This window comes from Mesorhizobium sp. M0659 (assembly GCF_040320605.1).
Classification (GTDB): domain Bacteria; phylum Pseudomonadota; class Alphaproteobacteria; order Rhizobiales; family Rhizobiaceae; genus Mesorhizobium.
Genome location: NZ_JAMYPY010000012.1, coordinates 1 through 56,421, shown reverse-complemented (window position 1 = coordinate 56,421; position 56,421 = coordinate 1). Strand labels below are relative to the sequence as shown.

The 56,421-nt window shown below is 60.2% G+C and carries 54 protein-coding genes and 5 pseudogenes (1 of these 59 only partly in view); 20 read left to right on the top strand and 39 right to left on the bottom strand.

The window, feature by feature from the left end; genetic code table 11:
• The 8 genes from NKI31_RS19830 to NKI31_RS19795 form a co-directional block, all read right to left on the bottom strand.
• On the bottom strand, positions 1–242 hold the beginning of the coding sequence (locus tag NKI31_RS19830; RefSeq protein ID WP_352652385.1) for a heavy metal translocating P-type ATPase. 2,047 nt of this gene lie to the left of the window's left edge; only the first 242 of its 2,289 coding nucleotides appear in the window; its start codon is at positions 240–242; the stop codon falls past the left edge of the window.
• Positions 239–736 (bottom strand): FixH family protein, encoded by a 498-nt coding sequence (locus NKI31_RS19825; RefSeq protein ID WP_352652384.1) that lies wholly within the window; start codon positions 734–736, stop codon positions 239–241. The genes NKI31_RS19830 and NKI31_RS19825 overlap by 4 nt, the downstream gene beginning before the upstream one ends.
• A complete protein-coding gene (gene ccoG / locus NKI31_RS19820; RefSeq protein WP_352652383.1) occupies positions 733–2,292 on the bottom strand; it encodes a cytochrome c oxidase accessory protein CcoG in 1,560 nt (519 codons plus the stop codon). Before ccoG ends, NKI31_RS19825 begins: the two co-directional genes overlap by 4 nt.
• Positions 2,293–2,420: 128 nt before the next feature.
• Positions 2,421–3,284: a cytochrome-c oxidase, cbb3-type subunit III gene (gene ccoP / locus NKI31_RS19815; RefSeq protein WP_352652382.1), complete on the bottom strand. Its 864-nt coding sequence runs from the start codon at positions 3,282–3,284 to the stop codon at positions 2,421–2,423.
• Between the two features lie 2 nt (positions 3,285–3,286).
• On the bottom strand, positions 3,287–3,436 hold the full coding sequence (locus NKI31_RS19810; protein ID WP_023766610.1) for a CcoQ/FixQ family Cbb3-type cytochrome c oxidase assembly chaperone: 150 nt from the start codon (positions 3,434–3,436) through the stop codon (positions 3,287–3,289).
• An 11-nt stretch (positions 3,437–3,447) separates the two neighbouring features.
• Complete coding sequence (gene ccoO, locus NKI31_RS19805; protein ID WP_023808094.1) at positions 3,448–4,179, bottom strand: cytochrome-c oxidase, cbb3-type subunit II; 732 nt, start codon at positions 4,177–4,179, stop codon at positions 3,448–3,450.
• 11 nt (positions 4,180–4,190) lie between these two features.
• Positions 4,191–5,801 (bottom strand): cytochrome-c oxidase, cbb3-type subunit I, encoded by a 1,611-nt coding sequence (gene ccoN / locus NKI31_RS19800; protein WP_352652381.1) that lies wholly within the window; start codon positions 5,799–5,801, stop codon positions 4,191–4,193.
• Between the two features lie 556 nt (positions 5,802–6,357).
• A complete protein-coding gene (locus NKI31_RS19795; protein WP_352652380.1) occupies positions 6,358–7,104 on the bottom strand; it encodes a Crp/Fnr family transcriptional regulator in 747 nt (248 codons plus the stop codon).
• 152 nt (positions 7,105–7,256) lie between these two features.
• On the opposite strand from NKI31_RS19795, the gene hemN reads away from it, so the two are divergent.
• Positions 7,257–8,606: an oxygen-independent coproporphyrinogen III oxidase gene (gene hemN / locus NKI31_RS19790; protein WP_352652410.1), complete on the top strand. Its 1,350-nt coding sequence runs from the start codon at positions 7,257–7,259 to the stop codon at positions 8,604–8,606.
• 237 nt (positions 8,607–8,843) lie between these two features.
• On the opposite strand, the gene queE is transcribed toward hemN, so the two are convergent.
• From queE to queC, 3 genes are read right to left on the bottom strand one after another with little or no spacing between them, the layout of a single operon-like run.
• Entirely contained in the window at positions 8,844–9,578 is a 735-nt protein-coding gene (gene queE / locus NKI31_RS19785; RefSeq protein WP_023713158.1) for a 7-carboxy-7-deazaguanine synthase QueE, read from the bottom strand.
• Positions 9,575–9,931 (bottom strand): 6-carboxytetrahydropterin synthase QueD, encoded by a 357-nt coding sequence (queD, locus tag NKI31_RS19780; protein WP_023807034.1) that lies wholly within the window; start codon positions 9,929–9,931, stop codon positions 9,575–9,577. Before queD ends, queE begins: the two co-directional genes overlap by 4 nt.
• Positions 9,931–10,629 carry a 7-cyano-7-deazaguanine synthase QueC gene (queC, locus tag NKI31_RS19775; protein WP_023807035.1) on the bottom strand — a complete coding sequence of 233 codons (699 nt, stop codon included), beginning with the start codon at positions 10,627–10,629 and terminating at the stop codon, positions 9,931–9,933. The genes queD and queC overlap by 1 nt, the downstream gene beginning before the upstream one ends.
• A gap of 556 nt (positions 10,630–11,185) precedes the next feature.
• On the opposite strand from queC, the gene NKI31_RS19770 reads away from it, so the two are divergent.
• On the top strand, positions 11,186–11,575 hold the full coding sequence (locus NKI31_RS19770) for a hypothetical protein (protein ID WP_023747260.1): 390 nt from the start codon (positions 11,186–11,188) through the stop codon (positions 11,573–11,575).
• 56 nt (positions 11,576–11,631) lie between these two features.
• Positions 11,632–11,955 (top strand): hypothetical protein, encoded by a 324-nt coding sequence (locus NKI31_RS19765; protein WP_023807036.1) that lies wholly within the window; start codon positions 11,632–11,634, stop codon positions 11,953–11,955.
• A gap of 71 nt (positions 11,956–12,026) precedes the next feature.
• Here the strand turns inward: NKI31_RS19765 and NKI31_RS19760 are convergent.
• Positions 12,027–13,182, bottom strand: a pseudogene (locus tag NKI31_RS19760) (IS1380 family transposase).
• 97 nt (positions 13,183–13,279) lie between these two features.
• Positions 13,280–13,381 (bottom strand): annotated as a pseudogene (locus NKI31_RS19755) (LysR family transcriptional regulator); the annotation flags it as partial.
• Between the two features lie 575 nt (positions 13,382–13,956).
• Between NKI31_RS19755 and NKI31_RS19750 the strand changes: the two are divergent.
• Both NKI31_RS19750 and NKI31_RS19745 read left to right on the top strand, forming a co-directional pair.
• Complete coding sequence (locus NKI31_RS19750; protein ID WP_352652379.1) at positions 13,957–14,232, top strand: acyl carrier protein; 276 nt, start codon at positions 13,957–13,959, stop codon at positions 14,230–14,232.
• The gene (locus NKI31_RS19745) at positions 14,233–15,438 is read left to right on the top strand and encodes a beta-ketoacyl-[acyl-carrier-protein] synthase family protein (protein ID WP_023808085.1); all 1,206 of its coding nucleotides are present in this window, start codon (positions 14,233–14,235) and stop codon (positions 15,436–15,438) included.
• Positions 15,439–15,757: 319 nt separating this feature from the next.
• Here the strand turns inward: NKI31_RS19745 and NKI31_RS19740 are convergent.
• The 5 genes and pseudogenes from NKI31_RS19740 to bluB form a co-directional block, all read right to left on the bottom strand.
• Positions 15,758–16,637, bottom strand: a pseudogene (locus tag NKI31_RS19740) (IS1380 family transposase); the annotation flags it as partial.
• A gap of 684 nt (positions 16,638–17,321) precedes the next feature.
• A complete protein-coding gene (locus tag NKI31_RS19735; protein WP_031197535.1) occupies positions 17,322–17,576 on the bottom strand; it encodes a helix-turn-helix domain-containing protein in 255 nt (84 codons plus the stop codon).
• Positions 17,577–18,028: 452 nt separating this feature from the next.
• On the bottom strand, positions 18,029–19,849 hold the full coding sequence (gene glmS, locus NKI31_RS19730) for a glutamine--fructose-6-phosphate transaminase (isomerizing) (RefSeq protein WP_023808082.1): 1,821 nt from the start codon (positions 19,847–19,849) through the stop codon (positions 18,029–18,031).
• A gap of 385 nt (positions 19,850–20,234) precedes the next feature.
• Positions 20,235–20,360 (bottom strand): class I SAM-dependent methyltransferase, encoded by a 126-nt coding sequence (locus NKI31_RS19725; protein WP_352447890.1) that lies wholly within the window; start codon positions 20,358–20,360, stop codon positions 20,235–20,237.
• Between the two features lie 353 nt (positions 20,361–20,713).
• Positions 20,714–21,349: a 5,6-dimethylbenzimidazole synthase gene (bluB, locus tag NKI31_RS19720; RefSeq protein ID WP_023807046.1), complete on the bottom strand. Its 636-nt coding sequence runs from the start codon at positions 21,347–21,349 to the stop codon at positions 20,714–20,716.
• A 1,011-nt stretch (positions 21,350–22,360) separates the two neighbouring features.
• Here bluB and NKI31_RS19715 point away from each other — a divergent pair.
• The 3 genes from NKI31_RS19715 (at position 22,361) to NKI31_RS19705 (ending at position 24,559) form a co-directional block, all read left to right on the top strand.
• A complete protein-coding gene (locus tag NKI31_RS19715; protein WP_352499305.1) occupies positions 22,361–22,648 on the top strand; it encodes a hypothetical protein in 288 nt (95 codons plus the stop codon).
• An 831-nt stretch (positions 22,649–23,479) separates the two neighbouring features.
• On the top strand, positions 23,480–23,692 hold the full coding sequence (locus NKI31_RS19710; RefSeq protein WP_352652378.1) for a hypothetical protein: 213 nt from the start codon (positions 23,480–23,482) through the stop codon (positions 23,690–23,692).
• A gap of 111 nt (positions 23,693–23,803) precedes the next feature.
• The gene (locus NKI31_RS19705; RefSeq protein WP_352652377.1) at positions 23,804–24,559 is read left to right on the top strand and encodes a Crp/Fnr family transcriptional regulator; all 756 of its coding nucleotides are present in this window, start codon (positions 23,804–23,806) and stop codon (positions 24,557–24,559) included.
• A 437-nt stretch (positions 24,560–24,996) separates the two neighbouring features.
• On the opposite strand, the gene NKI31_RS19700 is transcribed toward NKI31_RS19705, so the two are convergent.
• From NKI31_RS19700 to panB, 7 genes are all read right to left on the bottom strand, one after another.
• On the bottom strand, positions 24,997–25,971 hold the full coding sequence (locus NKI31_RS19700) for a hypothetical protein (RefSeq protein ID WP_023708080.1): 975 nt from the start codon (positions 25,969–25,971) through the stop codon (positions 24,997–24,999).
• A gap of 169 nt (positions 25,972–26,140) precedes the next feature.
• Positions 26,141–26,551 carry a DUF2285 domain-containing protein gene (locus NKI31_RS19695; protein ID WP_023673629.1) on the bottom strand — a complete coding sequence of 137 codons (411 nt, stop codon included), beginning with the start codon at positions 26,549–26,551 and terminating at the stop codon, positions 26,141–26,143.
• A gap of 58 nt (positions 26,552–26,609) precedes the next feature.
• Positions 26,610–26,984 (bottom strand): transcriptional regulator domain-containing protein, encoded by a 375-nt coding sequence (locus NKI31_RS19690; protein ID WP_352447891.1) that lies wholly within the window; start codon positions 26,982–26,984, stop codon positions 26,610–26,612.
• Positions 26,985–27,006: 22 nt separating this feature from the next.
• A complete protein-coding gene (locus NKI31_RS19685) occupies positions 27,007–27,639 on the bottom strand; it encodes an acyl-homoserine-lactone synthase (protein ID WP_031206361.1) in 633 nt (210 codons plus the stop codon).
• A 92-nt stretch (positions 27,640–27,731) separates the two neighbouring features.
• Positions 27,732–28,457, bottom strand: coding sequence for a LuxR family transcriptional regulator (locus NKI31_RS19680; RefSeq protein WP_286456140.1), 726 nt, complete (start codon positions 28,455–28,457; stop codon positions 27,732–27,734).
• Positions 28,458–28,550: 93 nt separating this feature from the next.
• On the bottom strand, positions 28,551–29,414 hold the full coding sequence (gene panC, locus NKI31_RS19675; protein WP_352652376.1) for a pantoate--beta-alanine ligase: 864 nt from the start codon (positions 29,412–29,414) through the stop codon (positions 28,551–28,553).
• Positions 29,411–30,271, bottom strand: a complete 861-nt coding sequence (panB, locus tag NKI31_RS19670) for a 3-methyl-2-oxobutanoate hydroxymethyltransferase (protein ID WP_352652375.1) — start codon at positions 30,269–30,271, stop codon at positions 29,411–29,413. The genes panC and panB overlap by 4 nt, the downstream gene beginning before the upstream one ends.
• 162 nt (positions 30,272–30,433) lie before the next feature.
• Here panB and NKI31_RS19665 point away from each other — a divergent pair, with 162 nt between their 5' ends.
• The 11 genes from NKI31_RS19665 (at position 30,434) to groL (ending at position 42,424) form a co-directional block, all read left to right on the top strand.
• Complete coding sequence (locus NKI31_RS19665; RefSeq protein ID WP_023673634.1) at positions 30,434–31,402, top strand: NUDIX hydrolase; 969 nt, start codon at positions 30,434–30,436, stop codon at positions 31,400–31,402.
• 67 nt (positions 31,403–31,469) lie between these two features.
• Positions 31,470–32,444, top strand: coding sequence for a quinolinate synthase NadA (gene nadA / locus NKI31_RS19660; RefSeq protein WP_352499300.1), 975 nt, complete (start codon positions 31,470–31,472; stop codon positions 32,442–32,444).
• The gene (locus NKI31_RS19655; protein ID WP_352499299.1) at positions 32,441–33,982 is read left to right on the top strand and encodes an L-aspartate oxidase; all 1,542 of its coding nucleotides are present in this window, start codon (positions 32,441–32,443) and stop codon (positions 33,980–33,982) included. Before nadA ends, NKI31_RS19655 begins: the two co-directional genes overlap by 4 nt.
• On the top strand, positions 33,982–34,836 hold the full coding sequence (gene nadC, locus NKI31_RS19650; protein WP_352652374.1) for a carboxylating nicotinate-nucleotide diphosphorylase: 855 nt from the start codon (positions 33,982–33,984) through the stop codon (positions 34,834–34,836). The genes NKI31_RS19655 and nadC overlap by 1 nt, the downstream gene beginning before the upstream one ends.
• 91 nt (positions 34,837–34,927) lie before the next feature.
• A complete protein-coding gene (bioB, locus tag NKI31_RS19645) occupies positions 34,928–35,941 on the top strand; it encodes a biotin synthase BioB (protein WP_352652373.1) in 1,014 nt (337 codons plus the stop codon).
• Positions 35,938–37,089: an 8-amino-7-oxononanoate synthase gene (locus NKI31_RS19640; protein WP_352652372.1), complete on the top strand. Its 1,152-nt coding sequence runs from the start codon at positions 35,938–35,940 to the stop codon at positions 37,087–37,089. Before bioB ends, NKI31_RS19640 begins: the two co-directional genes overlap by 4 nt.
• Positions 37,086–37,721, top strand: a complete 636-nt coding sequence (gene bioD, locus NKI31_RS19635) for a dethiobiotin synthase (RefSeq protein WP_352652371.1) — start codon at positions 37,086–37,088, stop codon at positions 37,719–37,721. Before NKI31_RS19640 ends, bioD begins: the two co-directional genes overlap by 4 nt.
• Positions 37,721–38,986, top strand: a complete 1,266-nt coding sequence (locus NKI31_RS19630; protein WP_352562583.1) for an adenosylmethionine--8-amino-7-oxononanoate transaminase — start codon at positions 37,721–37,723, stop codon at positions 38,984–38,986. Before bioD ends, NKI31_RS19630 begins: the two co-directional genes overlap by 1 nt.
• Positions 38,983–39,966, top strand: coding sequence for a 3-oxopimeloyl-[acyl-carrier-protein] synthase BioZ (gene bioZ / locus NKI31_RS19625; protein WP_352652370.1), 984 nt, complete (start codon positions 38,983–38,985; stop codon positions 39,964–39,966). Before NKI31_RS19630 ends, bioZ begins: the two co-directional genes overlap by 4 nt.
• A gap of 431 nt (positions 39,967–40,397) precedes the next feature.
• Positions 40,398–40,694 (top strand): co-chaperone GroES, encoded by a 297-nt coding sequence (gene groES / locus NKI31_RS19620; protein ID WP_019863563.1) that lies wholly within the window; start codon positions 40,398–40,400, stop codon positions 40,692–40,694.
• Positions 40,695–40,759: 65 nt separating this feature from the next.
• A complete protein-coding gene (gene groL, locus NKI31_RS19615; RefSeq protein ID WP_286460910.1) occupies positions 40,760–42,424 on the top strand; it encodes a chaperonin GroEL in 1,665 nt (554 codons plus the stop codon).
• Positions 42,425–43,014: 590 nt separating this feature from the next.
• Here the strand turns inward: groL and NKI31_RS31860 are convergent.
• From NKI31_RS31860 to NKI31_RS19540, 14 genes and pseudogenes are all read right to left on the bottom strand, one after another.
• Positions 43,015–43,179: a hypothetical protein gene (locus NKI31_RS31860; RefSeq protein WP_502896854.1), complete on the bottom strand. Its 165-nt coding sequence runs from the start codon at positions 43,177–43,179 to the stop codon at positions 43,015–43,017.
• Between the two features lie 171 nt (positions 43,180–43,350).
• Positions 43,351–44,027: pseudogene (locus tag NKI31_RS19600) on the bottom strand (IS6 family transposase).
• A 177-nt stretch (positions 44,028–44,204) separates the two neighbouring features.
• A complete protein-coding gene (locus NKI31_RS19595; RefSeq protein WP_023679590.1) occupies positions 44,205–44,891 on the bottom strand; it encodes a response regulator in 687 nt (228 codons plus the stop codon).
• Positions 44,892–45,609: 718 nt separating this feature from the next.
• Complete coding sequence (gene virB11, locus NKI31_RS19590) at positions 45,610–46,650, bottom strand: P-type DNA transfer ATPase VirB11 (RefSeq protein ID WP_352515378.1); 1,041 nt, start codon at positions 46,648–46,650, stop codon at positions 45,610–45,612.
• On the bottom strand, positions 46,634–47,773 hold the full coding sequence (virB10, locus tag NKI31_RS19585) for a type IV secretion system protein VirB10 (protein ID WP_352652369.1): 1,140 nt from the start codon (positions 47,771–47,773) through the stop codon (positions 46,634–46,636). Before virB10 ends, virB11 begins: the two co-directional genes overlap by 17 nt.
• The gene (locus NKI31_RS19580) at positions 47,766–48,650 is read right to left on the bottom strand and encodes a TrbG/VirB9 family P-type conjugative transfer protein (protein ID WP_352515380.1); all 885 of its coding nucleotides are present in this window, start codon (positions 48,648–48,650) and stop codon (positions 47,766–47,768) included. The genes virB10 and NKI31_RS19580 overlap by 8 nt, the downstream gene beginning before the upstream one ends.
• Positions 48,647–49,360: a type IV secretion system protein VirB8 gene (locus tag NKI31_RS19575; protein WP_023785251.1), complete on the bottom strand. Its 714-nt coding sequence runs from the start codon at positions 49,358–49,360 to the stop codon at positions 48,647–48,649. The genes NKI31_RS19580 and NKI31_RS19575 overlap by 4 nt, the downstream gene beginning before the upstream one ends.
• Complete coding sequence (locus tag NKI31_RS19570; protein WP_081726271.1) at positions 49,357–49,515, bottom strand: type IV secretion system lipoprotein VirB7; 159 nt, start codon at positions 49,513–49,515, stop codon at positions 49,357–49,359. Before NKI31_RS19570 ends, NKI31_RS19575 begins: the two co-directional genes overlap by 4 nt.
• Positions 49,516–49,542: 27 nt before the next feature.
• Positions 49,543–50,430: a type IV secretion system protein gene (locus tag NKI31_RS19565; protein ID WP_352652368.1), complete on the bottom strand. Its 888-nt coding sequence runs from the start codon at positions 50,428–50,430 to the stop codon at positions 49,543–49,545.
• 55 nt (positions 50,431–50,485) lie between these two features.
• Positions 50,486–51,169: a TrbJ/VirB5 family protein gene (locus NKI31_RS19560; protein WP_352652367.1), complete on the bottom strand. Its 684-nt coding sequence runs from the start codon at positions 51,167–51,169 to the stop codon at positions 50,486–50,488.
• A gap of 13 nt (positions 51,170–51,182) precedes the next feature.
• Entirely contained in the window at positions 51,183–53,552 is a 2,370-nt protein-coding gene (gene virB4, locus NKI31_RS19555) for a type IV secretion/conjugal transfer ATPase VirB4 (RefSeq protein WP_352652366.1), read from the bottom strand.
• Positions 53,552–53,878, bottom strand: coding sequence for a type IV secretion system protein VirB3 (locus tag NKI31_RS19550; protein WP_023679584.1), 327 nt, complete (start codon positions 53,876–53,878; stop codon positions 53,552–53,554). The genes virB4 and NKI31_RS19550 overlap by 1 nt, the downstream gene beginning before the upstream one ends.
• Positions 53,878–54,183, bottom strand: coding sequence for a pilin major subunit VirB2 (gene virB2 / locus NKI31_RS19545; protein WP_023673707.1), 306 nt, complete (start codon positions 54,181–54,183; stop codon positions 53,878–53,880). Before virB2 ends, NKI31_RS19550 begins: the two co-directional genes overlap by 1 nt.
• A 74-nt stretch (positions 54,184–54,257) precedes the next feature.
• Entirely contained in the window at positions 54,258–55,043 is a 786-nt protein-coding gene (locus NKI31_RS19540) for a type IV secretion system lytic transglycosylase VirB1 (protein WP_352515384.1), read from the bottom strand.
• A 1,293-nt stretch (positions 55,044–56,336) separates the two neighbouring features.
• Between NKI31_RS19540 and NKI31_RS19535 the strand changes: the two are divergent.
• Positions 56,337–56,421, top strand: a pseudogene (locus NKI31_RS19535) (DNA-binding response regulator); the annotation flags it as partial.

Sequence of the window (56,421 nt, the reverse complement as noted above, 5' to 3'; positions counted from 1 at the left end):
ACTGAGACCCGCTTGGTTGACAGGTTCACGCGAGCTGCCTCGACGTGACCGAGTTTTCCCAAGGCCGTCTCGATCGTCTGGATGCAGGCGCCGCAATGAACGGTCGGCACCGAAAGGTCGGTCTGATGAAGGTCGTCGCCAAGCGATCGGCTGGCCAGCCTGACCTCCTGGCTGGACGGCAGAACTGAAGTGGCGCTGACAAGATCCAGCGCGACTTCCGCGCCCGGTGCACAGCAGCTCATTTTAGCGCTCCATTGGAAATCATGACCCTGCGCACGTCGCGATAAGGTCTTGCCAGGCCGGCATCGGCGTCTATTTCGATGATCCAGACACCATCCCTTGGCACGTGTTGTGCTGCAAACTCCTGGCCAGAGACCAGGGCGAGCGTGACGGACTCATCCTCTTTCTCGTAAGCCGGATGGCGAAACAGCACCTTCACGCCATGCAGGGAAACCGGTTTGCCCGCGGCGTCGATGATGCAATAGCGGACTTCGCCCCATGCGATGGTCAACTGGCCGGTCCAGCCAAGCGCTGCCTGCGCACGGCCTTCCTCGGCCTTCTTGTTGAATTGTTGGCTCGCCACATAGGTATTTTCGACGACAAGGCCGGTCCAGCTTGTGTTGGCAAGCGTCGCCATCGTCAGATTGACCGCGATGACCACGCCGAAAAAGGCAAGGATGGTGGCCAACATGTGCCTGCCGGTGAACTCGCGGGGTTTTCGCGTGGTGGCGTTCATCTGGCGATCTCCGGCGCATTGAAGGTGGCGGTGTATTCGTTGGACTCGAAGCTGACCTTGTCTTCGACCCGGAATGTGAAGGTCTGCGCCTGGCCATGAATCTGGTCGGCGGGCAGGCGCACGAAAACCTTCAACATCTTCAGCCGGTCCGGTTCGACCTGGACTGCAAAGGAGCGATCGGCGGGGAGATCGACGCCAACGATGCTCATCTCCGCGCCTGGCAAACCCCCGAGGGTGACGATAATCGTTCTCGGTTCGGGGATCATGTTCAAGAGCTTGACGGTATAGCCATTGCGGATCGAGCCGTCCGAGAGCGTCACGAGTTGCGGGTTGCGGTCGTGCAGGACACTGATTTCGAGCCGGTCGCGCGTCAGCAGCGAAAAGAGCAGGCCCAGCCCGATCAGCGACCACATGGCCATGTAGACATAGGTTCGTGGCCGAAAGATCTTGCGGACATCGAAATGCGCCACCCTGTCCGAAAACAGGCCGTCATCCGTCCTGACCAGTGATGGATCGACCGAGCTGGCGCCGCCGGCGGTGGCCAGCATCATGTTGGCGTTGTAGTCGGAGAGCGTCGCGTAGGAGATCAGTCCTCGCGCTTTGCCGAGCTTGTCCATGACGCCGTCACAGGCATCGATGCAGAGCGCGCAGGTGATGCATTCGAGTTGCTGACCGTCGCGTATGTCGATCCCCATCGGACAGACGGCGACACAGGCATTGCAGTCGACGCAATCGCCGACGGGATGCCCTGCGGCAAGAACCTTCTTGGCGTGACGCGTGCGCGGTTCGCCGCGCCAGTCATTGTAGGTGACGGTGAGCGAGCTCTCGTCGAGCATGGCTGCCTGGATGCGCGGCCATGGGCACATATAGGTGCAGACCTGTTCGCGCATCAGCCCGCCAAACGTGTAGGTCGTCGCCGTCAGAACCGCGACGGTGATGTAGGCGACAAGCGCTGCCGTGCCGGTGAAGAGTTCGCCGAGCAGCGTCGGCGCATCGGCGAAATAGAAGATCCATGCGCCACCAGTCGCTGCGGCTATGACCAGCCAGATGACGTGTTTCGATGCCCGCAGCACAAGCTTACGAGTGGTCCAAGGACCGGCATCGAGCTTGATGCGTGCGTTGCGGTCGCCCTCGATCGCGCGCTCGACGACCAGGAACAGATCGACCCATACGGTCTGTGGGCATGTGTAGCCACACCAGGCACGGCCAACAGTCGATGTGATCAGGAAAAGACCGACGCCGGCCATGACCAGAAGACCGGCGACATAGTAGAATTCCTGCGGCCATATCTCGACGAAGAAGAAGTAGAAGCGCCGGTTGGCGACATCGAGCAGCACGGCCTGGTCGGGGGCAAACGGACCCCGATCCCAGCGCAGCCACGGCGTCAGATAGTAGATGCCCAGCGTGATCGCCATCACGATCCATTTGAATCGGCGAAAGCTGCCCGAGGCCCGCTTCGGGAAGATCTTCCTGCGCGCGGCATACATTGGCTGGCGCACTTTGGCGGAGTTGACCGTCGTGGGTTCGATCCGTTCTATTTGCGTGTTATCGAGCACGAGAAGCTCCAGTCACCAGCGACGATTTCGCCGGAAGCCGACTCATCGGTACTGGATGATGCCGAGGCCCGGCTTGCGCCGGGCCTCGTCGCTTGGCGGGAGGGGGAGGACGAGAATAGGCTTCTTTCCTATTCTCCGCCGCCAAGCGAATGGATGTAGACCGTCAGTTCCTTGACCTTGATCTCGCCGAGGCGCGCGCCCCAAGCCGGCATCACGCCGTGTTTCGGTGCGGTTACCTGGGCGGCGATGGCCGCTTCGCCTGACCCGTAGAGCCAGATGGCGTCGGTCAGATCTGGAGCGCCGAGTTCCTTGTTTCCTTTTGCATTGTCGCCATGACAGGCCACGCAGTTTTCGGCAAAGACCTTTGCGCCCGGCGCGACCAATGCTTGATTGACGACGGCCCCCGACAGACTGGCGACGTAGGCGCTGACCTGTTTGATCTGGTCGGCGGTGATGATGTCGGCAAAGGCGGGCATTTCCGACAGGCGCGTATTCGGATCGGAGGCGAAGCGAATGCCATGGGTGATCGTCTGCTGAATCTGGTCCGCCTTGCCGCCCCACAGCCAGTCGTCGTCGTTGAGGTTGGGGAAGCCCTTGGAGCCCTGGGCGCCGGAACCATGGCACTGCACGCAATTGAGCTTGAACGCGGCACCGCCGGCGGCGACGGCGAATTCGCGCAGCGTGTCGTCCGCCGCGATCTCCGAAACACTTTTCGCTTCTATTGCGGCGACATATTTACCCTTAGCCGCTTCAGCCGCGAACAACTCGTTCCCGACATCGTTGCGGCTAGAATAGCCGAGCACACCCTTGGTTGCCGTGTGCAGTAGAGGCCATGCCGGATAGGCGATCGTGTAGCCGATCGCCCAGACTATGGTGATGTAGAATGTGCAGACCCACCAGCGCGGAAGCGGGTTGTTGAGCTCCCGGATGCCGTCCCACTCATGACCGGTGGTTGAGATGCCGGAAACCTCGTCAATGTGATCGCTGCTCATGATCAGTCCTCCTTCAGAGGAATTTGAGCTGCTTCGCCGGCTTGCCTGCGGCTGCCGGGACGAAGTGCAAAGGCAACGGATCCGATGAAGAAAAGAGCCATGGCAAGTAGGCCCCAGCTGTCGGCAAACTCCCGCATGAAATTGTACGTCATCGCCATTGTCCTCAGCGGTAGCCGGCGGTCTCATCGTAGTTCTTGAAATCGACCAGCGTGCCCAGCATCTGGAGATAAGAAACCAGCGCGTCCATTTCGGTGACTTGCTGCGGGTTGCCGTCGAAGTCGCCGATCTTGGCCTTGGGGTAGCGGGCCTCGAGGCCGGACGTGTCGGCGTTGGGATCAGCCTGCGTCATCAGATCGGCGTTAGCATGCGCGATCATGTCATCGGTGTAAGGGGCACCGACACGCCGGTTTGCGACCAGATGCGTCGAGAAGTCCTTCACCGCGATCGGCTTGTCCTTCAGGAAGGCATAGCTCGGCATGATCGATTCCGGCACCACGGACCGTGGATCTGTCAGGTGATCCACGTGCCACAGGTTGGAATAGCGGTCGCCAACGCGGGCGAGATCCGGTCCGGTGCGCTTCGATCCCCACTGGAACGGGTGGTCGTACATCGACTCGGCCGCCAGGCTGTAGTGGCCGTAGCGCTCGACCTCGTCACGGAACGGCCTGATCATCTGGCTGTGGCAGAGGTAGCAGCCCTCGCGGACGTAGATGTTGCGCCCGACCAGTTCGAGCGGCGAGTAAGGCCGCATGCCTTCCACCTTCTCGATCGTGTTATCGAGATAGAAGAGAGGCGCGATCTCGACGATGCCGCCGATTGTCACGACCAGCAGCGACCCGAGGAGAAGAAGTGTAGCGTTCTTCTCGATCAGTGCGTGTCTGTTCATCAACCTCATTTTCTGTCTCATCATCGCGCAAGCTGGAGGGCGGGGGTGGAGCGCGGCAGCGGATCCTGCTCGCGCCGGTAGCCGAGGATGGTCATGGCAATGTTCCAGGCCATGATCAGGGCGCCGACGAGGTACATGGCCCCACCGATGGCGCGCATGATGTAATAAGGATGCATGGCGGCCACGGTTTCGGCGAAGGAGTAGACCAGGAAGCCCTGCTCGTCGTATTCGCGCCACATCAGGCCCTGCATGATGCCGGACACCCACATCACCGCGGCGTAGACAACGATGCCAAGCGTCGCCAGCCAGAAGTGCCAGGTCACGAGGCGCAGCGAGTAGAGCCGTTCACGGTTCCACAGCTTCGGCACCATGAAGTAGATTGCGCCAAACGAGATCATGCCAACCCAGCCGAGTGCGCCCGAATGGACGTGCCCGATGGTCCAGTCGGTATAGTGCGACAGAGAATTGACCGTCTTGATTGACATCACCGGGCCCTCGAAGGTGGACATGCCGTAGAAGGCGATGGCCATCACCATCATGCGGATGATCGGGTCAGTGCGCAGCTTGTCCCAGGCGCCCGACAGCGTCATCAGGCCATTGATCATGCCGCCCCATGACGGCATCCACAGCATGATCGAGAACACCATGCCGAGTGTCTGCGCCCAGTCAGGCAAAGCGGTGTAGTGCAGGTGATGGGGCCCGGCCCAGATGTAGAGGAAGATGATTGCCCAGAAATGGACGATCGACAGGCGGTAGGAATAGACCGGCCGGTTGGCCTGCTTGGGCACGAAATAATACATCATGCCCAGGAAGCCGGCGGTCAGGAAGAACCCGACGGCATTGTGGCCGTACCACCACTGCGTCAGGGCGTCCTGGACGCCGGAAAATGCGGAATAGCTCTTGGATCCGAGGAAGGAGGCCGGCATCGAGAGGTTGTTGATCACATGCAGCATCGCGATGGTGACGATGAAGGAGAGATAGAACCAGTTGGCGACGTAGATGTGCGGTTCCTTGCGCTTCAAGATCGTGCCCAGGAAAAGGATCAGGTAGGCGACCCAGACGATGGTCAGCCAGATGTCGACATACCATTCGGGTTCCGCATATTCGCGGCTCTCGGTGATGCCGAGCAGATAACCGGTCGCGGCCATGACAATGAAGAGCTGGTAGCCCCAGAACACAAACCAGGCGAGATCGCCACCGAACAGCCGAGCGCGGCATGTGCGTTGGACGACATAGAGAGACGTGCAAAGCAACGCGTTGCCGCCGAAGGCAAAGACGACGCCCGAGGTGTGCAGAGGCCGCAAGCGGCCGAAGTTGAACCAGGGCTGTATGTTGAGATCGGGATAGGCAAGCTGCAGCGCGATGACCACGCCGACAAGCATGCCGATGACACCCCAGAACATGGTGGCGATGGCGCCATAGCGGATTGGACCATCCATGTAGGCGGACGGGTCGATCGGAGCGGCAGGCTTGAACTCAGTGTTACGCAGTAGGATCGCAGTGAAGCCAGCCAAGGCGAAGAACAAGACCCACATATGCTGGCGAAAGGGTTCATCCACCCCAGCGCCAGCCGCCACCAAAGCCGCGAATGCGAACAGGCTTAGAAGCACGATTTCTTTGCCGAATTTCATCGCAAGCCCCGATTTCCAATTCCGGCGGATGCCAAACCGCGGTGCCTTATTGCGCAGCCGTCGCCTGCTCGCCCTGATCCATGTCAGAGCCGCACCATTTTGCTCGAGCAGCATCGAGTTCGGTGCGATCAGACTGCGACGATCGAATGTGGAAGCGCACCACCGGCCGCCCGTTTATGGATGGGGCCTGGCGTCCCCGGTCGGGCCCCGGGTGCGGAGGCGACCGCGGGCGTGTGGGGGAGCGCACCTTCTGCGACGCTGGAAAGCAGGTCGACGCCTTACCGAACCCCGCGTTCAATGCCTTGGAACAGCCAGCGCCAGCGTTACGCTGCCGTCGTGACATTCATGGCTTTGGGGAGACGGCGATTTTCCCCTGCGGATGAGGCCGTATTGACTTCGGCCAAGTGTGGATGCTTCGCCCACGAGCCGAAAGGCAACTGGCGCATACGATCGTATGGAGAACGGGCTGTCGCTACGCGACTTCTTCTGAGCCCAACGCGAGCATGCCCTGCCCCGAATGAAGTAAGTGACGGGGGCCATGCAGCTTCTGCGTCATTCAAACGACTGTAGCGCCTCGGCCGCCGCAGCGCCGTTCCAGCCGGCTCATGCTGTCCACGGTGACGCGGCGGTTGTTCTCGATCCGAATCACGCCGTCCATTCTCAGGCTGGTCAGCTGACGGCTCACGGTCTCGTTTGTGATTCCAAGGAAATCAGAAATGTCGGCACGCGTCATCGGCAGCTCGAAGCACGTCGAGCTAGCCGTCGGGTCAACATTGGAGCCGATGTTCCGGGCAATCATGAGGAGAAAGCTCGCCACCTTCTCTGGTGCGGTCTTGCGCCCCAGAGTCACCATCCATTCGCGTGCCTCGTCAAGTTCGTTCAGCGCCTGCTTGAGCAGGCGATGCACAAATTCGGGTGACTGCTTCATCATCCGTTCGATGGCCGCTCTGGGAAACGAGCATAGCGAGACAGCTGTTGCCGCTTCCGCATTGATCGCACTTTTCATCTTGAAGGGCCGACCCAGAAAATCCGGGGCGAACTGCAGGCCGACAATCTGTTGGCGTCCATCTGACAGGCTCTTCGTGAGCTTCACCACGCCTGAAAGCACGTTCGAATAACAGTCGACCGCCTCGGCGTCGCCGATCAGTTCGACCCCCGGCTCGATATTGTGCCGCGACGACGTCTTGGCGAGCTGAGCCAAATGGTCTGGCTCTAGCGCGCCACAGACACCGCGGCGCCGTGCCTCGCAAGACAGGCAAAGAACGGGGATGCCGGAACTGTGAATATCCTGCCGTAATGTCATTCGATCGCTCTACCGGTCCGTGCGGGCAGGATAGCATCCACGGTAGAAAAATCCTTGCGGCAGTTTGTCCGTGCTGAAGGTTGATCGAAATCAGGGCTTAGGCTCATCCAAGCATCCACAGTTCGGGCGACGCAAACACGGTGGACCACGACATGCGACAAAAGCTAGTTGCCAGATTTGGCGAGAACGTCCCGCGCTACACGAGCTACCCGACCGCGCCGCATTTCCATCCAGGCGTTGATGCTGCCGTTTGTCGTGGCTGGCTGCAAGCGCTCGGCGGTGGTGACGAGATCTCGCTCTATCTGCACATCCCTTACTGCGACAAGCTTTGCTGGTTCTGTGCCTGCCATACCAAGCAGACACGCCATTACGAACCGGTGACCACATATCTGCGCTCACTGCATGCCGAGATCGCCACCGTCGCCAGTCTTGTCGCAGGCAAGGGTCGCGTCCGTGCCGTCCATTTCGGTGGCGGTTCGCCGACCATCCTCAAACCCGAAGATATGGTGGCGCTGGGAACCGCCCTGCGCAACAGCTTCGGCTTTCTTCCCGGCGCCAAGATCAGCGTTGAAATCGAACCCAACGATATGGATGGAGCCCGCCTCGATGCGCTTGCCGAAATCGGCATGACTCGTGCGAGCCTCGGCGTCCAGGACTTCGATCCGAAGGTTCAGAAGGCAATCAACCGCGAGCAGAGCTTTTTGCAGACCAAAGCGGTAGTCGACGGTGTTCGTTCGCGCGGCGTCGAATCCGTCAATCTAGACCTGCTGTACGGCCTGCCGCACCAGACCAGGGCGAGCGTTTCCTCAACGGTCGCGCAGGCACTGACCCTGGAGCCGGACAGGATAGCGCTTTTTGGCTACGCCCATGTGCCGTGGTTCAAGAAACATCAGACGATGATAGACGAGGCATGGCTGCCCGGTCCCGCGGAGAGATTTGCTCAATCGCAACTGGCGGCGCGGGCGATCGTGGACCAGGGGTACGAAGCAATCGGCCTCGACCATTTCGCCAAACCCGGCGATGCCCTGGCCCTTGCCGCCCGCGCCGGAACACTGCACCGGAACTTTCAGGGTTACACCGACGATTGCTGCGAAACCTTGATTGGGTTAGGCCCATCGTCCATCAGCCAGTTTCGGCAGGGCTATGCGCAGAACATGCCTTCGACCAGCGAATATCGATGCACGGTTGATGACGGCGGGCTGGCCGCTGTTCGGGGTATCGCACTTTCCAACGACGACCGCGTTCGCGGCTGGATCATCGAGCGTTTGATGTGCGACTTCGCCTTCTCGGCCATCGATCTGGTGGAACGCTTCGGCGAGGCCGGCCAGAGGCTCCTCCTTCAGTCAAGTTCCATGGCCCTCCACGATCCGGTTCGATTGCTTGAACTTGATGGCGACAGATTCGTTGTGCCGGCTGAAAGTCGCCCTTTCGTCCGAAGCATCGCGGCCAGGTTCGACAAATATTTCGAAGCTGGAACGGCCAGGCACTCGGCGGCAGTCTGAGCACTCAGAGGAACGGTCATGCCTCTCAGTCGATCATGGACCGCGGTACGTTTGTTGATCGGCGACCCTCGTGTCGAGACAAGATTCGGAGCGGACCAGACGCGTCTTGGCGCAGCGACGATATCGTCCGCTCGAGCCCTGCCTGTCGGATCATGGTTGTCGGCGACAGCTCCCTTCGACCTGAACCACCCGTTCACCCGAATTCTGCCGGCGCAGTTCCAGTGGAAAGGGCCTGGGCTAGACGGCTCTCTTGTTACCCCAGAGCACAACGTGCAGCTGCGGTAGCACGCGGGCCTCGAACCATCGGTCGCGGGTCACGCTGTCAACCAGCCACTCCATGCGCTTCAATATTCCGTCAAGGTCGACAGGCGCGTCATCATTTGTGGGGTGTGGCGGCGTGTGATTGCCAGGCTGCAGATAGATCGGAAGTTGCGGAAATTGCGCAGCGGCGTCTTTCGCGTAGGTGTAGTCCCTTTCGTCGAAAACAATGAGCTTGAGCACGACTTGGGGCTTGCCTTGTGCCGCCTGGAGGCACGCCTCGACAGCGGCCCAATCTGTCGTCATTTGGCTTGACGGCGGCTTTGGGCTGAGGATCAGCACGTCAAGCTGCGCAAACCAGTCCCTGGCAAGCGACCCTTGGGTTTCCAGCGCAAAACGGTAACCGTCACCATGGCCCCGGTCGATGAGCGCGCCGAGCGGCTGGATGGCCGGATTGCCGCCTGATAGCGACACCATCAGCGGGCGGCCACCGGAAAGGGCAAGCACATTTTTCCACACCGCGCCAACGGACATCATCTCCCATTCATGGCGGAATTGATTGTCCACAGCATGGAGGCTGTCGCACCAGGAACAGCGATAGTCACACCCGCCGGTTCTGACGAAGATCGTCGGCAAACCTATGAGCACGCCCTCGCCCTGGATCGTCGGCCCGAAAATCTCGCTAACGCGGATTGCGGGATGAGTATTCGTCATGGCCGGTATTCCGCCCAGGTTTTCGGCGTTTCGCTCACCCGCACGGCCGCGGTTTCGCTCAGGCGTGCCTTGCACCATTCGTAGAAATGTCTGGCCAGATATTCCGCCGTGACTTGCTCGTGTCCCAGCACGTCGTTGAGATGTCGGTGGTCGAAGCTCTCGTCGATGTAGCGTTTGAATGGCGCCAAGTCGTGGTAGTCGCGCACGAAGCCGTGATCGTCCAGTCCATCCGCTGAAAGCTCCACTTCGACGATGTAGTTATGTCCGTGCAGGCGCGCGCATTGGTGATCGGGTGGCAATGAGGTGAGCTGATGCGAGGCTGAGAAGTGGAATTCCTTGGTGATGCGGAACATTACGCGGTGGTCCTTCGCAGCGCTCCGAGCCAGAAGTCGGAGTCCTCATACTCCGTTGGGTCCGGGTGCCCAGCGATGTGAAACGCCTCACGCCGCTCGACGCAGGTCCCGCACCTCCCGCAATGACGCTCGGCGCCCTTGTAACAGGACCAGGTCTGCGCAAACGGCGTGCCGTATGTGGCTCCATCCGTAACAATGTCCGCCTTCGCCAGGTTCACATAGGGTGCATAAAGGCGAATCTGCGCGTAGCCGTCGAGCGCGTGGTCCTGCATCATCTGGAAAGCGTCGATGAAGGCCGGACGGCAATCGGGATAGACAACGTGATCCCCACCATGCACGGCCGTCGCCACTGCGTCAGCGTCTTGCGCTGCGGCGAGGCCGAAGGCAATGGCCAACATGATGGCGTTCCGGTTGGGCACCACGGTTATCTTCATCGTGTCTTCGGCATAGTGCCCGTCGGGCACGTCCACATTGTCGGTCAGCGCGGAGCCGGAAAGGCCGCCGCCGATCTCGTGGATATCGATGATTCGCTGCGGGACACTCAGGCGCTCCGCGCAAAGGGTGGCGAAGCCCAATTCCTTCCTATGCCGTTGGCCGTAATCGAACGATAGCAGGCCGGTAAGCTGGTGCTCCGCTGCCACCTTGTGGGCAAGAGTAACGGAATCCAATCCGCCGGAGCAGACGACGAGAGTCTTCATCGTTGGGTCCTTGTTTTAACCGGGTAGGCTGCGACCGGAGATTTCTCTGCGCTCAAGTACTTCAGGAAAACCATTTTGTGAAGTGAACGGAGACCAATTCGTGCGCTTGCGTGCGATGCGCAAAAAGCCTTCGCGGTGAGCTGCAAGGACACGGACGAGACGTCACCCTTGAGCGGAATGCTCAGAGTCGAACGCTTCTCGGGGACAAAGTTCTCGACGAGCAGAGCCTGGCGGTCCCGAGCGCCGAGCGACGCCGGTGCAACGGTTTCGGGGTACAAAGCCGAGATGGGCTTGCCGCAAACAGCTCACTAATCAGGGATGTTCAGCGATGCCGAAATCCAGATATCGGGATGGATTATGAGGTCAATTGTCGCGACAGCTTGGCTGGCCTGCTCCTTGCGTTTCGTAGAAGCAGCGCATTCCACTTCAGGAGCATTTTGATGAGCACGCCCTCAATGGATGACCGGCGAACCCTGAATAACCGGTCGTGAGCCGACATCTGTGAACAAGCGGTGTGGTCGATTGCAATCACCCATGTCTTGCGCACAGGTACCTCATGGCAGTGGATGAACTGAACTTGATGGTTTTACAGATGGCAGTCGAAAGCGTCCGCTCGCTCTCGTTGAGCTTCGCTGAAAAAGCCGCCGAGATAGCCACCAGGAGCCGCGGCAGCCTGCTTTTCGACGTTCGGATCGACGGTGACGCGCAGGTCCAGCGGGTCGCAGCCATCCGATATCACGGCGGCCAATTCGGCGTGCTGGCGTTAGACGGACACGGCCTAGTTACCCACTATTGCATCGTTAACGGTATGTTCTCACATTACATTGCGGCCTTGGAGAGCTGGCACAGGATGCCCCTGTCGATGCAGGCCAAGATGGATGCCAACGGCAATGCCCGTCTTTTCGTAGCGGCGTTGCGGGATGCCGGACATATGCTGGGCACCTAGCATATGGCCAGAGTGCATCTCTGAATTTGCATGTGCATCACTGCGATGGCGCCGGCATGATCGTGATGCTCGAAAAGGGCTGCGGCGGCCGTGGCAAAGCGGTCGCCGCGATGATGGTGTCAACGGCGTTGCATCGATGCGAGCGTTTAGACAGAGGTCTCCTCCTGGCATCGCGCGCATGCAAGGAGCTACGCAAGCGCAAATGTATCAAGTATTTTGAAGCGACGACCCCTCATGCATATGGAGCTGCGATGCACGGGCGGCATAAGCCTCGTTGCCATCTAGCCGCCTTGATGCACGGCGATGAGCTTTCGGCGGCCTGCATCGGCGATCTGGCCGCCCTGTGCATTTTGACAAGCCTCGTCGGGTGCCGGCGATGATCCGTCGTGATGGCAGGCGGGGGTTTACAGGTTGCGGTCGGCGGGTTCGTTTCGGGCGCCTGCGCCCATCGTTATGTCGCGAGTTGGGGGATGCGATCGAGGACGATGCGCAGGATGCGCTGGTCGGGGCACGATGTCGGCAGGTGCAGGCGGATTTGCGATTTCATCTCGACCACCCGCGCAGCGATTTTGATGAGGCGCAATCGCAGCGTGTCGAATTGGGCGACGGCAAAGCTCGAGCGCCTCGGCATCGCGGCCCGCAAGCCCCACATCAACCAGTAAGCACCGGCATGCAGGAATAGCCGGAACTGGTTGGCCGTCGCTCTGGTGCAGGATGTGCGGTCGGCGGCAAGATGCGTCTTCCACGATGTGGTTCTCGGCCGCGCCGCGCCGGCAGTAGACATCCTCGTAGAGCGCCTTGGCCTTCCCACCGGCAAGGTTGGTGACGACGAAGCGGATATCGCCACCGTGGGCGCCGACCTCGACCCGCGCGATGATGCGCTCGACGCGGCTCCAACTAGCGGCGCCGTCAACGAACTCCTTGAACCTGCGGACCTTGCCTGTCTTGGCCGACGCTTCGAAGCGCGCCGTCGTGCTGGCATCCAGATCCGCGACATGCTTGCGCAGGGTCGTGGTGGGCGCGAGGCCAAAGATGAAGTCGACGTCGTTGGGGCGGCACCAGTCGATGACCTGCGGGTTGCAATAATGTCTATCGCCGCGGAGCAGGATTCGAATGTTCGGCCAGTTGATCCGGATCGCCCGCACCAGACGGCGCAGGTGGGGGCGGATCTCAGCCCCACTCGGCCGCTTGGCCGGTCGCAGGATCGCGCTGACGAACCGTCCCGCACCATCGAACACGACGATCGGCTGGAAGCCGTACTCGTCATGGTGGGCATTGAACAGGCGAAGCTGTTGGCCTCCGTGCACAGCGTCGAAGGTGTCGAGAGCGCGGCGCAGCCGGTTGGCGTCGTTGCCGTCCTCGTAGCCGGCGGCGATCATCTTCATGCGAAAGCCGATCATGTCCGCCAGGCTGTGGACGACCTGGTCCGGGCAGCGCGGATCGTCGATGCAACGCGGCAGACGCTCGGCCATCCGCAACCGCTTTTCCACCTCGGCCAAGGCCAGAACGCCGCTGTTGGACGACAGCATGCCGCCGTCGAAACGGGCGACGACGGACTTGCCGCCGACTGATGACAAACCGCTCAGCGGCAGCGCAAGATCGTTCATGGTGGGTGTGGTCTCGGGAAATGGTTCGGATCGGCTTAAGCAACCAAATCCTACGTCATTTCAACGGGCTTGCGCCACATCCACCAACCCCCATGAATTTGGCTAGGTTGATGCGGCGTGCCGCCGCCGTGAGGCTGCGCTCGCTCAGCAGCGCGTCGAGAACGACGAGAAGATTCAGATCGAGCCCTTTGAAACGCATGTCTTAGCTATCCATAGCGTGGATGAATTTGATTGAAACAAAGGATTTTACCAATTTTCCGGAATGTCGCATGGACCTGGCAGGATCTCAAGTGCGCCGATCACGGCCCCTATCGCGTGGCGAGTCCCTTGAGAAGAGCCCGAAAGAGGAAATCTGTCGCGTGCGGTGGAGATTGTACTGGAAATGAGAGGCAGCGCTCCGATCATGTCGAACTCTCCGACGAATGGCGGACCGGTACAATAGTTGATCGCAACTGGTCCGGAGCTATGAAACATCTCGATTACATATGAGGTGCCGACTGAATACGCTGACAGCACCCACCGTCGCAGCGTTTAGCTGACGTTTGACGACGGTTCCTATCCATTTACACGCAGATTCTTGATGTGCTGGCGCAAAAGCGGGAGGCCGGCGACTTTTCTTCGTCATCGGGCTGACGCCGCAGAAGCCGGAACTCGTCCGGTTCCTATGGGCATTGGGCTTGGTCGGCGCACAGGGCTCCATGAGGGGCAATTTTGGCAACGCGACGCGACTCGGGTTTTGAACGACGCCGAAAACGCAAGCTGGAAAGGAACAAGATGGCAGATCAACTCGCCAACGAAATAATCGCCATGATCAAGAAGCGCGCCGCGTCGGAGGGCGGCATAGCGCCTGCCACAGGCGGCGGGATAACGGCTGCCACGAGACTGACTTCGCTCGGTATCGATTCACTGGGATTGGCGGACGTTCTCTGGGACCTGGAGCAGGCCTACGGCATCGAGATCGAGATGAATACGGCCGAGGCATGGTCGGATCTCCAGAATGTTGGGGACATGGTGGAAGCCGTGCGCAGCTTGCTCGCTACGGGGGTGTGAATGGACAGGCGCGTCGTGATTACTGGGATTGGCGGGATTTGCGGGCTTGGGACCAACACCGCCGCCATTTGGACAGAGATGCGAGAAGGCCGCTCCGCCATCGGCCCAATCGTCAACTCCGAGCTCCATGAATTGAGGGTCAGGATTGGTGCCGAGATCAAAGCGCTGCCGGAGCATGACATCGACCGCAAGCAACTCATCTCCATGGACCGCTTCAGCCTGCTCGCTGTTCTTGCGGCGCGCGAAGCCATGCGTCAGGCCGGACTTTCCTCCAAAGAGGGAAATAGCTATCGCTTCGGTGCGACGGTGGGCGTTGGCGGCTGCGGGTGGGATGCGATCGAGCAAACCTACCGCGCCATCCTGCTGGGCGGTAAGCGTGCCGCTCTCTTGACTGTACCCAAGGCGATGCCGGGTGCCGCTGCCGGCCAGGTCAGCATGAGTCTCGGCCTGCGCGGGCCGGTCTTCGGCGTCACGTCCGCCTGTTCCTCGGCAAACCATGCGATTGCCTGCGCGGTGGACCAGATCAGGCACGGCCGGGCCGACGTGATGCTTGCCGGCGGCAGCGAAGCGCCGCTCATATGGGGTGTGCTGAAGGCATGGGAAGCGATCCGCGTGCTTTCGCCCGATGCTTGCCGGCCATTCTCGGCCGATCGCCAGGGCCTATCGCTTGGTGAAGGCGCCGGCATGGCGGTGCTGGAAAGCTACGAGCATGCCCTGGCTCGGGGCGCCACCATCCTTGCCGAAATTGCCGGTGCCGGCCTTTCCGCCGATGCGTCCGACATCGTCGCGCCGACTGTCGAGGGGCCGGAGGCAGCAATGCGGGCCTGCCTTGCCGATGCCAGGCTGGACGCCGAGGATGTCGACTATCTCAACGCGCACGGCACCGGCACAAAGGCCAACGACCAGATCGAGACGGCGGCGATCAAGCGAGTCTTCGGTCAGCACGCCTTCTCAATGTCCATTTCTTCTACCAAGTCCATGCACGCGCATTGCCTCGGCGCGTCCGGCGCGCTCGAGTTGATCGCCTGCGTGATGGCTATCCGCGAGAGCGTCGTGCCGCCGACTGCCAATTATCGTGAGCTGGACCCCGATTGCGATCTCGACGTCACGCCCAATGTGGCACGCGAGCGCAAGGTGCGCGTGGCACTGAGCAACTCCTTCGCCTTTGGCGGCACGAACGCGGTTCTGGCGTTCAGGCAGGTGTAGAAGCCATGAGAGATGCCTCCGGCAACATTATCTTTCGCATCCAGATGCTTGCCAGATAACTATTGTGAAGGGCGGGTCATTGACCGCCTCGGCGAATGCGGGAAGTGGCAGCGGAAGCTCGACGATCCGGGGGTATCGTCTTTGCGAAATTCTTAACTGTTGAAGCGGCTTGGACGTACCGCCGCCCCGTAAAAGGTAAGCGAGGCCCTGCGGGCTCGGCTTGAGGGTCCGAAGCTGTACATGACAATGTCTGGAAGCCTCAGGGTCGGCTCTGCGCCCGTTATAGCCGCCTGAGTGCTGCCGGCCCGGCCGCGCCGCGGGCGCCGTCAACGAACTCCTTGAACCTGCGGACCTTGCCTGTCTTGGCCGACGCTTGCAAGCGTGCCGTCGTGCTGGCCTCCAGATCCGCGACATGCTTGCGCAGGGTCGTGGTGGGCGCGAGGCCAAAGATGAAGTCGACGTCGTTGGCGCGGCACCAGTCGATGACCTGCGGGTTGCAATAATGTCTATCGCCGCGGAGCAGGATTCGAATGTTCGGCCAGTTGATCCGGATCGCCCGCACCAGACGGCGCAGGTGGGGGCGGATCTCAGCCCCACTCGGCCGCTTGGCCGGTCGCAGGATCGCGCTGACGAACCGTCCCGCACCATCGAACACGACGATCGGCTGGAAGCCGTACTCGTCATGGTGGGCATTGAACAGGCGAAGCTGTTGGCCTCCGTGCACAGCGTCGAAGGTGTCGTCAATGTCGAGTACGATCCGCTTCGGCACCTGCCGGAACGAGGCGCAATAGAGATCGACCATCGCCCGTCCCATCGACCAACTCCCGCACGCCGGGTAGGTTCTCCAGCCGGCACAGCGTCGATTTCGACGCCAGATCCCGACCCGACGGCAGCGCATCCTGGGCCATCTTGAAGACCGGATCGCGGCGCAGCCGGTTGGCGTCGTTGCCGTCCTCGTAGCCCGCGGCGATCATCTTCATGCGAAAGCCGATCATGTCCGCCAGGCTGTGGACGACCTGGTCCGGGCAGCGCGAATCGTCGATGCAACGCGGCAGACGCTCGGCCATCCGCAACCGCTTTTCCACCTCGGCCAAGGCCAGAACGCCGCTGTTGGACGACAGCATGCCGCCGAAACGGGCGACGACGGACTTGCCGCCGACTGATGACAAACCGCTCAGCGGCAGCGCAAGATCGTTCATGGTGGGTGTGGTCTCCGGGAAATTTCGGATCGGCTTAAGCAACCAAATCCTACGTCATTTCAAGGCTTGCGCCACATCCACCAACCCCCATGAATTTTTCAGGCTAGCAGAGAGGGTGCTTGCGGTGCACTCACTGAACGAGATCGCAAATGGACGCGCGTAAGCACCAGAACTGGCGACACCCATGGTGGTCCGCTGGACCCGCAGGAGGAACCACAAGGTGTGAGCGGGCAGAGCGCAAGCGAGTGCCTACTTCGATCTTTCTAGAAGCGCGCCGGCAGCCTGGGCGGGGGGCTTGGGGGTCAGACTGCCGGCGCACGCCACTCACGAAGAGCGGCCCCTTTTCGTGGTTCGAACGCCCATAGTCAACCCGGAAACGTCAGGATGCCCGCCATGTTAATTTCAGAGCGGCGCGACTCGCCATGTTGGACGATTCAGCCCGTAGGCCGAGTTGATGCTCAAGCCAGCATCGCCTTGCCGAACTAGGAAGAGTTCGCCGTTACAATCCTTCGTCGCGAGCCGATGCCGTCGTGCAGGTTTCGTAGCACTCCGGGCGGCTATATCGCTTTGTTGTTCGGCGAGCTGCGCCAGAAGGCATTCGCATCCAATCGAATCAAGGGTCGACATCAGCCGCAAGCTTCACATCACAACAGCTAGTCCACCCATTGCAGATCATCCGACTGATCAGGCGGCGTCCGAAATGTCCAACTCCGACTCAAGAATTCCCACAGGTATGGAAAGCGATTTCGCTATCCGATCCCGATAGCCCTTGCTGTACCTCAGACCTCGCTCGATGTTTTGGATTTCCTCAGCGGCCAGCCCGCACGCGACCGCCAGGTCGTCGATCGAATATCCAAGGTGCTCGCGATAAGCGCGGACGATGTGGGTTCCCTGGGACATAGCCGTCAAGACTGGTTCGGGAATGCGCGAATCCTTCATAAACATCTCCAAGAACTGGGAGCTCCCTCGGAGATTCCTCCCCGCGGCGCACACCTAGCAAATAAAAAAAATGGTCGTCCATTCGGCCGAACCGGCCTCATGCATGGGATGGGCCGCTGAACTCGCCGGGCCGGAATATGGCGGCTCACCTGCTTCTGATCAAGTATCAAGGCTACCCGTGCTGAGAGCCTGGTCGGCGTAGCGCATGCGACCTGCGATCCTTCGTGGACCATTCTCGCCGATGGCTTTCTTGAACAGCAACTCGAACTTTCGGCACGGACACTGCCAGCTTCGGCAATCTCCACCGGCGAGGCAGCGAAAGACCCGCTCGTAACCGCTACCGAGTTTCGCAATTGCAGCAAACAATGGTCATCTGGTTTGATCCGGGCTTCGGATCCAGACAAGGGGTACCGCTTTCCTGGAGGCGCATCGCCACCTGTACAGGTTCACAATCATTCGACCGTGACCGATTTTGCGAGATTGCGCGGCTGGTCTACATCCGTCCCCATGAAGAGCGCCGTGTGGTAGGCTAGAAGCTGTATCGGGAGCGAGAAGATCATTGGCGCGATAATCTCGTCGACAACCGGCAGCACGAGCGTGTGCATGGTTTCGAGTTTCGATACGGCTGCCCCTTTTTCATCGGTGATGAGGATAATCCGCCCTCCACGGGCAGCCACTTCCTGCATGTTGGAAACGGTCTTGTCGAAAAGACGGTCATGGGGCGCGATGACGATCACTGGCATGTTCTCGTCTATCAATGCGATCGGCCCGTGCTTCAATTCACCCGCTGCATAGCCCTCGGCATGGATGTAGGAAATCTCCTTGAGCTTCAGCGCACCTTCCATCGCTAGCGGGAAACTGGTGCCACGGCCGAGATACAGGACGTCACGACACTTTGACAGTTCGCGCGACAAGAACTCGATTTCCGGCTGGATGCTCTCGAGTACGTGGCCCATCACGCGCGGCAATTCGGCGAGGCTCCTGACGAGCCCCTGCAGCTCGTCTTCGGGGACGGTCCCGCGGGCTCTGGCCGCGCCGATGGCGAGTGCTGCTAGAACGGCAAGCTGGCAGGTAAAAGCCTTGGTAGAGGCGACGCCGATCTCCGGTCCGGCAAGGATCGGGAAAACCGTATCGGCCTCCCGAGCGATGGTCGATTCGCAGGCATTGACGATAGCGCCAATTTTCAGCCCACGCTCCTTGCAGTACCTCAATGACGCAAGCGTATCGGCGGTTTCGCCGGACTGCGAGATGAAAAGAGCCGCCGACTGCGGCGGCAACGGGATCTCGCGGTAACGGAATTCGGACGCAACGTCGATTTCAACCGTCAGGCGCGCATAGCGCTCGAACCAGTATTTTCCGATCAGTCCGGCGAAATAGGCGGTCCCGCAGGCAGAGATCGCCAAGCTCGGGACCTTGGCGAAATCAATGCCAGGAACCATGTCGCGACTGTCTATGATGTTAATGTAATGACGGAGAGCATGGGCGATGACCTCGGGCTGCTCGTAAATCTCCTTCTCCATGAAGTGGCGATGGTTGCCCTTGTTGGCCAGATCGGCCGCGGCCGTGGAGATATGGCGCGGACGCTCGACGGGACGGCCGTCGATATCGAAGATATGGGCGCCCGAATTGCCGACAACGGCCCAGTCGCCGTCGATGAGATAGGTAATTTCATTGGTGAAAGGAGCAAGGGCGATCGCGTCGGAGCCCAGGAACATCTCGCCGTCGCCGTGACCGATCGCGAGCGGTGGTCCGTTGCGCGCCGCCGTGATGGTCGTCGGTTCATCTTCGAAGAGGATGGCAAGCGCATAGGCGCCCTTGACGCGTTTCAGCATGGCACGCGTGGCCTCTTGCGGCCTCATGCCCTCTCGGCGGTATCTTGCCAAGAGATGCCCAACGACCTCGGTGTCGGTGTCGGTCTGGAACTCGGCGCCATCCGCCGCCAATTCGTCCTTCAGCTCGGTGAAATTCTCGATGATGCCGTTATGGACTACGGCGACACCGTCGCTAAAGTGCGGGTGCGCATTGCGTTCGGTCGAGGCCCCGTGGGTTGCCCAACGCGTGTGGCCGATGCCGACGTTGCCGCTCAGCGGCTCTTCCTTCAGTCGCGTCTCGAGATTGACGAGCTTGCCCTCGGCGCGCCGGCGGTGCAAGGCACCCTCGATGATCGTCGCAACGCCGGCGGAATCATAGCCGCGATATTCCAAACCCTTCAACGCGCCGATCAACCGATCCGACACCGGCTGTTGCCCAACGATGCCAACAATCCCGCACATGTTCGTCTCCGCATCTTTGCGGGCAGCACCAGCCCACGCGAGACGGATACCGTCCGGCCGCTTTAAGTGGCGGCCTTGTAGTAGTAATCCATAATATTGGTAAAATCGATTGTTGTGATAACTACCATCCACCCGATGGATAGGTCGGCCGCTGTGGGGCCACGACCCAAACTTCTATTCGCGCCTGACGCTCTTATGAGGATCGCAAACTCACACCCGCGGCAGGATCACGGCCTCAGAAAGGCCAGGAGGCCTTGGACAGTGGACGGACGACGGGCCTGCGGGTAGGAGCATTGTGCCGCCGACTTGGGCATCGGCGATGGTCTGTCTTGGCGACAGCCTGAGTTCGCTTCAGGACCGTCGTCGTCTCGCGCGGCTGCCGGTGTCAGTTGACGATAACAAAATGTCCGCCGGGGGCGAGCGCCTCGCGCACGGCACGTGCCAGCCGCGGTCGGTCCGGGACGCCGTCGAAGGCGTTGGCCGTGAAGACGAAGTCGACGGGGCGTGACACCAGAGTAGCGAGTTCATAGCGCATAGCCGGCGACGAATTCGCAATTGGTCGCGCCGGCGCCGGTCAGCCGGCGCTGCGCGGCCTCCAGCTGGTCGGCGTAGTGCGACGACATGGCGGGCGATTGTGGCGATCGGCACAGCCGCCCCGCAACAGAGGTCGACCACCTCCATGCCCGGCTTCAGCCCGGTTGTCGCAAGCGCCATCTTCGCTGCGGTCGCGCTTGTCATGCTGCTCTTTCCTAGCCTTTGCAAGAACACGAACCTCGGCTTCGGTCGGAATGGCAACGTGGCGAAGGGCGACCCGATCTGCGTCAAGCTCATCGCCACGGAAGAGGCGAATGATAGGCAGCCCCACTACCGCCTGATCACCACCGGCGGCCGCCGATGTTCCCAGCATTCGCGTTCCAAGGTCGGCATGTCGTGCTCCTCGCTGGCATAGCCGAGGCAGAAATAGCCGATCAGCGTCCATTCGGGCGGCGTGTCGAGAATTTCGGCCATCTCGGTCGCATCGAGGATCGACACCCAGCCCATGCCGATGCCCTCCGCCCGCGCCGCCACCCACAGTGTGTGCACTGCCATGACGGCCGAATAGTCGATGGTCGCCGCCATGGTCATGCGACCGAGCCCATGGCCTTGTCGGGTCGTGTGGTCGGCGAAGACCGCGAATTGACAGGGCGCCTCGTCGAGCCCGGCAAGCTTCAGCCGGGCATAGAGTGCGGCGCGCTCTCCCGAAAAGCGCGTGAGCGCCTCGGCATTGCAGCGCTCGAAGCAGTCTCTCACGGCAGTGCGCCGCTTGAGGCTCTCGACCACTACGAAGCGCCAGGGCTGGCTGAGGCCAACGGAGGGCGCAATGCTGGCGAGCTCGAGCAGGCGTTCCAGCGTACCCTCTGGCAGAGCCGTTGGCTCGAAGCGCCGCACATCCCTGCGCCAGCGCAGCAGCGTGATCAGCCCGGAGCGAAAATCGTCGGTGAAATCTGGAGGTGACGGCATGGCGGTCTCGTTAGGTATGGATTGGGCACTAGGGAGTACAGTGTGGACAGCCTCTGCCTATTGCCAAGCTGGCTTGTTGCGTCCGACAATCGCGTCATGCGACCCCAACCGCAAACGATAGAAAAATCTTTCCTGGTGGGCGGCGCTATTACGATGCAATCGACCAAGCCAGTTTCGATCAGCTCGCAGGGCGGTGAATCGTGTACCAGGCCGTTGCTAAATGCGCCATTGACACTCAGGCGCACCCGTATCGCTCACCAAGCCTCGGAACGAGGAGAACGTCGGCCTGGAACGCGGAGACGGCGACAGGCGTCTCAGCTTGCATATACTCGTTCCTACAGCACCGCCTGCAACTCAGTTTGCTTCCGACCACGACCGGCCTCGACGTCCCCGAAGATTCCCAGGTCATTCGGCAGATACCATCGTCTGACGTCATAGCGCCGCAGCGGACAGCACCAGCTGCCCAATTTCATTTGGGGCATCGCTGAGCTTCCAGTCGCCACCGCAATTTCGTCTTCCAGCAGCGTCAGGCATGACCCAAATTGGAGCTCATCCCTCTCACGGTCAATTCGCGTTGAATTACATGTTCTACTTTCGTTCACTGTTCGGACGACACATTAGAAAGAGCTGGAATGGAGTCTATCATCAGCCCTACGACAGCCGCCAAAGGCGGCCGCTGTTCAAGCCCGCCGAAAAGTTTGGATGCCGTTCACAAGGGGAAAGCATTGGTGGGACCATGCCGGAACCATCTACCTCTTTGTTCTTCTCGGAGAAACATCGCCCGGGCCAGTGGTCTCTCGGAGAGTAAAAATAACTGACGCGCATCAGGGCTCGCGCATGTGGAACGCGATGAGCATCCCCGGTTACTGGCACATTCTACAATCAGCTACCAACTGACAAACGTATGGCAGGAGACGGATGAGACGTGGACGGTGTTCGACCGTCGTACCGCAGAGTCGCCATAAGTCGCATTTACGAGGTCCTAATATTTGATGCAAATGGCTGGGAACGTTGCTCACCCTCAACTCGGAGATGACCGTTACCATCAACAGCGGATGGGCTGGTGCCGTCATGAAGTTGGAGGGCGACTTGCCTCCTCTAGCCGTTTTCGCAACCTATTCCGTCGCCGTCTCGGTCAAGATCATAGATATCGGTGCCTACGACAGAGACCGGCCCGTGTACGTATGCGGGACCATTGCCCTTTCCGGAGGAACAGTCGACATCGCTGGCGATTGGAACACAGGCGCCTGTGTAGTTAGGGTCGCAGGATTCTTGGCCATGAGCGCTGCTGATGAATAACGCCAGAACCAGAGCGACCGCGCCTAGACGACCAAACCCCATCAAATACCCGCCAGCTAACACCCAAGAAATCTTAGCGGGCATTTTAGCTCCATGCAATATTAGCGCTGGCTTGGGCGCCTATATATCACCACCAAGTCCAAAGAGATGAGTTATTGCCCGACTGCAATGATCAAGATCGCGTTGAGGGTCGCGCGATGGCGGGCTACTTGATTTCGGTTTGGCAGATGCGTGGCCAAAGACCGACGCGTGCTGCCAGGGATATGCATCTGCGGCGGGGTTTGGCTTTTGGTATTGCTAGGCAGGAAGGTCGCTTGCTGTACAGAGGAGCTTATTGCCGAGGTTGAGAATCCTAGTACCGATCGATGGTGGTGCATCCCACAGCAGTCTGATTTGCGACAGCCGTCGTCGAGCCGGAGTGCGCATCGCCCTCTTCGGTGAGGCCTCCGTAAGCGTCTGCGACGACCGACAGAGTCGACAAGCACGCGCTTCGTTCAGCGCCCCGAGGTGATCATGGCTGAAAAGCGGTCCTACAAGGGCGGGCGATGTTAGCCTTCAAGGCCGACAAGAGGCAAACGCTATGGGATCGTGTGCAGGGCGAGGTCGGCGTCCCGGTCCCGAAGGAGCATAAGAAGGACAAGGCGGAATGGCTGAAGCCGGGACTGGTCGGCCGGGTCACGAGGAGAAGGGCGACGAGAAGCTGCGCCTCGCAAGGCTACTGGATTACTGGGAGGCTAACCAAAGAGCGCGGCCAGTCTTGGGTATATTGTACGATTGTTACCCAAGCGGCGGCCGCATGGACTCTCATCATCGTGGAACTACATTGCCACAATGGCACAGCTCTTTGAATCCGCCCCAATGAGCGCTTCATTTCAGATGATCGTCGACCACTATGAGACAGCGGTTTCACTCCAGGAGCGCATTGTAACTCGCGCTCGACAAGTCGGCTTGGCGACCAAAAGCGATGACGAATTTCTGGAGCATTTGAATGCGCCCTTAGAGCGGGTGCGCCAAACCCTGGCTGGCGCCGATCAACGCAGTTAAAATGGGACATCCGCGGTCCGCAGGCATACAGTGTGGCATCGACGGCAACTCTAAGGGCGTCCGTCGGTGTGAGCGATCAACATGCTTCCGCCCCAATAGGGAGAGGGAGCTATGACAGATTCCAGTTCACAAACTCACACTGCCGCGCAATGCGACACCGGCCAAAATTCCATCTATCGCGATTCGCTGCTGCTTCGAATGTGCTCGGCAGATTTGGCCTTGCTGCAACCTCATTTGGAAAGCGTCTCCCTTGGACTGAAGACGCATCTCGAAGTGGCGGGGTCTCCAATCAGAACCGTGTACTTCTTCGAGAGCGGTCTCGGGTCAGTGGTGGGCGAACTGCGGCCTGGTATTGAAGCTGAGATCGGAATCATAGGTTGTGAGGGTATGACCGGCTCAGCGCTTATCATGGGCGATGACCGGTCAACGCACGATTGTTACGTCCAATTAGAAGCCCGAGCCTTTGTTATCGACGCGGGCCTCTTCACCAAGGCGCTTTTGACAAGCCCAACCCTGCGAAGTTTTCTGCTCCGCTACGTTCACTACTTTCACCTCCAGGCAAGCTTCACCGCGCTCAGCAATGCCCGGATGAACATCGTCGATAGGCTCTCAAGATGGCTGGTGATGTGTGATGATCGCGTCGAGGGGAACAGCTTTGCGATTACGCACGAGTTCTTATCAGTTATGCTCGGTGTCAGGCGGCCCGGCGTCACCATAGCGCTGCAAACCTTGGAGGGCCAAGGTCTGATACGCTCAAGGCGAGGAGAGGTAGTCATTCTTGATCGCGCGCGTCTAATTGCGCTGGCAGATGGGTCATATGGCAGGGCTGAAGCCGAATACGCTCGGCTAGTCGGCAAACTGCATTGACCGCAGGCGCCGCGGCGTCCGTAGCGCCGCGACGGTGATCGCCAACGAATGTGCTCGAACAGGAGATGGTCGATTTCCTGCATTGGAGTCATGTCCGGGTAAGCCGCCTAGACAGAGCCTTCACCGCCGACGTTGCCGAGCATCGGGATCCAAGACGAAGCTGTCATGCCGGCACCGCTGCATGCGCCACGCGAGGAACAAACCGCCCCTCGCAGTCGTTCAGGATTGCGAAGCACGATACGGCTGTGCACCACCTTCCGGTGACTCCAAAGGAGACCCGAGATGACTCGGTCCGTAGAGGAGGTTTTCGAAGAGCATCTGAGGCTTCGCGCGGCAGGCGATCTCGAGGAAGCTGGAGCAATGGCGAGACTCATTGCGCCAGCCGCATAGCCTTATCTTGCCTCACAACGGGAAGGCTGTTTCGGGACTTTTCGAAATCAGCGGATCACAGGCTCGCCATGGAAGCGGCGGCGCGATGGAGGAGAAACGCCGAAGCCAACTTCCATCATCAGCCGTGGCCTGTGCGACGGCACGGTGCCCATATGGAACCCGAACGGATCCTCGACGAAACCGAAACCGGCCTTGCCGGTCAGCGTGACCGGACTCTGCTTGCCGTAGACGTCCAGAATCTCTTGCGCTGGATGGCCGACGACAAGCGTAAATTGGTGCTTGAGGGCGCGGCGATCATGGCTGCCGCGAACATAGATATGCGGGCCGGTCCCCTCGTCGACGGGCACTAGATAGAAAAAGAACTTCAACATCCGCCAGTCGTCCAGGTCGAAATGGTATTTGCCGAGCGAAGCCAGGTTCTTGTCGGCGTCCGACGCCTGGCCGGTCGGGAAGCTCCACCAGACGCGCGTCGTGATCAGCGTCGCCTGGCCGCCGAGATAGTGCGCGGCGATATCCATGAGCAGCGGATCGTTTTGGATGGCAACGGCCGACTTACAGCCCAGAATGCGCTCGAAATAATGGCCGCTGAGCAACGGACGGCCAAATCGCGCCTCAGCCTCCGCATGCTCCGCCGGCATGAATTCGAGTCGGCGATCGAAATTGCCGAAACAAGGTGTGCACCTTGCGAATGCGGCTACATCTTCAGCCACCATTGCAGGCAGGACAAGGCCGGGAAAAAGCCCATCCATCCGCAGCGCGTCGACAACGTCGTGGCAATTGACACCGGCAAACATCGTGTCCTGGGCTCTTTGCGGCCTTCGGACCGGCTTTGCACCACGCCAGTGCATTCTCCGTGCCGGCATGGTGCGCGCCAACATGAACATGGGCAGCCACGCCGGATTTTCGCGAATATCCGACAGGTAGGTCGGAATGCGTACGGCTATGCGACGCAGCATGCTGCCGTTTCGCGCGATTGTCTCAAGGCTTGCAGCGCCGGCTTTGTCGGAGTTCATAACGGTCATCGGGGTCCTCAGGTCATGAATGCACTTATCGACGAAGTTGGGTCCCGGTGTTTCGCCGAAACCCGATTCGCCGCGGAAGAACTAGGCGCTTGCCACGTTTTGTGCAACGCACCATTGCAGTGAGAAATGGAGGTTGCGCGTTCGGATAAGACAATCGCAACCACCCCAATTACCTCAGGAACTGTCTGTAGCCGCCGCCCATCAGGTAGCGGCCACGTTGGATGGCGCGGCGTACCTGATCGCGAAGATGGCCGCCTGGATGACGCCAATCTTCTTCGACACGGCGTCTCCCGAACAAGGCAATGGCGACCTCCTGATGAGATGCTCCCGCGAGCGAGCCATCCAAAGCCTGCAGTACAATACGCAGACGCGCTCCGCGGTGTTCCGGCGGAAAGCAAGCAGCTGACACGCGGCGGCAATCATTGATGTCGTTCAGGAACTGAAGGGCAGCGACATGGAACTTGAGGTGCTGCGGCTGAAGGATTGCGTCGACATATAGCCGCAACGGGCGGAGGACGGACGCACCGGAAACGGCGATCTGCAGACTCCGGCAGTTCTCCCTCAGCAGCACGTGCTGCATGCCCGCAGCTGTCAGCAGGATGTCCTTGCAGCATGAGAGCGATGAAAGGTGAAGCGGTTCAAAATCGTGGTCGAGCCCCAGCGGCTCCGCGGCCGCTCGTAGAATACAGGCGCAATCGCGCGGATCCCAAAAGACCCTCGCCGATGTAGCGTCCGACTGTGGCGCGTCCGCGAAAAAGGAGGCTCCATTGTCTTAGGAAAGCTGATTCTGTCGTCAACTCGATTATCTTCATGTCGGCCTGGGCTCCGACAAAGCAGGCGGACGGTGCCATTTTGGCGTGGTCGCGCTGGAATTGTGGATTGCGCCGAAGAAACTCCCAGGCCCAGCCAGTCCGTGGCAATCGTCTGGCGTAGTGGTAAGCGTCCTGGCGACGCCAGTCCGGCCAGCATACAAGGCCGACCGTCGCTTCCTTGGGCAAACCAGCATCCTTCATGGCACAGGTGTCCACAATGGCGCTATGCTGACGGGCCTAGAACCGGTTGCCACAGTACCGGTCCGCTCAGACGTCCCCTGCTGCGGATTCGCAAAAGGCTCGCGTGGGAAATCTCGAGAAACCCAGCCACCGCCTCCGTTTTGCCGACGCACTTGGGTTCTCCGATGCGCGACAATGGCCACGTAGCAAGGCGGAGGATCCGCTCCATGCGCGTGTCCGTCACCGTTACGATCCGGGTCAGATCCTTGGCCAAGCCGAACTCGATCATGCCCGCGAAGAGCTCGTAGGTCGCCTGGGCCAGCCCGCCCGCTGCCTTGGGCGCCGACGGAGGAAGATCGAGCGCGAAACGACTGCTCTCCCATATGTCGGTGGTCGAGGGCACGACGTCAGCACCCAGCAGCACCGGGAAGGTGTCGCGCAACATTGTGGGTCCGGTGCTGGGCAAAAGACGCACGCAACCGCGAATTCGCCAGTCGGATCCTTTGAGGAGCAGATAGACAGGCTTGAGAGCATCAAACGGATCGGATTCCATCTGGTCTTCGGTATCAACTTCCCAATCGAGCCTTTCCTTGAAGACCCGAAACCTGAGCCCATGCATCTCTTTGAGTTCGCCTGCAAACTCGTTGTAAAAGTCTGGTGCTATCAGTTGCATCATGGTCGCCTCCATGTGGGATGTGTTCCCGCCATCGAAGGGCAAAGCTGACATCGATGCAGCCTGTAGAGGTTTACAGGTATCGTGGCTGAGAATCAGGATCTCGTCAGGCCGGAGGCAGCCATTCGTGCAACGGCTTGGTTGATCGTTCGAACGCCAAACTTTGCCTTGGCGTTTTCCAGATGAAAGGTCACGGTGCGCTTTGAGACGCCGAGAAGCTGGCTAGTATCCCAAGCCGACTTGCCGCGCGCCGCCCATTTCAGGCACTCGAACTCCCGCGGGGTGAGCGTTACACCATCCACCACGCGATGATCGGCGAGCCTGCGCCGGACATGGATATGAAAGTTGATGGCCACCAGCTGCAATGCTTTTTCGTAACGTGCCAGTGACCGCAACAGAGGCGGACGGGACTCGTCGGAAGCAAAGGTCAGGGCAGCAAACCGGCCGAGATGATCATGCATGGACATCGTCAGGCCGCCGCAGATGCCAAACTCAGCCGCACTCTCTAGAATTTGTTGCTGCGAATTCGGCAGACAGTGCCGAGCGCGATCCACACCCCAATCGAATGTATCCCAGCCTTGCAGCCCGCGCAGGATGACCGGATCGAGACTGTGGTACCGCTGTTGCAGATAACGTGACGTCCAGGATGAAGGATAGTTTGAAATCAATTGGGGGGCGTCGCCGGAGGCTGACGGGTAGGTGAAATAGGCGAATAGCGGGAAGTCGAAGCCGGCTGCAGCGGAGGCCATTGCCTCACAGAGATCGGCAGCATCAACACTTGCAGACAGTTGCTCGACGAAGTTCTCAAACACGCGATGCATGTGTCCTGTGCGTAACCTCCGTAACGCTCAATGCCAGGCAGAGACCTTGTTTTAGATGATCCCGGACGAATACGGCGCGTGCCGAGAACGTGGCTAATCTGTTGAACCAATCCGAAATAGTCTGACGTTGTCTATGAGCCGTGTGCCGCCGAGCCAGGCGGCGGCAAGCAACCGTGCCGGTCGATCGAGGCTTGTTATCGGCTGCAGATCTGCTTCATCGCGAAGTTCCAGGTATTCGACCTCGCGATAGCCTGCAGTCAGAATTGCTGCGCGAGATTCTGCAAGCGTTGGCATGATGGGTGAGCCGCGCTCAAGCCGCTCAGCCGTCTTGAGCAGGACCGATGATAGCTTGGGAGCAACAGCGCGTTCCGCTGGCGAGAGCCGCACATTGCGCGATGATAGCGCAAGACCGTCGGCTTCACGGACTGTCGGACAGGCAACAATGGTGATTGGAATATCGAGATCCTGGGCCATGCGCCTGACCAGGTGAATTTGCTGAAAGTCCTTTTCGCCAAAGAAGCCGAAGTCAGCGCTGGTCTGCAGGAAGAGCTTGGCGACGACGGTCGCCACGCCGTCGAAATGCCCCGGCCGGAATGTACCGCACAGGCCTTCGCTGACACCGCAAACCGAAACGGTGGTGGCGAAGCCCGCCGGATACATCTCCTCTGCATCTGGCGCATAAAGCAGGTGCGCGCCAACCGGTGCCAGTTTGGCGGCATCCTCGTTCTCGGTGCGGGGAAACGCGGCAAGATCGGCCTGGCTGTTGAATTGCTTCGGGTTGACGAAGAGCGTCACTATCACACGGTCTGCCTTCTCGAGTGCAGCGCGCACCAGGCTGAGATGGCCCTCATGCAGGACGCCCATCGTTGGCACCAGGGCTATCCTCACACCTTCGCAGCGCCATGCGGCGACGCTTTCGCGAAGCTGGTCAACGCTCCTGACGATCGGCACGCTCACGCTGCTTCTCCGCTCTTGGTGGCGTCCGTGTCGGCGGGCTTGCGCGCATCGGCAAACACGTGCTCTGCGGCGGGAAACTGGCGCTCCTTCACCTCGCGCGCATAGGAAGCGATCGCAGCCGCAGCCGCCTCCCGGAGTTCAGCATAGCGCTTGACGAACTTGGGCCGGAAGTCGCCGAAGAGGCCCAGCATGTCGTCGACGACGAGAATCTGGCCGTCACAGGCTGCCGAGGCACCGATGCCAATGGTCGGGGTCGCCACCTCCTTGGTGATCCGGCGGGCGAGCGCCTCAGGAACCTTCTCCAGGACGACCGCAAAGGCGCCCGCTTCGCCCACCGCAATTGCGTCGCGCCTGATGCGCTCGGCATCCCCGCCCCTGCCCTGTACGCGGTAGCCACCGATGGTGTTGATGGCCTGCGGCGTCAATCCGACATGGGCCATGACGGGCACGCCGCGTGCGGCGATGAAGCCGATCGTCTCTGCCATCGCTTCGCCGCCTTCGAGCTTGACGGCCGTGCAGCCGGTCTCGGCCATGACGCGCGCGGCATTGCGGAAAGCCTGCTCTGGGCTTTCCTCGTAGGAACCGAACGGCAGGTCGACCACCATCAGCGCCTGCTTGATGCCACGGCGCACCGCCTGGCCGTGCGTGATCATCATCTCCAGCGTGACACCGAGCGTCGAGGGCAGGCCGTGGAGAACCATGCCGACGCTGTCGCCGACGAGCACCACATCACAATGGGGATCGACAAGCCGGGCGACTGGGGTGGTGTAGGCGGTAAGGCAGACGAGCGGCGTCCCACCTTTGCGCGAACGAATATCCGGCGGTGTGATCGCCCTGGTGTCACCATAAGCGCTCATGGGACCCTCCTTCCCCTACGTTACCAGCTGCAGCTGTCGCCTTTGGCACATTTTTGTGCAGGTGCGAAGAGCAAAAAAATGGCCATGCAGCTGCGGGGTGTTGACGTGCCAATTGGCACGCTTACACTAAATCGATTAAGGTGCCCCCGAGCTGGCCAAATAATGGACGATCAGGCAATAGGACTCAGGAAAGACAGAGCCGCCGGCAAGGCCGACAACGTCAAAGTGGACTTGATCGCCTTTGTGGTCGCCGTAAACGGCAGTCAACCCTGTGTCCTCACCATCGGCCAGGCGGACACCTTGCCCTCCGGTCCCTTTGCGCTTGAGCACCGATCGCTGCAATCCGGCTTGAGGGGGTGGGTCGAGCAGCAAACCGGCCATCGGCTGGGGTACATTGAGCAACTCTACACGTTCGCGGATCGGGATCGCATCGGCGCCGAGCGCCAGCAGCGCGTCATCTCCATCAGCTATCTCGCATTGACGCGCAAGGAACAGGCAGCGGGCTCGCCCAAGTGCGGATGGCAGAGTTGGTATGAATATTTTCCATGGGAGGACCACCGCTCCGGCACGCCTGCGGTCGTGCTGGACGTTCTGCGGCCGCGCCTGATCGAATGGGCAAACGGCGTTGGCGATTCGGCCACGCGACGTGAACGCTGGCAGCGGGCGACGATAGCCTTTGGCTTCGACGACCGCCTTTGGAACGAGGAACTCACGCTTCAACGCTATGAGTTAGTCTACGAAGCAGGCCTGGTCCAAGAGGCCGTAAGAGGGCGGGACGCAGGACCCCCGCCGCTGGTGCCCAGCAAGTCCATGGTCGCCGATCATCGCCGCATCGTGGCGACCGGCATTGCGCGGCTGCGCTCCAAGATCAAATACCGCCCAGTCGTCTTTGAGCTGATGCCGCCGGTCTTCACGCTTTTGCAGCTGCAGCGAACCGTGGAGGCGCTCGCCGGCAGGCTCATCCACAAGCCGAACTTTCGCCGACTGATCGAACAGCAGGAGCTGGTCGAGGAGACCGGAGAGGCCACCACTGAGACCGGCGGCCGGCCAGCGAAGCTTTTCCGTTTCCGCCACGCCGTTCTCGACGATAGGCTCATCGCCGGGACAAAATTGCCGCTGGCGCGGGGTTGACATCCCTTATACTCACAGCAAGTATATGCTGGTTATTTTCAATTAGAGTATAAGCGGGAGGGGGTCGATGGGCGCCATGCTGCCTACGGCCGCGTTGCTCTACGAGCGCGTCCGACGAGTGATCCCGCCGATCGAATGGCCGGCTTTCGCCGAGGATATCGAGGCGATCCTTGCGCTGAAGCGCGAGCGCAACGCGATCATCCTGGCGCACAACTATCAGACGCCCGAGATCTTCCACTGCGTGGCCGACATCGTCGGCGACAGCTTGGCACTAGCCCGCACGGCTGCGACGGTCGAGGCGCAAGTCATCGTGCTGGCCGGCGTCCATTTCATGGCCGAAACGGCCAAGCTCCTTAATCCGGGCAAGACCGTGCTCATTCCGGATCTCAGCGCCGGTTGCTCGTTGGCGGACTCAATCACGGCAGAAGACGTGCGCTTGATGCGCCAGCGTTATCCCGGCGTTCCGATCATCACTTATGTAAATACGTCCGCCGAAGTGAAGGCCGAGTCGGATATCTGCTGTACATCCGGCAACGCCAAGGCGGTCGTCGAATCCCTTGGGGTTCTCCGGGTGATCATGTTGCCGGACGAATATCTGGCCCAGAATATCGCCGCCCAGACAGATGTGCAGATCATCGCCTGGAAAGGGCGTTGCGAGGTGCATGAGCGCTTTACACCGGCCGACATCCGCGAGTTGCGCGAAAGCCATCCCGGCGTGGTCGTGCTCGCCCATCCCGAATGCCCGCCCGACGTCGTGGCTGAAGCAGATTTTTCCGGCTCGACGGCTGCCATGTCCGACTATGTCGAAAGGCAAAGGCCGCCACGTGTCGTGCTGATGACGGAATGCTCAATGAGCGACAACGTCGCGTTAGCGCACCCAGAGGTCGAGTTCATCCGGCCCTGCAATTTGTGCCCGCACATGAAGCGGATCACGCTTGCCAACATCCGCACCGCGCTCGAGCAGAACCACCATATCGTAACGGTCGAACCCGGGATCGCCGGGCGCGCGCGGCTAGCGGTCGAACGGATGCTGGCAGTTTGAGCGCCGACCTCCGCAGCTTCTTCGGGCGGCCCATCATCATCGGCGGCGGCATCGCCGGACTGATGACCGCGCTTCAACTGTCGCCGGAGCCGGTGCTTCTTCTGTCAAGGTCGCTGCTGGGAGCTGACAACTCGAGCAACTGGGCCCAGGGGGGCTTGGCTGCAAGTTTCGGCGAAGACGACGATCCGGCAATGCACCTGGCCGATACGGTTGCCGCAGGGGATGGTCTCTGCGACAGAGACGTGGCGAGCCGCATCCTCCAAGCCGCGCCCAAGGCCATAGAGGGGCTTGCGGGCTTTGGGGTTCGCTTTGACCGCACGCCGGAAGGATCACTGTGCCTCGGATTGGAGGCCGCACACAGCCGACGTCGCATCGTTCATGCGCATGGGGACGGCACCGGGCGTGAGATCATGCGTGCGCTGATCGCGGCTGTGCGTTCCACTCCGTCGATAGTTGTCGTGGAGGGCGTGGAAGCGCGCCGGCTCGCCGTGCGAGAGAATGCGATCCGAGGCGTCTGGGCGAGCTGTTCGATCGCACCTTTCTTCTTCGGCTCACGGCGGGTCGTCCTCGCCACCGGTGGCATCGGGGGACTGTTTCTCGACACCACGAACCCTTGGGGCAGTTGCGGACAAGGCCTTGCGCTTGCGGCCCGCGCTGGAGCTGTCCTAGCCGACCTCGAATTCATCCAGTTCCACCCGACCGCCCTTGACGGCCCAGAACGCCCTATGGCGCTGGTCAGCGAGGCTGTGCGAGGCGAAGGTGCTGCCCTGATCGATGAAACCGGCCAGGCTTTTCTCCAGAGCGTGCCAGGGGCGGAACTTGCGCCTCGCGATGTCTTGGCCCGCGCCGTGTGGAACCATCTTGCGGACGGCCACCATGTTTTTCTCGATGCCCGACAACGGCCAGGCCCGGCATTCGCTCGACATTTCCCGACAATCGCATCAGCCTGCCTTGGAGCGGGCATCAATCCCGCGCGCGATCTCATCCCCATTCGTCCGGCCCAACACTACCACATGGGTGGCGTTGCCGTGGACAGCTCGGGCAGGACCTCCGTCAAGGGGCTGTGGGCCTGCGGCGAAGTCGCTTCGACAGGACTGCATGGCGCCAACAGGCTCGCCAGCAATTCCTTGACCGAGGCAATCGTGTGCGCCCGCTGGGTCGCTGAAAGCGTCGCCGGAACGCCTGCGCGCAGAACAAGGCCTGCGTTTGCGAACGTCTACCCACCGCCCGCTCCGATAGCCGTGCGCGTTTTTCTGTCGCGCGCACTCGGCATCGTCCGGGATGGTCAAGGGTTGAAAGCAGCCGCGCGTGCCTTATTGCCGCTCGCCGAAAGCAAGGATGCGGTCTCGGATCCGGCGGCTGTCGGGCTAATGATTGCTGTTGCCGCCTTGTTGCGCGAAGAAAGCCGCGGCGCTCATTACCGGACAGATTTTCCTCATCATGCGACTGCCGCCCGACGGTCCGAAATCACGCTCGAAGCCGCCTTGGCGGCTGCGCGGGCACTCGGACACTCGCCAAGCTCCGAAGGTGCAAAGTGATGATGCTCTCACCGCTCCCCACGGTCCTGCTTGAGCCGCTTGTCCGGGCATCTCTTCTTGAAGACCTTGGCAGAGCCGGCGACTTGACCACGGACGCCATCGTCCCGAAGGAATACCAAGCGGGAACCGTGTTGGTGGCGCGAAAGTCCGGAGTTGTCGCCGGCATCGATCTGGCGATGCTCGCTTTCGGCATGATTGATCCTGGTGTCGAAATCTCCGTGGAGCGGGCAGACGGCTGCAATGTCGTGGATGGAGAGGTCATTGCATCAGTGGTTGGCCCGGCCCGAGCCATTCTCACAGCGGAAAGGACGGCACTCAATTTTTTGTGCCATCTGAGCGGCATCGCCACAGCGACGGCATCGATCGTCGCTGCGGTTCGTGGATATGGCGCGAAGATCGTCTGCACCCGCAAGACAACGCCCGGATTGCGGGCAGTCGAAAAGTATGCCGTGCGCGCAGGTGGCGGGTCCAATCACCGCTTCGGCCTGGACGATGCAATTTTGATCAAGGACAACCACATCGCCATCGCAGGCGGCGTCCGGCCAGCGCTCGAGCGAGCACGAAGAGCGGCCGGTCATCTCGTCAAGATCGAAGTCGAAGTCGATACTCTGGCCCAGTTGGAGGAGGTACTTGGCTTCGCTCCCGATGCGGTTCTGCTCGACAACATGTCCCTCCCCGATCTTCGCCGCGCCGTCGCAATGGTCGGTGGCCGCGCTATCACCGAGGCTTCTGGCGGGATCACGTCGCATACAGCGCGAGCGGTTGCCGCGACCGGCGTTGATCTGATTTCGGTCGGCCGACTCATCCACAGCGCGCCGATCCTGGATATCGGCCTCGACCATCGGGGCTCATGATTGTCTGAGTAACGAACAGGATTGGGTCAACTATCCTTTCCGATCATCATAGTCAGATAGCAAGACCCGCAAGACAGACCGGAGGAACAGCATGGAGATGCAAACGGCAAGTTCAACGCAGACATCGCCGCACGCTCAATCGCCTGACCCGCCTGACGCTGGAGCGTGGACCTTGGAGAAGGCTCAGGCACTTTACCATGCCCCCTTCAACAATCTCCTCTTCCTGGCGCAGACCGTGCACCGCCAGAATTTCGATCCAAACAAGGTCCAGCTCAGCCGGCTGCTCAGCATCAAGACCGGAGGATGCCCGGAGGATTGTGGCTATTGCAGCCAGTCGGCGCGTCACGAAACCGGGTTGGAGGCGTCCAAGCTGATGGATGTCAGGCGCGTCATCGCCGAAGCGACCAAGGCGCGTGATGCCGGCGCCACCCGTTATTGCATGGGCGCGGCCTGGCGAAACCCCAAGGCGCGCGACATGGATGCCGTGGTGGCGATGGTCGAAGGCGTCAAGGCGCTGGGCCTGGAGACCTGCATGACACTCGGCATGCTCGATCTTGAGCAAGCCGCTCGACTGAAGCAGGCGGGTCTCGACTACTACAACCATAACATCGACACGTCAGAACGCTACTATAGCGAGATCATCGGTACGCGGAGCTTTGCCGAGCGGCTCGAGACGCTTGAGCACGTTCGCAAATCCGGCATCAAGGTCTGCTGTGGAGGCATTGTCGGCATGGGCGAGGAGCCGGTGGACCGGATCGACATGCTGGTGACGCTGGCCAATCTGCCGGAACATCCGCAAAGCGTTCCAATCAACATGCTGATCCCGATCGCCGGTACGCCGCTTGCAGACGCCAAGCCCATTGAGCCGATCGAATTCGTGCGCGTGATCGCGCTGGCGCGCATCATGATGCCGAAATCGCATGTCCGTCTGTCCGCCGGCCGCACCGCGATGACCGACGAGATGCAGGCGCTGTGCTTTTTTGCCGGCGCCAACTCAATCTTCTTCGGCGACACGCTGCTGACGGCGGACAATCCCGGTGAGGACAAGGATACCCTGCTGTTCCGGCGCCTTGGCATCGATCCGATGGAACTCGAGGCGCAATGAACGGGGCGCCGCTTGCCCGTTATGATGCGACCTTGCAGGGGCTAGCGCGCAAGGACCGGCTGCGGACGCTTTCGCCCCGCGCCGGGCTGGACTTCTCGTCGAACGACTATCTCGGGCTGGCCGCGTCCAGAAGACTTGGCGATGCGGTTGTAGCGGCGATTGCGCGGGGCACGCCGGTTGGCGCCACCGGGTCGCGGCTGTTGCGCGGCAATGCACCGGAACACGAGCAGCTCGAGGCAGATGCGGCGGCATTCTTTGGAGCCGACCGCGCGCTGTTCTTCGGCAGCGGCTACATCGCCAACTTCGCTCTGCTGAGCGCCCTGCCGCAGAAGGGCGATCTTTTGGTTCTCGATGAGCTCGCCCATGCCAGCATGCATGAGGGTGCGCAGGCCGGACGCGCGCAATTCGTGCTGGCCGCGCACAACGACGTCGATGCTGTCGAGGATGCGATCACGCGCTGGCGCGCTGAAGGCGGCATGGGGCGCATCTGGATCGCGGTCGAAAGCCTCTACAGCATGGATGGCGACCGCGCGCCGATGGCGAGCCTGATGGCGCTTGCCGATCGGCACGAGGCATTCATCGTCGTCGACGAGGCGCACGCCACTGGCGTCTGGGGACCGGACGGCCGGGGGCTGGCCGCCGCATTCGAGGGCCGCGACAACATCATTGCCCTCCATACCTGCGGAAAGGCGCTCGGCTCGTCCGGCGCACTGGTCACCGGACCGGGAACGCTGTGCGATTATCTCATCAACCGTTGCCGGCCATTCATCTACGCCACCGCGCCATCGCCACTGATGGCGGTCGTGGCGCGCGAGGCACTCGCAATGCTGGCCGACGAGCCTATGCGGCGTGTTCAGCTGCATGAACGCGTCGCCAGCGCCGGCCGGTTGGTCAATCGCTGGGGTGTGACACCAAGTGGCTCTCAGATCCAGCCCTTAGTAATCGGCGATGTCAGGCGCACCATGGCAGTGGCGGCGCGCCTGCAGGCCCGCGGCTTCGACATACGCGGCGTTCGTCCTCCGACCGTGCCCGAGGGCACGTCGCGGCTGCGCATCTCACTGACGCTCAATATTGGCGAAGCCGACATTTCCGCCATGGTCGAGGCGCTGGTCGAGGTGTTGGCCCAAACATCACCGGAGGCGATATGACCCAACGCATTGTCATCACCGGAACGGATACCGGAGTTGGCAAGACCGTGTTTGCGGCTGGGCTCGCCGGTTTGCTGGACGGCTTTTACTGGAAACCGGTGCAATCGGGCCTCGACGGCGAGACCGACCGCGAGGTTGTCGCGCGGCTTGCCGGCTTGCCCTCAGAGCGCGTGCTGCCGGAAGCCTACCGCTTGCGGAGCCCGCTGTCGCCGCATCGTTCGGCCGAGATCGACGGCGTGGCGATCAAGGCTGCCGATCTTGCTTTTCCCGTCCTACCGACGCCGCTCGTCATCGAAGGCTCCGGCGGCCTGATGGTGCCGCTCAACCGGCGCACAAGGTTCATCGACATCTTCGCTGAATGGCGGCTGCCCGTTATTCTGTGCGCCCGCACCACGCTCGGCACCATCAACCACACCTTGCTCTCGGTCGAGGCGCTCCGCGCCCGCTCCATCCCGTTGGCGGGCATCGCTTTCATCGGCGATGAGATGGCCGATACGCAACGGACCATCGTGGAATTCAGCGGTGCGCCGCAGCTCGGCAGGCTGCCGCACCTGGATGTGCTGACGGGCAAAACACTGAGGGACGCAATGGTTGCCGGCTTCGCCTTCGCCTCGATTGCTGGAGGTGACTGATGTCGCAGTCTCATGTGTGGCATCCCTTCACCCAGCACGCGCTCGAGCCTGCGATCCCAGAAATCGTCCTGACTGAGGGCGCCTATCTCCACAGGGCCGACGGCGCCCGCATCCTGGACGCCATCTCCTCCTGGTGGGTCGTCACACATGGCCACCGCCATCCCCGCATCATGAAGGCAATCGAGACAACCGCGTCGAGCCTCGACCAGATTATCTTTGCGGGCTTCACGCACGAGCCGGCAGAGCGCTTGGCCAAGGCGCTTGTCGGCCTCGCTCCCGCTGGACTCGACTGGGTGTTCTATTCCGACAGTGGCTCGACCTCAGTCGAAGTCGCGCTGAAGATGGCGCTCGGTTATTTCCGCAACATCGGCGCGCCGCGCTCGCGCATCGTCGTCATGGAGCACAGCTATCATGGTGACACGATCGGAACGATGAGCGTCGGTGCGCGTGGCGTGTTCAACGCCGCCTACGAACCCTTGCTGTTCGAGGTCGACATAATCCCCTTTCCGGCCGCGGGGCACGAGCAGGAGACGCTGGATCGTTTCCAGGCTGTGACCCGCGATCGACGAGCCGCAGCCTTGATCGTCGAGCCGCTGGTGCTGGGCGCCGGCGGCATGCTGATGTATCCAGCATCGGTTCTGGCCGAATTGAAGAAGATCACTGAGGCCTCCGGCACGCTGCTGATCGCCGACGAGGTGATGACCGGCTGGGGACGCACCGGAACCATGTTCGCCTGCGAGCAGGCATCGATTTCTCCAGATATCCTGTGCACCTCCAAAGGCTTGACCGGCGGCACCATCCCGCTGGCCGTAACGCTTGTCACCGATGCCATCTTCCGGGCGCACTATTCCGAGGACCGGAAGAAGACGTTTTTCCATTCGAGCTCCTACACCGCCAATCCGATTGCCTGTGCGGCAGCACTCGCCAATGTCGAGATCTGGCGCGACGAGCCAGTGGCCGAGCGGATCACGGCCTTGAGCGTGATGCAGGCCGTCGGGCTGCAACGCTTTCGGGACAATCCATATTTTGCCGGCTGTCGAGCCACGGGAACGATCGCGGCGCTCGACCTGCGAACCGGTTCCGCAGGTTATCTCGCCGAGATTGGTCCGAAGCTGCGCGCTTTCTTCCTCGAGCGCGGCCTGCTTGTGCGCCCGCTCGGCAATGTCCTCTACCTTCTGCCACCCTATTGCATCGCAGACGACGAGCTCGAACGAGTCTATGACGCCATCGAGGAGGCCGGGGAACGCTTCGGGTCCAGGCCATGAGCAAGTCGTCGCGCATTCTCGGACTTGGCCATCACGTGCCTGGGCGCAAGGTGGCCAATGCCGAGATCGAGAGCAATCTCGGCCTCGAGCCGGGCTGGATCGAAAGGCGTACCGGAATCCGTTCGCGCTTCTGGGCAACGGACGAAGACACGCTGTCGGGTCTTGCCACCCGGGCTGGCGACATGGCGCTGGTGAACGCCGGTATTGCGCGCCACGACATCGGTCTGCTGTTGCTTGCCACCTCGACGCCCGACCATCTTCTGCCGCCCAGCGCGCCGCTGGTCGCACACAAGCTTGGCCTTGGCCGCGCAGGCGCGGTCGATCTGACCGGCGCCTGCGCTGGCTTCATCTATGCGCTCATGTTTGCGGACGGGTTCACCCGCCTGCATGGCAAACCAGCGCTGGTCATCGCCGCCAACATTCTCAGCCGCCGCATCAATCCAGCCGAGCGCGCGAGCTCAGTCTTGTTCGCCGATGCCGCCGGCGCCCTGGTGATCGGTCAGTGCGATGATGCTGATCGGGGCATTCTCGGTGCCTCGGTGGCTTCGGACGGCTCGCGCTACGGGCTGATCCAGATTCCCGCAGGAGGAAGCAACACGCCGTTCCATGGCGACCTCGACCTCGGGCAGACCCGGATGACGATGACCGACGGGCCCGAAATATTCGCAAAGGCCGTCGAGATGATGACCGATTGCTCGACAACCGCGCTAGCCGCTGCGGGAGTGCGGCCACACAATGTCGGCCGGTTTGTGCCGCATCAGGCCAATACTCGGATTTTCGGCGCGGTCGGAAGAAACCTCGGCATTGCGGACCAAGCAATTGTCAAGACGATTGCCGAATACGGCAACTCTTCGGCCGCGACGGTCCCGCTGTCGCTCTCGCTCGCCAACCAGACGAAGCCATTCCAGCCAGGAGAGAAAATCCTTCTGGCGGCGGCCGGTGCGGGTCTCAGCGGCGGCGCTCTCGTGGTTGGAATGTAGTCGGCCGGCTCACGCGCGCAGGACTGGTCATGAATGGCAATAGGTGCAACAGAACCAATGCCAAAATGGCCTTCTGAAGCTCGACATGACCAAGCTGACGCAGCACGACCCGTGCGAGCCTCTGGATGAGTTCAAATGCAACACCCGTTGCACCAACCGTACCATCTGAATAAAGCTCAATTACAAAGGGTGAGCCGCCCCATATATGTCGGATACCCGACATTGTTCACATAAAAGGCTCGATGCTTACACGTTCTTTTCTGGCTGCTCTTTGCTGTCTTCTCTTTTCTCTTTGCTCTTTGCTCTTCCGTCTTGACTAGCAGGTGCCTGCGGCTTATCTCATTGCCGCGTTAGCACTCGCTTCGGCTGAGTGCTAGGCATGCTCCGGCAACGGAGCACCGTTCAACATCCGCACCAAGGAAATCCAAAAAATGGCAAAGTCGAATTTCCGGCCGCTGCATGACCGCGTGGTCGTACGCCGGGTCGAATCCGAATCCAAGACCGCCGGCGGGATCATCATCCCGGATACGGCGAAGGAAAAGCCGCAGGAAGGCGAGATCATCGCCGTCGGCTCCGGCGCTCGCGACGAAGCCGGCAAGCTGGTCCCGCTGGACGTCAAGGCCGGCGACCGCATCCTGTTCGGCAAGTGGTCGGGCACCGAAGTCAAGCTCAATGGCGAAGACCTTCTGATCATGAAGGAATCCGACATTATGGGCATCATCGGCTGATTATCGGCCTCACCGTCAACTGAATTCCCGGGCTTGAATCGCAAGCCCCTGCCAGGAGCTAAAAAATGGCTGCCAAAGACGTAAAATTCTCCCGCGATGCCCGTGAGCGCATGCTTCACGGCATCAACATCCTCGCCGACGCGGTGAAGGTCACGCTCGGCCCCAAGGGCCGCAACGTCGTCATCGACAAGTCGTTCGGCGCACCGCGCATCACCAAGGACGGCGTCACCGTCGCCAAGGAAATCGAACTTTCCGACAAGTTCGAAAACATGGGCGCGCAGATGATCCGCGAAGTTGCTTCGAAGACCAACGACATCGCCGGTGATGGCACCACGACCGCGACCGTCCTGGCGCAGTCGATCGTCCAGGAAGGTAACAAGGCGGTTGCCGCCGGCATGAACCCGATGGACCTGAAGCGCGGCATCGACCTGGCCGTGACCGAAGTCGTCGCGGCTCTCGGCAACGCTGCCAAGAAGATCAAGACTTCCGAGGAAGTTGCCCAGGTCGGCACGATCGCCGGCAATGGCGACGAGTCGGTCGGCAAGATGATCGCCGAAGCGATGCAGAAGGTCGGCAATGAAGGCGTCATCACGGTTGAGGAAGCCAAGACCGCCGAGACCGAGCTGGAAGTCGTCGAAGGCATGCAGTTCGACCGCGGCTATCTCTCGCCCTACTTCGTCACCAACGCCGACAAGATGGTTGCCGAGCTCGAGGACGTCTACATCCTCCTGCACGAGAAGAAGCTCTCCAACCTCCAGGCCATGCTGCCGGTTCTCGAAGCCGTCGTGCAGACCTCCAAGCCGCTGCTCATCATCTCGGAAGACGTCGAAGGCGAGGCTCTGGCCACGCTGGTCGTCAACAAGCTGCGCGGTGGCCTGAAGATCGCCGCCGTCAAGGCGCCGGGCTTCGGTGATCGCCGCAAGGCCATGCTGGAAGACATCGCCATCCTCACCGGTGGCCAGGTCATTTCGGAAGACCTCGGCATCAAGCTCGAGAATGTCGGCCTCAACATGCTCGGCCGCGCCAAGAAGGTGTCGATCTCCAAGGAGAACACCACCATTGTCGACGGCGCCGGCAAGAAGGACGAGATCCAGGGCCGCGTTGCCCAGATCAAGCAGCAGATCGAAGAGACCACGTCGGACTACGACAAGGAGAAGCTGCAGGAACGTCTGGCGAAGCTCGCCGGCGGCGTTGCGGTGATCCGTGTCGGCGGCGCGACGGAAGTCGAAGTCAAGGAAAAGAAGGACCGCGTCGACGACGCCCTCAACGCGACCCGCGCGGCCGTGGAAGAAGGCATCGTTGCAGGCGGCGGCGTCGCACTGTTGCGCGCTTCGGCCAACATCAAGGTCACCGGCGTCAATGCCGACCAGGCTGCCGGCATCAACATCGTTCGTCGTGCACTGCAGGCTCCGGCCCGTCAGATCGCTTCGAACGCAGGTGCGGAAGCTTCGATCGTTGCCGGCAAGATCCTTGACAACAAGGGTGCGACCTACGGCTACAACGCCCAGACCGGCGAGTATGGCGACATGATCGCCATGGGTATCGTCGACCCGGTCAAGGTCGTTCGCACCGCTCTCCAGGACGCGGCCTCGGTCGCCGGCCTGCTCGTCACCACCGAAGCCATGATCGCGGAGGCTCCCAAGAAGGAGTCGGCTGGCGGCGGCATGCCTGGCGGCATGGGCGGCGGCGGTATGGGCGGCATGGGCGGGATGGGCGGTATGGATTTTTAATCCAGCCCCTATCAACTTACAGCGGACAGGGCGGCAGCAATGCCGCCCTTTCCTTGTGTGCCGAATATGATCGAAACCTTGGAGTGCGTCCCGAGGATCTCGTTCGAGCCTCACCGCATGGTCGAGAATTAGGATCTTGTCCGATCGAGCAATTCGCGGGCTCAACCTGGTCAAACCGGCGCCCCCTACGAACTGCCCGATCCTTGAGGATTCCGCTGCGCGACAATCACGATGATTCATTCAGTTGGGGCTATAGGCGGTGAATCATGAGGGGTATTGAGGAGCGTGGCAAGGCGCCCATCTCGGCATTTAACTCCATCGAGCGTGATATCAGGGACAATTCTCTCATCGGAACCTGGCGGCTGGCGTTGAAGGACCCGGTGAATCATCCTGATCTATAGTGGAGCAGACGCGCTCTGAGCCTCAAGAGCGTTTCCTCCTCTGAGTATCCTTGATCTGCCGCTGGACATTCTCGTTGATATTGCTGAGCGGCTCAGCCCGATGGATCTGCTGAGGATTTCGCACACAAATCAAGAGCTGCGTGTCGCCGCGATGATAGTCGCAACGCCTCAAGAAAGGCGGATTCAGGTTCAGGCCATCTGTGGCAGCCCTTGCAACCGGGCTCCAGCAGCGTCGCGGACAAACGGGAACTGCGCGATCTTGCTCGACATGAGCGTGTCGAGCTGGTCGCGGATCGCCGTCAACTTCAGCCGATCCAGGATTGCGATCAGCAGGTCATGATCTAGGGTCGTCATCACCAGCTCCCTCCGGCCGCCGCTTCGTACTCGGCGAGTGGCCGCACCAAGGTGGCCGGGGGTGATCTTGATCCGCTCGGCGCGCACCGGCCCCTCGAAGCCGGCAACGCCGACAAAAGGCTCTGTCGCAAACCTGAAATGGGGTTGTGAACGGCCATTTTGGCCTGTCCGTCAGCCAGCGAGGATATCGCAACAGCGATCGACAGACTTGTAGGCATACCTCGCCTGTCGCTTGCCCATCATGTGGATCATCTTGATGCCGGAGAGGATAACCACGTCGTTCGCATGCGACTTGAACCCGAGCATGGATCGAATGCGGCTTGATACGCCGGTGATCCTGTTCGATCCGATTGTTTAGATGCCGGCTATTGTGGAGCGGATCGGCTTCAGCGGTCGCCGCGATCGCTGCCGCAGCCGGCTTTCAGCGTCGCAGGAAAGGATTGCTTCGTAATTGGTCTGGCTGCCGTCGATGACGATGCGCTCCGGCCGGCCATGGCGCGTCAGCGCCTTGCGGAGGAAGCGTTGGGCCGCCACCTGGTTACGGTTTTCGCGAAAGAAGAACTCGACCGTATCGCCGAGGATGTCGATAGCGCGGTAGAGATACCGCCGCGGACCTTGATGTACGTCTCGTCCAATGCCACTTGCTGCCGACCACACGCTTGCGCCGGTTGAAGCGCTCCAGCAGCTGCGGCGAGAAGTGGGCGACCCAGCGATGCACAGTGGAGTGGTCGACCTCCAACGCGTTAGGCCATCATCTCTTCCAGATCGCGCAGGCTCAGAGTGTAGGCCAGGTACCAGCGCACGCACAGCAGGATCACCGACTGGTCGAAATGGCGGCCCTTGAACATCACGTGCTCCTCCACAGCTGAGGCGTTTTTCTTGCCATGCTCGCTTACAAAAAGGTTTGCGACAGAGCCGTTCGAACCGCATGCCGACACCATCGTCAAGGGCGGCCGCGGTGTCCATTATGGCCACAAGCTCAACCTGACGACGGGCAGGCAGTCTGTTCTTTCAATTTAGACCAACTATGCGGATGCCGCCTCAGTCAATTCAAGAATGTAACCAATGCCGCGCATGGTCGTGATACGTGGCGTTGCACCTGACCTACTCAGGTGTCCACGTAAGCGATAGATTCCGACTTCAAGCGCGTTGGCAGATACCTCGTCGTTGAACGAATAGAGGTGATCTTCCAACTGCGCACGAGGCACGATGCGGCCTGCACGGATAAGCAGATGCTCTAAAATACATAGTTCGCGGCGTGCGATCTTCAGAGGATGACCCGAGACGGAAACCTGTCGGCCGATCGGATCGAAATTGAGATTGCCAAATACAACGATGGGGTCGGTCACCTGTGTCGACCGGCGCAGAATGGCTCTCATTCTGGCGATGAGCTCATCGAAAGAGACGGGCTTGAGCAGAAAGTCGTCCGCGCCACCGTTGAAAATTGCAATCCGCTTCTCGAGATCGTTGATGCTACTCATAATGAGGGTTGGAACTGAATGCCCGTTGCTCCTTAGCTGTCTCAGCCAGCCCAAGCCATCGCCATCTGGCAGAGCCAACTCCAGCAGGAGAATTTCATAGGTTGCGCAACAAAATGCCCTCGACGCCTGTTCCAGGTTGCCAACTACATCAACGGCAAAACCGCTATCCCCGAGCGCAACTCGCACAGCGCGCGTAAGATCCACATGATGATCAATGAGCAGCGTTCGCATTTCACGTCCTATCAAGGTCGGACAGGTCACCGTCCGCTGTAAGACCGGGGCGACAGCGGAAGTCGCGCAACTCTTCGTAGTGTTCGTAACGCTCTTTCCGATGGGTGATCGCGGGAGCATGCAAGCCGCACGCCTGCAATAGTCGGGGATGGAACACGTGAAGACCTGTTGACGGGCTGAAACCGTCGGTCGGCCAGCCCACAATGCCACCGACTCTGCCTGCGATTTCTCTGCGCATCGATCCTCCTATGGGTTGCGTCGCAAACTCCAGCTGAGGTCGCAAGGGCAGGTTGCGGCTTTGTTCATTGAGAGGACCCCCTGGAGGCAATACCAGGAGGATTCCCTATATGGCACTTCCCGATTTACCACCGGTCATTCCGAACCACGTTCGGCGGCTTTGAAGACCTTCATTGAGCGCGGCTACGTAAATCAAGGGTACGACCTGCCGGGTGTCGATGCCGCTTTTGAAGCAGGCATCGGCACCAGCTCGGTGAGCGTCGCCCGCGCAATTCAGCGGACGCGCTCGATACACCCAGTCGAATCGTGCCGCGACTTGCCGCGCCGACAGGGCGCCCGAAGACTTCAGACTTGTGACCGAAGGTCTACGCTCAGTCCTCCTCCCATTATCCACCTCCCTCAAATCAAAGTGGACGTTCAATCTGAACAAATTACGCCATCGTATCACAAACGACTTACCGATCCCCGACGTGCTCTAGCCTTAGTGCTTGTTAAGAAGGTCGGCTACTGTCTCTCCGCGTCGCCGGACATCGGCGGCGAGCCACACCTCCCCCACCTCATACACGTCGCCTTGGGTACGGAACGGCACAATGACGTCAATGGCAGCCGACAGCAGGTCAAGAAGCGTGTGGTCTTCCACAGCAGCTCCTTGCGGGCTGCTCTTGACGAGTGAAAAGAGCTTTTTAAAGCCTTGGACCGGATCCGCCCCATGAATCGTTGATATTGATCCCGCATGGCCGGAGACGACTTCGCTAAGGTAGGCCCAAGCAGCATCATCGCGCATCTCGCCAAGCAATATTCGATCAGGGCGCATGCGCAAGCTGGCTTGCAACAGTTGCTCGGCTGTCACCGCACCTACGCCTGCTCGGTCCTTCGGATAGAGTAACCGGACATGGTTCTCGTGCGGGATTGCAAGTTCGAGCGTGTCCTCGATACTTATCAGTCTCTCTTGCGGGGGTATAGCGTTGATCAAAGTCTTGCTCATTGTCGTTTTGCCGCTTCCAGTAGGTCCGCAAAGCAGCATCGTGAGCCGCCCGCAAACGCACGCTCGCAAAAATTGCTCCAAGTCACCATTGTCGTAGTGCTGAAGAATCGTTTCGTCCTGCCGCTCTTGACGCTCCTTTCGTGACCGCCATTGATTCCAACGCGAGTATTCGTAGCGAGAGGAAACTTCCTTGAGTTCGGTCACACGACTTGAGGGACGCCGTATCGTCAGGCTTATTGTTCCTGAGGGAACAGCGGGCGGCAAACAGATCTGCAGCCGCTCTCCGTTCGGCAGCTCAGTCGCACAGAGGGGGCTTTGCGGTCCGACATCTTGCTTGCGCAGCGCTCCAGCGAGGATCGCGATGTCCTCCAGATCGTCATAAGATAGCGGTAGCGGATGTTTCGTGAAAACGCCGGCCTGTCGGACAAAGGCTTCCCCAGGCCGGTTGATAGCGACCTCTTCGGTCCTTGGCTCCTCAAGCCATTTCAAAACAGGGTTGAGAAGCAAACGCAATTGAGGGTCAGCCTCCGGTCGCATTGTTGTCTCTCCGGCGTTCGCGATGTTGGGGGGCTGGCGCCACGGCGGTCGCTCTAAGATCGTATACATCCGAGAAATCGAGGTCCCGAGCCACAAAGATGGATACAGCATCTCCCTGGTTTTTCTTTAGAGTTGGCGGAACGTTGATCGTTGCTCTAAGGGTTGTGTCAACGGCTTGTCCGGCGTTGCTCTGGAAGCTGTTGATGCCGCTTCCTCCACCTGAGCTGCCAGCGTATTGACCGGCGGCCTGAAACGCGCCTTGAATGACGCTCATGAGCATTGCTCCGCCAAAGCGCTGCCAGAAGTGATTATCCACCGTGCCAGGCATTCCGGAGCGGCCGAGCTCGTCAGCGCCCGGCGATGCTAGCGAAACGAGGGCATGGTCAGGCGTTTCGATGCGCGTCCACAGCACGAAGACACGCGCATCCCCCTGTTGGAGACCACGCTGGATCTCGCCAATCACGGTCGTCCCGCGATCCAAAAGCACCACGTTGTTGGTGGCGCCGCGGACGTCTTTAGGTAAGACGCACTTCACATAACCCGGTAAGTTTGTGTCGACTGCCGTTTGCAAAATGCAGGGAATTATCGTTCCTTGAGTAATCACGAGATCAGGGTGCGGCAAAAGTGTGGCCCGGCTCGCCTCCTGTATATCTGGCTTCAATCGCCCCGACAGATCGCCAGCGTCTGAAATCTCATCCGAGGTTGCAGGAGCATCCCTATGGTTGTCTTCGCTCCGCTGACCGTCGTTGGGCATTTGACTGCTGCCACTGTAGGCGAAAATTGGTGTTTCCTCCGGCGGCGGATCAGCTGGCGCCGGAGGCGGCGTAGATGGCGCAGGATCTCCTGCCTGCGCCGCCTGTACGGGTGCTGGAGCTTCGGGAGCAATCTCAATCGGCACGGGGCGGAATGGCTCGGCGTCGGCGACAATTGGAGGTTTTGGCTGAGTTGGCTCGTCTTGTGTGCTGGGACGACCGCCGAGCCAGATGAGCGATAGAGATGAGATGAGAACAAGTGCAGCGACGGCCAACTTCTGCAATCCCGAAACATGCCGGCGGGCCGGCTCCGAGACCATCGATCCGGAGGCATGGACATCATGTCCCGACTGTGGGCCGGTTTCATTCATCGGCCGAGCCTTTCAAAACGCGCCACACGTCGGGTGTCACTGTACCGGTCCCTGGCGCTCGTCCCACAGGGTCATAAGCCCTGTTGAAAATGGACAAGACCGTATTGCCATCTCTCAGACGCCATTCCCGGGCGACTGCGGATACTTCAACATAGTCCCCTTTGACCGTGTAATTGGCAGCGGCTTCCTTGCCGTCGGGATTGATAATGTAGAGGGAGGGTATGCGGGAATTGCTTGCGAAGCCAAATACGGTGGTAAAGCCATTATCGAAAACTTCCAGCGGCGACAGCGATCGATCGCCCTTTGCGACGTAGTGAAAATTGCTTTCGTCCGGACTGGTAGTTGCGGCGGGCCGATTCAACAAATCCTGAACTCTCTCGTCGTGCAGCACTTTCGCCCGGGCCTGACCAAGAATCGAGCGCCTTTCTGCGTCCTTTCTCTGAGCAGCAGCCTCATCAGCAGGATAGGTGAACTGCACGCTGTAGTATAGGTCAGGTTGCTGCTCATCGAGTTTTGGCATCGCTCTCGTTGAAATACTGAAGACGTATCTCCGTGTACCGGACTCACTCTCGGCCAGCACGATGACCGGCTGCGGCGGGAGCATCCGGCTAGCCTTAAAAAAGAGATAGTTGGCGCGCGGGAGCGCAGCCAGGTCTTTGCTATTGGAAACGGCCACGGCTGCGACTGTCTCGTTGGCCGCGAATGTGACAACCAGCGTTGCCCCCACTGCGGTAGACAGGCGCACCACTTCGTCGGGACGGTAAGCCAGGTAGCGCATGCGCGCATCATGCTTGCCGGCAAGTGGTGTGTCTTCCGCGGACGCTTCCATCGTTAAGAAGAGTGAACAGACCAGCGCGAGAAACGCTCTTTTTGTCATGGCTGCACATAGCCCAGGTTCGATACGCTATCTTCCGAGCCTTGATAGGAAGTGACGAGTAGACCTCCCGGATTGGTGAGCCTCGATTGCCCAGGCAGACCCGTCAAGCGCTCGTAGCGGATGGTAGCTGTCCAGGTGGTCACTATCGGCATCTGCCCATCGACAACAAGCGTACGTTTGTAACGGATCTGTTGAACGTCCGGACTGATGTCGTTTGAGGAAATATGCCCGACCTCGAGCTTGCCGCGCTTGCCGACCGTGACTTGCGGCGAGGTGGGATTCGGATAGTTGAAGAAATCTTGATATTGCTGTCGCACAGCCGGCGCGCTGAAACTGGATACGAGGTCATAGGCGTATTGGGCTGTATCTGCTGTGTACCCCTCGCGCAGGCGTACATATTCCCACAGCGAAGCATTTATGACGGCTCGGTCTTGGGTTGCCGGCAGTCGAGAGACTGACACTTCGCTGTCGACGGTCCCATCCGGCCGGACCCAGAGGAACACAGGTACGAGCTTGGCCAACGGGACCATGGCAGCGATGGTAAATGCCTGGGCAACATTTCCTAGGACCGCCGCTGCGGCAAAGGCTATCAGGGCCTTTGACAGGCGCCGCGCAGACTTCGCTCGTGAAGTTTGAAACGCTTCCACCTTCTTATAGTGGGCGGCTAGCGTTTCTCTCTCCACCAGAAGGGCATGTTCAGGAAATTTCACTTTGGCTCTTCCGCGCATTCGACCCGAAGATCCTCAGGGGTGGTTTCCCATTGTCCCACGTTCAGTTGGAATGGGGCACCCGCGCACGTCGCAAGCCCATGGCTTGTCTTGCAGGCGGCCAAAGCGAGGATTGACAGAAGTAGGCAATATTTCATGTTTTTGGCACCGAGCTTGTCGATTGATTAACCACCCGCCGTTTTGGCAAAGTGGCGATTGAGGCTGTTAAGAGGTCGGTTCGCACCTCCCCAAGAGCCGCCGGCGATGCTGCTGGCGATCGTCGGAAGCGCGACGATCAGAGCGTCACCAGCTAGGAAAAGCATGTCGAGCTCGTAAAGCCCGATGATCTTGGCTGCTGTCGTGCCCGAGAATTTGATCATCAAAAGCATGGCTGCCAGCGAGACTGCTTCGGCAGCGATTACTATCGTTGCCACGATGTTGAGGAGGAGAAGCAGCAGCCCGTACGAGAGCAGTTGGCCGATCCATCTGGTGGCTATGTCTCGAGTGTGATCAAAAAGGTAGCCTACAAGGACCAGGGGGCCGATCGTCAAGAGCACCTTCGTCAGAATTCCAACGGCATCGTAGATCTCGAACGCTGTCCACAGCGCGCCATAGAAAATCCATTGCGCTCCCTCGAAAGCAAGTATGTCCTGGCCGTTCATAGGCCCAATTTCGGAAGCAATCAGCTGAAAGACATACTGGCTTGAAGCAAACATGAGATCGAGCTTCTGGGGGATTCCGGTGAAGGGCAAGTCGCTGCCACTGATGTCGTGAGCCAACCTCGGAATCGTGTCGTCGAAGAGCGCTTCAATGTACAACTGATAGTTGGCCTGCCCTAAGATAAGGGCGACGACAATCGACACCATGATTACGCGCGAGATAGCCCCGCGCGCATCGACTTGACCACGCATGACCAGAAAGCCTTGGATTATTATCCAAAGCGTGACACACGCCACCAGAGGCGCACTGACCGCCGCTTGGATCTTTCCAAGCACTTTGTGCAGCCCCAACGTGAAGGCCCCATGAAAGATCGCGTGTATAGTCGTGAATGGCGCGGGAATTTTGAAATTCATGGCGTGAGCCTGATGTGTCCCTGATCAGCGCAGCTGAGCCTGATGAACTCAGCGTTCACGGGAGGGGGTCAAAAATGCGAGCGGTGTCCCGATGTTCGCGACGCTGCGTGGCGGCCTCCTCAGCGGCGTGAAGGCTCCCTTGTGCAGTGGCCATCGTCAGCAGACTCGTGGCCTGGACATTTTGGATCATCGCATCGTGAATCTGCTTGAGGACCAGACCGTTGGTCACGGTGGCCTGCATAATATTTCCCGAGCGGGAAAGCTGACCAAGCGTGCCGGCGTTATCCTTAAGGCGCTTGTCCATTATGCCCAAAGTGTCGGCTGCAATAGCTGCGGCATTGGCGGCCCCAGCGATTTGTCCCTGTAACAGTTTCGCTTCTGAATCGGTGCCGTTGACTATCCGATTCGGGTCCTGCGCAATGTTACGGGCCATAATCGAAGCTGGCGCCCGAGCATCAAACATCTGCCCCTCCAGCTTATTGCTCGACGGGTAGTGATTTCCTTGGTTCAGTGAGCTTAGCAGTCCCGTGACAGCGAATGACGACGTTAGCATTGTCACCATTTCGATCGTGGTAGCGAGCGTCTCGATTGACCTCTCAAGGATCGCCGCATTGGAAATCGCTGTTAAGGTCGTTTGTATTTCTGTTCCAGGGTCGGTGACGATAAATTGCGACCGGGCCTGTCCGTGAAGCAGAAGGGAAGCAGCAAGGGTCGTTACTGCAAGTTTGGCAAGTTTCATGAATATTCCTCCGTCAGTCTTGAACTTCATGGTACCGGGCCATGAACTTGTCGAGCCACCCACTTGGGGCGTCTCCGTGCTGGTTACGAAGCTGGTCGGCAAAGCGCACTGTGTTGGCCCGCCCCGAGAGTACGGCTACGTACTCGCGCATCTGCCCAAGATCGAATTCGCAAACAATACTCCCGCTATCGCGCTTGAGCAAAAACTTGCGGCTGCCGATTGCCATTCCCTGGCGGATTGCCTCGAACTCCTGCGCAGTGCACTTCAAGCCATCGACATACGCAGAGCGGTCCGCCGTCGGTGATGGGTAGAAAATTTTCGTCATACATTGCGCAACGAGACTAGCTCCGAGAGGCGATTCCAGAACGTGTTCAGGCTGCTGCGTTGCGAGTATCAACATGCCGTTGTTTTTGCGGACCGTGAGCAAGAACTTGTCGATAGTGGCCGAGAATTGGGGGTTGAGTAGATAGAATCGAAATTCGTCGCAGCTCATGACGAACCGACGACCATCGACGATAGCGCCCACTCGATGCAGAAGGTATGCGGCGGCCGGTGCACAGACCTCCTCATATTCCAGGAGCTGCGTCATGTCGAAGCCCGTAATGGAGGCATCCAGCCTTACTTCGTCCACGTCGCCGTCAAAGGCCCATCCAAGCGCCCCCCCTCTACACCACCGCTGCAGCCGTGCTCCTGCGCCCTCGGAGGGGCTGTGCAATAGGAACTCGCGCAGGCCCGCAAGTGAGCGCATAGGGGGTTCGAACGAAAGCTGACGAACAATGCCGCGTTCCAGCCGACGGCTTTCCTCCGGCGAGATCGGACCACGGCCGTCACTCTCGATCAGGGCCATCAACCACTCGCGCAGAAAGTCCCGAGAGGCGGAGGTGTTGTCCAGTCCACGCAGAGGGGCCAAGCCGCTCGGAGCGCCTCTGCGCAACGCAAGATATGTCCCTCCCGTGGCTCGCACCAGCAGTTCACCACCCCGATCCTTGTCGAAGAAGACGATCGCACCATTGCGATCGACCAAGCTTTGCTCAAGCATCGCGAGGACAAAGGTCATCAGCGTCGTCTTGCCTTTGCCAACGGGCCCGAATATTGCCGTCATGCCGACGTCATTCTCATGGGGGATGTAGTCGAAAGAAGTTCCACCGTTTGTGCGAAAGCGCGCAACAGCATTGCCCCAGTGGCCGGAACTGGAACCGCTTGGGAAGTTCTCAAATGAGACGAGCCCGGCAAAATTGTGTGAGGTGATCGCCCCCGGGCGCGTGCGCCACCTGTTGTTCCCCGGAAGTTGGGACCAATATGCGGCCTCCATGCCGATGCCCTCTTGGACGATAACGGCGCCCGCGTCGGCCAGCCGTGCGCGGGCACTTGCTGCGCGATCTGCAAGGCTATTGAGGCTGTCGGCATAGACGCACAGGCTCAGATGATGCGAACCCATCACGAATTCGTTGCTTGCAAGTGCGTCCTCTGCCTCGGCAAGTTCATTGATCTGGGTGAGAGCCTTGTCGCCGGCACTCATCATCTGGCTGGACTTAAGGCTTAGTTTGGCATGAGCTTGTGGGCGAGTGAGGAAGGAAAAGCTCTGGCTCAGGACAAGCGGGAAGTTGGCGGACAGCAAGGAATTTAGCATGCCCGGCCGCGTCGTCGCCGGATATTCACGGAACGAAAACAACGATCCGACGGAGCTATCCCCGGGCCTTCGAATCTCAAGCGCCCGCTTCCCGCAGATGACCTGGTCAGTGTAGATCGAGGCGCCAAGTGAGCCGGTAACCATCGGAACCGGAAGAAACCGGCAAGTCATCATGAGCCGAAGCGCCTCGCCGATTTCCGTGAAGAGCACGTTGCCTTTCTCACGAATGCCCAACCGGCGCAGACCGTAACCGCCGAGTGCGCCAGCAATGATGTGCCAGAGGTCTTCCAGGCTCCGTATTTGGGTGGCTAGATCGTGCTCATTCCGTCTGCGGGACTTGGCAATCCGCAAGCCGATCTTGCCGATTGCGGTGCGGGGGGACACGATCAAAGTGAGGAAGTGATCGTTGCGAAAGAGCTTTCCCGACAGCACACGACGCTCGTAGGCCTCGCTCAGACTGCCAGCGAATGCACTTTGAAACTGGCGCGGCGCCGGCGCCGGCACATCGTTGTGTCTCACAAGATGAGCGTATATCGAGACATTGTCATCGGCGATGTTGCGCAAGAGAGTGTTGAACGCGCGGCAGCGCGAGTTGCGCATCTCAGCGTCTTCCAAATCAAAGGGCACACCGTTCACATGTGCCATGGCCATGATCGATCCGTCTTCCAGAAGGACAACCTTATCGCTTACGTGACCAACATACGGAAGGTAGATCTCGCCAGACCTCTCGGTCCGGCCGCTGGCGCCGAACATTACACCATTCCTCTTCCGCGTTTCGGCACTCTGATCGGATTGGCGCTGACGCTTGCGCCTCCCCAGACCGGCCCGTCCACGCTTCTGCCGGCCGTCTGCAAATAGAGCAGCACGACGCTTGCCGCGTTATAGTCACGCTCAACAACCAGCCGTGCTCCGAACCAGAGTGGCGCGAGAACGATTTCGTAGAGCGGGTTCTGAAGGATAATGATAACAAGCCCAGCCAACATCATGAGCAATCCGGCCAGCGTCAGCGGCACCCCCAGAAACAGTGCGGGGCGCGTCGCCGCCACATAGAGGGTGCTCACTTCCAACCGGTCGCTCATCAGCCACCGCCTATGAGCGCCTTGCCCAGGAAGCTGGCCCCGAACATGATGACGATCCCTCCAACGACACCCGCAACCAGGCCAAGTGAAGCACGACCGAACATCCAAGAGATACCGATGGCTACGAGCCCGAGCACGGCCAGTGATTGTCCAAAGGGGCCAAGGATGAACGTGCAGATATTCTGGACCATCTTGGCAGGATCCGTCCCTCCGGTCACCTGAGCCGCGGCTGGCCCGCTGTAGAAGACCGTCCACGCCGCGCCTGCAGCAGCGGCCGGTACATATTCAGCCGCCATGCGCAGCATGGAAAAAGGCGAAGGAACACGCGTTTTAAGCGCACGAAGTATCTTGAGTGGCGTCATCATTGCATCTCCATGTTTCAATCGAATACGAGTTTGTTCGGGTTCGCGGGTTCCCGTGCTTTCGCAGCCTGGCTGCCTGTCGGACCGGAGGGATCGGCCCCGGAGCGGTCTGGCTGATACGAGCCCCAAATGTCCCAAGAATCTTGGTTGGGCTGCTTCTTTCTATTGGCCTGTTGGCTCTGCTGGAGCAGAGGCGGCACGGCTTTCCGACCGGGTGCCTCAAGGTGCGGCACATCTCGAGCAGTCGGCTCCAGCGTTCGCTCAAGGAGACTTGAGATGTCCTTTGCGGCCGACTCGACCTTGCGTACATAACCGTTGGCGAAGCCACGCGTGACGTCGCCCGTGTTATAGGCCGAGATGGCACGGCGAAGCGCCAGTTGCTGTGCCACAGCAGTGGTGCCGCCGGCATACCGGCTTTCAAGCAAGTGGGCGGCAGCCGAAAGCGAGGCGCAGGGCTCGAAAGCCCTTTCCGGCGTAAGATTGAGCATGGCAAAGTTCTTGCTGTTTATCTGCATCAATCCAACATCGACAGAATGTTGTGCTTCGAGGCGTTCCTTGATGCCCCGCGTGGCTGCCAGGTGGTCTATCCAGCGAAGCTGCTCACCTGTGGTGTTGTCATGAGCCACCAGCGTGTCAAAGCCACTTTCAATCTTGGCAATCGCGGCGAGGGTGGACGGCGCAACCCAGGGAGCGCATTTGCGCGACAGGCTGTGGAACTCACGCGGAGAAAGTGGCGCGGGCTCGGCTGGGAGTGACATGGATGTCAACAGGACGATGGCCAGCGGCCAAGCTGCAATAAACATTCCCTATCACCTACCTTTCCAAGCCGCCGGACGGGTTCTGGCCCTGTCCGGCACGCGCTTATCGGGGAGGTTTGTTACCGTGTGATGTTCAAGTTCAGCTTTTCGGTTTCAACTGAAGCAAAGACCGTGTTCGTATCAGTTGGGTGAGCATCTTGCGCATGCGTGGGTGGCGCGGGCCCGATCAGCCAGCGACATCCGGAGCATCTTGGTACAATGACTCCTGTACAGGATTGCTCGTCCCGGCCGTCCGTTGCTCCTAGACTGTGGGCCGCGACTTCGGCGTCATGGATGGTACTTCTGTCAGCGCCAAGCCAAGGACAAAATGGGGAGCTTGGCGGGTTTGTTCAGGCTCGGGATCACCGTGGGGAATCGACGAAGGCGATAAAGCAGCCCAACTTTGCCGGTATGCTGCCGGTGCTTAAAGAGCAGCCATGCGCGGCCCTGCACACTCAGATCATTGCTTGAGACGCGAGCTCGTCCGCGAAGCTGGCTCGAAGGCGCAAATCCGCGGGGGGGCGAGGGTCAACTGGGAAGACGTGGCGGCGCAGCCCATCCTGGTGCGAGCCTCGTTCAGCTGTTCGGCCGCCGCCGCCAAAGGGTGGATCATGCACAGTCCCATCGGCAGATAACGGCACGTCATTGACGGAGTCCGACGGCGCAATGGACAAGCATAGTGACACGCTCAGGATGGAGGAGTTGCAGTAACTGAGAAATGTTAGCCCGGACGTTCACCGCAACCGGCGACCTGCCGGTCGCCGAACAGCATTTGAGGCCGCCGGCCACCTTGGACGAAGCCGGCTTGGCAGGAGACACACTATTTTGCACAAGGCCGCTGCAGCGAATCACGGTCTTCTTCCGCCGACCGCCTCTCCGATCAAGCCAAACGCCGCGCTGCTCAACCATGTCCGAGCTGGATCCACGAGCCGGAGGATATCGAGATGATCCAGGTCCGCAAACTCCAGGATGACCAGGATGCAAGGGCATAGCAGGAAACTTGGCATCCATGAGGTCGAACTTGAGTCGATATTGGCAGGCCTGCACCAACGGGGGAGCTCGAATCGAAAAAGCGAAGGACCACACGGCAGGGTCATGTCGGCGCTTGGACCTGTCTGGTGGCCACGGGCTGCCTTGGTGCGGTCAATTCGCTGGGGATGAAAAGAACAGGACGAGCACGGCCTCACATTGGCCGCACGCAACGGCGAGTGGTATCAAGGAGCAGCTGTTCTGGGTCGGTGCCCCAGGGTTGCTCGGCAACAGGTTTAGACAAGGGGATTCAAGATTGAAGGTGTGCCGTTGAAACATGTTCTTGTCATTGACGATGATGCCGCAATGCGGCGCCTCATCGCCGAGTATCTCACGATGCATGCCCTGAAGGTAA

Excerpts from the sequence above, each read along its gene's own strand:
- NKI31_RS19700 (WP_023708080.1), bottom strand. The coding sequence starts at position 25,971 with ATGACCGTTATGAACTCCGACAAAGCCGGCGCTGCAAGCCTTGAGACA.
- ccoO (WP_023808094.1), bottom strand. The coding sequence starts at position 4,179 with ATGAGGTTGATGAACAGACACGCACTGATCGAGAAGAACGCTACACTT.
- glmS (WP_023808082.1), bottom strand. The coding sequence starts at position 19,849 with ATGTGCGGGATTGTTGGCATCGTTGGGCAACAGCCGGTGTCGGATCGG.
- NKI31_RS19825 (WP_352652384.1), bottom strand. The coding sequence starts at position 736 with ATGAACGCCACCACGCGAAAACCCCGCGAGTTCACCGGCAGGCACATG.
- queE (WP_023713158.1), bottom strand. The coding sequence starts at position 9,578 with ATGACGAATACTCATCCCGCAATCCGCGTTAGCGAGATTTTCGGGCCG.
- groES (WP_019863563.1), top strand. The coding sequence starts at position 40,398 with ATGGCAAAGTCGAATTTCCGGCCGCTGCATGACCGCGTGGTCGTACGC.
- NKI31_RS31860 (WP_502896854.1), bottom strand. The coding sequence starts at position 43,179 with ATGACGACCCTAGATCATGACCTGCTGATCGCAATCCTGGATCGGCTG.
- hemN (WP_352652410.1), top strand. The coding sequence starts at position 7,257 with ATGCGACAAAAGCTAGTTGCCAGATTTGGCGAGAACGTCCCGCGCTAC.
- NKI31_RS19795 (WP_352652380.1), bottom strand. The coding sequence starts at position 7,104 with ATGACATTACGGCAGGATATTCACAGTTCCGGCATCCCCGTTCTTTGC.
- nadA (WP_352499300.1), top strand. The coding sequence starts at position 31,470 with ATGGGCGCCATGCTGCCTACGGCCGCGTTGCTCTACGAGCGCGTCCGA.
- NKI31_RS19570 (WP_081726271.1), bottom strand. The coding sequence starts at position 49,515 with ATGAAATATTGCCTACTTCTGTCAATCCTCGCTTTGGCCGCCTGCAAG.
- NKI31_RS19735 (WP_031197535.1), bottom strand. The coding sequence starts at position 17,576 with ATGAAGGATTCGCGCATTCCCGAACCAGTCTTGACGGCTATGTCCCAG.
- ccoP (WP_352652382.1), bottom strand. The coding sequence starts at position 3,284 with ATGAGCAGCGATCACATTGACGAGGTTTCCGGCATCTCAACCACCGGT.
- queD (WP_023807034.1), bottom strand. The coding sequence starts at position 9,931 with ATGTTCCGCATCACCAAGGAATTCCACTTCTCAGCCTCGCATCAGCTC.
- NKI31_RS19750 (WP_352652379.1), top strand. The coding sequence starts at position 13,957 with ATGGCAGATCAACTCGCCAACGAAATAATCGCCATGATCAAGAAGCGC.
- NKI31_RS19690 (WP_352447891.1), bottom strand. The coding sequence starts at position 26,984 with ATGAAGGATGCTGGTTTGCCCAAGGAAGCGACGGTCGGCCTTGTATGC.
- NKI31_RS19560 (WP_352652367.1), bottom strand. The coding sequence starts at position 51,169 with ATGAAACTTGCCAAACTTGCAGTAACGACCCTTGCTGCTTCCCTTCTG.
- bioZ (WP_352652370.1), top strand. The coding sequence starts at position 38,983 with ATGAGCAAGTCGTCGCGCATTCTCGGACTTGGCCATCACGTGCCTGGG.
- queC (WP_023807035.1), bottom strand. The coding sequence starts at position 10,629 with ATGAAGACTCTCGTCGTCTGCTCCGGCGGATTGGATTCCGTTACTCTT.
- NKI31_RS19710 (WP_352652378.1), top strand. The coding sequence starts at position 23,480 with ATGGCACAGCTCTTTGAATCCGCCCCAATGAGCGCTTCATTTCAGATG.
- nadC (WP_352652374.1), top strand. The coding sequence starts at position 33,982 with ATGATGCTCTCACCGCTCCCCACGGTCCTGCTTGAGCCGCTTGTCCGG.
- panB (WP_352652375.1), bottom strand. The coding sequence starts at position 30,271 with ATGAGCGCTTATGGTGACACCAGGGCGATCACACCGCCGGATATTCGT.
- NKI31_RS19705 (WP_352652377.1), top strand. The coding sequence starts at position 23,804 with ATGACAGATTCCAGTTCACAAACTCACACTGCCGCGCAATGCGACACC.
- NKI31_RS19810 (WP_023766610.1), bottom strand. The coding sequence starts at position 3,436 with ATGACGTACAATTTCATGCGGGAGTTTGCCGACAGCTGGGGCCTACTT.
- NKI31_RS19565 (WP_352652368.1), bottom strand. The coding sequence starts at position 50,430 with ATGAATTTCAAAATTCCCGCGCCATTCACGACTATACACGCGATCTTT.
- NKI31_RS19630 (WP_352562583.1), top strand. The coding sequence starts at position 37,721 with ATGTCGCAGTCTCATGTGTGGCATCCCTTCACCCAGCACGCGCTCGAG.
- bioB (WP_352652373.1), top strand. The coding sequence starts at position 34,928 with ATGGAGATGCAAACGGCAAGTTCAACGCAGACATCGCCGCACGCTCAA.
- NKI31_RS19695 (WP_023673629.1), bottom strand. The coding sequence starts at position 26,551 with ATGCAGCACGTGCTGCTGAGGGAGAACTGCCGGAGTCTGCAGATCGCC.
- virB10 (WP_352652369.1), bottom strand. The coding sequence starts at position 47,773 with ATGAATGAAACCGGCCCACAGTCGGGACATGATGTCCATGCCTCCGGA.
- NKI31_RS19665 (WP_023673634.1), top strand. The coding sequence starts at position 30,434 with ATGGACGATCAGGCAATAGGACTCAGGAAAGACAGAGCCGCCGGCAAG.
- NKI31_RS19595 (WP_023679590.1), bottom strand. The coding sequence starts at position 44,891 with ATGCGAACGCTGCTCATTGATCATCATGTGGATCTTACGCGCGCTGTG.
- virB2 (WP_023673707.1), bottom strand. The coding sequence starts at position 54,183 with ATGCTGCGCATGGCGGCTGAATATGTACCGGCCGCTGCTGCAGGCGCG.
- virB11 (WP_352515378.1), bottom strand. The coding sequence starts at position 46,650 with ATGCGACCGGAGGCTGACCCTCAATTGCGTTTGCTTCTCAACCCTGTT.
- bioD (WP_352652371.1), top strand. The coding sequence starts at position 37,086 with ATGACCCAACGCATTGTCATCACCGGAACGGATACCGGAGTTGGCAAG.
- bluB (WP_023807046.1), bottom strand. The coding sequence starts at position 21,349 with ATGCCGTCACCTCCAGATTTCACCGACGATTTTCGCTCCGGGCTGATC.
- NKI31_RS19745 (WP_023808085.1), top strand. The coding sequence starts at position 14,233 with ATGGACAGGCGCGTCGTGATTACTGGGATTGGCGGGATTTGCGGGCTT.
- NKI31_RS19540 (WP_352515384.1), bottom strand. The coding sequence starts at position 55,043 with ATGTTTATTGCAGCTTGGCCGCTGGCCATCGTCCTGTTGACATCCATG.
- NKI31_RS19550 (WP_023679584.1), bottom strand. The coding sequence starts at position 53,878 with ATGAGCGACCGGTTGGAAGTGAGCACCCTCTATGTGGCGGCGACGCGC.
- NKI31_RS19640 (WP_352652372.1), top strand. The coding sequence starts at position 35,938 with ATGAACGGGGCGCCGCTTGCCCGTTATGATGCGACCTTGCAGGGGCTA.
- NKI31_RS19765 (WP_023807036.1), top strand. The coding sequence starts at position 11,632 with ATGATCGTGATGCTCGAAAAGGGCTGCGGCGGCCGTGGCAAAGCGGTC.
- NKI31_RS19685 (WP_031206361.1), bottom strand. The coding sequence starts at position 27,639 with ATGATGCAACTGATAGCACCAGACTTTTACAACGAGTTTGCAGGCGAA.
- groL (WP_286460910.1), top strand. The coding sequence starts at position 40,760 with ATGGCTGCCAAAGACGTAAAATTCTCCCGCGATGCCCGTGAGCGCATG.
- NKI31_RS19580 (WP_352515380.1), bottom strand. The coding sequence starts at position 48,650 with ATGACAAAAAGAGCGTTTCTCGCGCTGGTCTGTTCACTCTTCTTAACG.
- ccoN (WP_352652381.1), bottom strand. The coding sequence starts at position 5,801 with ATGAAATTCGGCAAAGAAATCGTGCTTCTAAGCCTGTTCGCATTCGCG.
- NKI31_RS19770 (WP_023747260.1), top strand. The coding sequence starts at position 11,186 with ATGGCAGTGGATGAACTGAACTTGATGGTTTTACAGATGGCAGTCGAA.
- NKI31_RS19680 (WP_286456140.1), bottom strand. The coding sequence starts at position 28,457 with ATGCATCGCGTGTTTGAGAACTTCGTCGAGCAACTGTCTGCAAGTGTT.
- virB4 (WP_352652366.1), bottom strand. The coding sequence starts at position 53,552 with ATGTTCGGCGCCAGCGGCCGGACCGAGAGGTCTGGCGAGATCTACCTT.